Origin of the sequence: Staphylococcus kloosii, from assembly GCF_032139365.1 — a bacterium.
Classification (GTDB): domain Bacteria; phylum Bacillota; class Bacilli; order Staphylococcales; family Staphylococcaceae; genus Staphylococcus; species Staphylococcus kloosii_A.
Genome location: NZ_JAVTDB010000015.1, coordinates 1 through 57,671, shown reverse-complemented (window position 1 = coordinate 57,671; position 57,671 = coordinate 1). Strand labels below are relative to the sequence as shown.

The 57,671-nt window shown below is 33.4% G+C and carries 59 protein-coding genes and 1 other annotated feature (1 of these 60 running past the window's edge); of the genes, 35 read left to right on the top strand and 24 right to left on the bottom strand.

Translation table 11 applies throughout. From position 1 onward, the window contains the following. Both isaB and RPL90_RS01375 read right to left on the bottom strand, forming a co-directional pair. Positions 1-72, bottom strand: the 5' portion of a protein-coding gene (isaB, locus tag RPL90_RS01380; RefSeq protein WP_313541762.1) for an immunodominant staphylococcal antigen IsaB family protein. 438 nt of this gene lie to the left of the window's left edge; the window shows 72 of its 510 coding nt (coding positions 1-72); it begins with the start codon at positions 70-72; its stop codon lies beyond the left edge, outside the window. A 599-nt stretch (positions 73-671) separates the two neighbouring features. Continuing rightward, positions 672-1,241: a CGNR zinc finger domain-containing protein gene (locus RPL90_RS01375; protein ID WP_313541759.1), complete on the bottom strand. Its 570-nt coding sequence runs from the start codon at positions 1,239-1,241 to the stop codon at positions 672-674. Positions 1,242-1,360: 119 nt separating this feature from the next. On the opposite strand from RPL90_RS01375, the gene RPL90_RS01370 reads away from it, so the two are divergent. Beyond that, positions 1,361-2,221, top strand: a complete 861-nt coding sequence (locus RPL90_RS01370; protein WP_313541756.1) for an alpha/beta fold hydrolase — start codon at positions 1,361-1,363, stop codon at positions 2,219-2,221. A gap of 240 nt (positions 2,222-2,461) precedes the next feature. Here the strand turns inward: RPL90_RS01370 and RPL90_RS01365 are convergent, their stop codons facing one another. Further along, on the bottom strand, positions 2,462-3,928 hold the full coding sequence (locus tag RPL90_RS01365) for an Msr family ABC-F type ribosomal protection protein (RefSeq protein ID WP_313541753.1): 1,467 nt from the start codon (positions 3,926-3,928) through the stop codon (positions 2,462-2,464). Between the two features lie 564 nt (positions 3,929-4,492). On the opposite strand from RPL90_RS01365, the gene RPL90_RS01360 reads away from it, so the two are divergent. After that, a complete protein-coding gene (locus RPL90_RS01360) occupies positions 4,493-6,010 on the top strand; it encodes a BCCT family transporter (RefSeq protein WP_398573841.1) in 1,518 nt (505 codons plus the stop codon). Positions 6,011-6,069: 59 nt separating this feature from the next. After that, the gene (locus RPL90_RS01355) at positions 6,070-7,443 is read left to right on the top strand and encodes an LLM class flavin-dependent oxidoreductase (RefSeq protein ID WP_313541747.1); all 1,374 of its coding nucleotides are present in this window, start codon (positions 6,070-6,072) and stop codon (positions 7,441-7,443) included. Between the two features lie 449 nt (positions 7,444-7,892). Here RPL90_RS01355 and RPL90_RS01350 read toward each other — a convergent pair whose 3' ends face one another. After that, positions 7,893-8,138 carry a winged helix-turn-helix transcriptional regulator gene (locus tag RPL90_RS01350; RefSeq protein WP_313541773.1) on the bottom strand — a complete coding sequence of 82 codons (246 nt, stop codon included), beginning with the start codon at positions 8,136-8,138 and terminating at the stop codon, positions 7,893-7,895. A 311-nt stretch (positions 8,139-8,449) separates the two neighbouring features. Here RPL90_RS01350 and RPL90_RS01345 point away from each other — a divergent pair, with 311 nt between their 5' ends. The 10 genes from RPL90_RS01345 (at position 8,450) to RPL90_RS01300 (ending at position 18,046) form a co-directional block, all read left to right on the top strand. Further along, a complete protein-coding gene (locus tag RPL90_RS01345) occupies positions 8,450-8,821 on the top strand; it encodes a GntR family transcriptional regulator (RefSeq protein ID WP_313541745.1) in 372 nt (123 codons plus the stop codon). Further along, on the top strand, positions 8,814-9,686 hold the full coding sequence (locus tag RPL90_RS01340) for an ABC transporter ATP-binding protein (RefSeq protein ID WP_313541742.1): 873 nt from the start codon (positions 8,814-8,816) through the stop codon (positions 9,684-9,686). Before RPL90_RS01345 ends, RPL90_RS01340 begins: the two co-directional genes overlap by 8 nt. After that, entirely contained in the window at positions 9,683-10,429 is a 747-nt protein-coding gene (locus RPL90_RS01335; RefSeq protein ID WP_313541739.1) for a hypothetical protein, read from the top strand. The genes RPL90_RS01340 and RPL90_RS01335 overlap by 4 nt, the downstream gene beginning before the upstream one ends. Before the next feature lie 319 nt (positions 10,430-10,748). After that, positions 10,749-11,849, top strand: a complete 1,101-nt coding sequence (locus tag RPL90_RS01330; protein ID WP_313541736.1) for an amidohydrolase/deacetylase family metallohydrolase — start codon at positions 10,749-10,751, stop codon at positions 11,847-11,849. Then, complete coding sequence (locus RPL90_RS01325) at positions 11,827-12,933, top strand: DgaE family pyridoxal phosphate-dependent ammonia lyase (protein ID WP_313541733.1); 1,107 nt, start codon at positions 11,827-11,829, stop codon at positions 12,931-12,933. The genes RPL90_RS01330 and RPL90_RS01325 overlap by 23 nt, the downstream gene beginning before the upstream one ends. Then, positions 12,933-13,682, top strand: coding sequence for a 2-dehydro-3-deoxy-phosphogluconate aldolase (gene dagF, locus RPL90_RS01320; protein ID WP_313541730.1), 750 nt, complete (start codon positions 12,933-12,935; stop codon positions 13,680-13,682). The genes RPL90_RS01325 and dagF overlap by 1 nt, the downstream gene beginning before the upstream one ends. Continuing rightward, complete coding sequence (locus tag RPL90_RS01315; protein ID WP_313541727.1) at positions 13,675-14,691, top strand: sugar kinase; 1,017 nt, start codon at positions 13,675-13,677, stop codon at positions 14,689-14,691. The genes dagF and RPL90_RS01315 overlap by 8 nt, the downstream gene beginning before the upstream one ends. Positions 14,692-14,698: 7 nt before the next feature. Beyond that, positions 14,699-15,424 (top strand): GntR family transcriptional regulator, encoded by a 726-nt coding sequence (locus tag RPL90_RS01310; RefSeq protein ID WP_313541724.1) that lies wholly within the window; start codon positions 14,699-14,701, stop codon positions 15,422-15,424. 51 nt (positions 15,425-15,475) lie between these two features. Further along, positions 15,476-16,810: a GntT/GntP/DsdX family permease gene (locus RPL90_RS01305; protein WP_313541721.1), complete on the top strand. Its 1,335-nt coding sequence runs from the start codon at positions 15,476-15,478 to the stop codon at positions 16,808-16,810. A gap of 378 nt (positions 16,811-17,188) precedes the next feature. Continuing rightward, positions 17,189-18,046 carry an ABC transporter substrate-binding protein gene (locus tag RPL90_RS01300; protein WP_313541718.1) on the top strand — a complete coding sequence of 286 codons (858 nt, stop codon included), beginning with the start codon at positions 17,189-17,191 and terminating at the stop codon, positions 18,044-18,046. 114 nt (positions 18,047-18,160) lie between these two features. On the opposite strand, the gene RPL90_RS01295 is transcribed toward RPL90_RS01300, so the two are convergent. Further along, positions 18,161-18,706: a helix-turn-helix domain-containing protein gene (locus tag RPL90_RS01295; protein WP_313541715.1), complete on the bottom strand. Its 546-nt coding sequence runs from the start codon at positions 18,704-18,706 to the stop codon at positions 18,161-18,163. A gap of 79 nt (positions 18,707-18,785) precedes the next feature. Here RPL90_RS01295 and RPL90_RS01290 point away from each other — a divergent pair, with 79 nt between their 5' ends. Together RPL90_RS01290 and RPL90_RS01285 are read left to right on the top strand one after the other, a co-directional pair. After that, positions 18,786-19,973: a CynX/NimT family MFS transporter gene (locus RPL90_RS01290; RefSeq protein ID WP_313541713.1), complete on the top strand. Its 1,188-nt coding sequence runs from the start codon at positions 18,786-18,788 to the stop codon at positions 19,971-19,973. Positions 19,974-20,189: 216 nt separating this feature from the next. After that, complete coding sequence (locus RPL90_RS01285) at positions 20,190-21,644, top strand: carbon starvation CstA family protein (protein WP_313541711.1); 1,455 nt, start codon at positions 20,190-20,192, stop codon at positions 21,642-21,644. A gap of 103 nt (positions 21,645-21,747) precedes the next feature. Here the strand turns inward: RPL90_RS01285 and RPL90_RS01280 are convergent, their stop codons facing one another. The 6 genes from RPL90_RS01280 to RPL90_RS01255 form a co-directional block, all read right to left on the bottom strand. Further along, the gene (locus RPL90_RS01280) at positions 21,748-22,002 is read right to left on the bottom strand and encodes a TM2 domain-containing protein (protein ID WP_313541708.1); all 255 of its coding nucleotides are present in this window, start codon (positions 22,000-22,002) and stop codon (positions 21,748-21,750) included. A gap of 208 nt (positions 22,003-22,210) precedes the next feature. Further along, a complete protein-coding gene (locus RPL90_RS01275; protein ID WP_313541705.1) occupies positions 22,211-22,954 on the bottom strand; it encodes a cyclase family protein in 744 nt (247 codons plus the stop codon). Positions 22,955-22,980: 26 nt separating this feature from the next. Next, the gene (gene metE, locus RPL90_RS01270) at positions 22,981-25,224 is read right to left on the bottom strand and encodes a 5-methyltetrahydropteroyltriglutamate--homocysteine S-methyltransferase (protein WP_313541770.1); all 2,244 of its coding nucleotides are present in this window, start codon (positions 25,222-25,224) and stop codon (positions 22,981-22,983) included. Next, a complete protein-coding gene (locus RPL90_RS01265; protein ID WP_313541703.1) occupies positions 25,218-27,062 on the bottom strand; it encodes a bifunctional homocysteine S-methyltransferase/methylenetetrahydrofolate reductase in 1,845 nt (614 codons plus the stop codon). Before RPL90_RS01265 ends, metE begins: the two co-directional genes overlap by 7 nt. Continuing rightward, entirely contained in the window at positions 27,013-28,191 is a 1,179-nt protein-coding gene (metC, locus tag RPL90_RS01260; protein WP_313541701.1) for a cystathionine beta-lyase MetC, read from the bottom strand. Before metC ends, RPL90_RS01265 begins: the two co-directional genes overlap by 50 nt. Beyond that, positions 28,188-29,291, bottom strand: a complete 1,104-nt coding sequence (locus RPL90_RS01255; RefSeq protein WP_313541767.1) for a PLP-dependent transferase — start codon at positions 29,289-29,291, stop codon at positions 28,188-28,190. The genes metC and RPL90_RS01255 overlap by 4 nt, the downstream gene beginning before the upstream one ends. 63 nt (positions 29,292-29,354) lie before the next feature. Beyond that, positions 29,355-29,731 (bottom strand) — a binding site (T-box leader). A gap of 202 nt (positions 29,732-29,933) precedes the next feature. Between RPL90_RS01255 and RPL90_RS01250 the strand changes: the two genes are divergently transcribed. Beyond that, the gene (locus RPL90_RS01250; RefSeq protein ID WP_313541698.1) at positions 29,934-30,773 is read left to right on the top strand and encodes a ParB/RepB/Spo0J family partition protein; all 840 of its coding nucleotides are present in this window, start codon (positions 29,934-29,936) and stop codon (positions 30,771-30,773) included. Positions 30,774-31,131: 358 nt separating this feature from the next. Here RPL90_RS01250 and RPL90_RS01245 read toward each other — a convergent pair whose 3' ends face one another. The 3 genes from RPL90_RS01245 to RPL90_RS01235 form a co-directional block, all read right to left on the bottom strand. Then, positions 31,132-32,001 carry an SDR family oxidoreductase gene (locus tag RPL90_RS01245; RefSeq protein ID WP_313541695.1) on the bottom strand — a complete coding sequence of 290 codons (870 nt, stop codon included), beginning with the start codon at positions 31,999-32,001 and terminating at the stop codon, positions 31,132-31,134. A 410-nt stretch (positions 32,002-32,411) separates the two neighbouring features. Further along, the gene (locus RPL90_RS01240) at positions 32,412-33,098 is read right to left on the bottom strand and encodes an LrgB family protein (RefSeq protein WP_313541692.1); all 687 of its coding nucleotides are present in this window, start codon (positions 33,096-33,098) and stop codon (positions 32,412-32,414) included. Further along, positions 33,095-33,484, bottom strand: a complete 390-nt coding sequence (locus RPL90_RS01235; protein ID WP_313541689.1) for a CidA/LrgA family protein — start codon at positions 33,482-33,484, stop codon at positions 33,095-33,097. Before RPL90_RS01235 ends, RPL90_RS01240 begins: the two co-directional genes overlap by 4 nt. A gap of 220 nt (positions 33,485-33,704) precedes the next feature. Between RPL90_RS01235 and RPL90_RS01230 the strand changes: the two genes are divergently transcribed. After that, a complete protein-coding gene (locus tag RPL90_RS01230; protein WP_313541686.1) occupies positions 33,705-34,052 on the top strand; it encodes a hypothetical protein in 348 nt (115 codons plus the stop codon). Positions 34,053-34,090: 38 nt separating this feature from the next. Here RPL90_RS01230 and RPL90_RS01225 read toward each other — a convergent pair whose 3' ends face one another. Continuing rightward, a complete protein-coding gene (locus RPL90_RS01225) occupies positions 34,091-34,936 on the bottom strand; it encodes a sialate O-acetylesterase (protein WP_313541683.1) in 846 nt (281 codons plus the stop codon). A 208-nt stretch (positions 34,937-35,144) separates the two neighbouring features. Between RPL90_RS01225 and RPL90_RS01220 the strand changes: the two genes are divergently transcribed. After that, a complete protein-coding gene (locus tag RPL90_RS01220; RefSeq protein WP_313541680.1) occupies positions 35,145-35,489 on the top strand; it encodes a Na-translocating system protein MpsC family protein in 345 nt (114 codons plus the stop codon). Between the two features lie 177 nt (positions 35,490-35,666). Beyond that, positions 35,667-36,692, top strand: coding sequence for an NAD-dependent formate dehydrogenase (locus RPL90_RS01215; protein ID WP_313541678.1), 1,026 nt, complete (start codon positions 35,667-35,669; stop codon positions 36,690-36,692). 182 nt (positions 36,693-36,874) lie between these two features. Here RPL90_RS01215 and RPL90_RS01210 read toward each other — a convergent pair whose 3' ends face one another. The 8 genes from RPL90_RS01210 to RPL90_RS01175 all read right to left on the bottom strand — a co-directional run bounded on the left by RPL90_RS01210 (position 36,875) and on the right by RPL90_RS01175 (position 43,511). Next, positions 36,875-37,537, bottom strand: a complete 663-nt coding sequence (locus tag RPL90_RS01210; RefSeq protein WP_313541675.1) for an ABC transporter ATP-binding protein — start codon at positions 37,535-37,537, stop codon at positions 36,875-36,877. 13 nt (positions 37,538-37,550) lie between these two features. After that, complete coding sequence (locus RPL90_RS01205; RefSeq protein ID WP_313541672.1) at positions 37,551-38,600, bottom strand: ABC transporter permease; 1,050 nt, start codon at positions 38,598-38,600, stop codon at positions 37,551-37,553. Positions 38,601-38,740: 140 nt separating this feature from the next. Then, positions 38,741-39,676 (bottom strand): amidohydrolase family protein, encoded by a 936-nt coding sequence (locus RPL90_RS01200; RefSeq protein ID WP_313541669.1) that lies wholly within the window; start codon positions 39,674-39,676, stop codon positions 38,741-38,743. 16 nt (positions 39,677-39,692) lie between these two features. Next, positions 39,693-40,319 carry a nuclear transport factor 2 family protein gene (locus tag RPL90_RS01195; protein WP_313541667.1) on the bottom strand — a complete coding sequence of 209 codons (627 nt, stop codon included), beginning with the start codon at positions 40,317-40,319 and terminating at the stop codon, positions 39,693-39,695. Between the two features lie 12 nt (positions 40,320-40,331). Next, positions 40,332-41,165, bottom strand: coding sequence for an alpha/beta hydrolase (locus RPL90_RS01190; RefSeq protein ID WP_313541664.1), 834 nt, complete (start codon positions 41,163-41,165; stop codon positions 40,332-40,334). Between the two features lie 21 nt (positions 41,166-41,186). After that, on the bottom strand, positions 41,187-42,191 hold the full coding sequence (locus tag RPL90_RS01185; RefSeq protein WP_313541661.1) for an amidohydrolase family protein: 1,005 nt from the start codon (positions 42,189-42,191) through the stop codon (positions 41,187-41,189). A 58-nt stretch (positions 42,192-42,249) separates the two neighbouring features. Further along, positions 42,250-42,951 carry an SDR family NAD(P)-dependent oxidoreductase gene (locus RPL90_RS01180; protein ID WP_313541658.1) on the bottom strand — a complete coding sequence of 234 codons (702 nt, stop codon included), beginning with the start codon at positions 42,949-42,951 and terminating at the stop codon, positions 42,250-42,252. 11 nt (positions 42,952-42,962) lie between these two features. Further along, positions 42,963-43,511 (bottom strand): TetR/AcrR family transcriptional regulator, encoded by a 549-nt coding sequence (locus RPL90_RS01175; RefSeq protein ID WP_313541656.1) that lies wholly within the window; start codon positions 43,509-43,511, stop codon positions 42,963-42,965. A gap of 291 nt (positions 43,512-43,802) precedes the next feature. Here RPL90_RS01175 and RPL90_RS01170 point away from each other — a divergent pair, with 291 nt between their 5' ends. The 11 genes from RPL90_RS01170 (at position 43,803) to RPL90_RS01120 (ending at position 52,747) form a co-directional block, all read left to right on the top strand. After that, positions 43,803-44,621: an NmrA/HSCARG family protein gene (locus RPL90_RS01170; protein ID WP_313541653.1), complete on the top strand. Its 819-nt coding sequence runs from the start codon at positions 43,803-43,805 to the stop codon at positions 44,619-44,621. Positions 44,622-44,760: 139 nt separating this feature from the next. Then, a complete protein-coding gene (locus RPL90_RS01165) occupies positions 44,761-45,519 on the top strand; it encodes an SDR family oxidoreductase (protein ID WP_313541650.1) in 759 nt (252 codons plus the stop codon). 139 nt (positions 45,520-45,658) lie between these two features. After that, positions 45,659-46,006: a MerR family transcriptional regulator gene (locus RPL90_RS01160; RefSeq protein WP_313541648.1), complete on the top strand. Its 348-nt coding sequence runs from the start codon at positions 45,659-45,661 to the stop codon at positions 46,004-46,006. 18 nt (positions 46,007-46,024) lie between these two features. After that, positions 46,025-46,966, top strand: a complete 942-nt coding sequence (locus RPL90_RS01155) for a low temperature requirement protein A (RefSeq protein WP_313541645.1) — start codon at positions 46,025-46,027, stop codon at positions 46,964-46,966. A 107-nt stretch (positions 46,967-47,073) separates the two neighbouring features. Beyond that, positions 47,074-48,075, top strand: a complete 1,002-nt coding sequence (locus tag RPL90_RS01150; protein ID WP_313541765.1) for an NADP-dependent oxidoreductase — start codon at positions 47,074-47,076, stop codon at positions 48,073-48,075. A 22-nt stretch (positions 48,076-48,097) separates the two neighbouring features. Further along, the gene (locus RPL90_RS01145) at positions 48,098-48,787 is read left to right on the top strand and encodes a type 1 glutamine amidotransferase domain-containing protein (RefSeq protein WP_313541642.1); all 690 of its coding nucleotides are present in this window, start codon (positions 48,098-48,100) and stop codon (positions 48,785-48,787) included. A 346-nt stretch (positions 48,788-49,133) separates the two neighbouring features. Beyond that, complete coding sequence (locus RPL90_RS01140) at positions 49,134-50,009, top strand: mechanosensitive ion channel family protein (RefSeq protein ID WP_313541639.1); 876 nt, start codon at positions 49,134-49,136, stop codon at positions 50,007-50,009. A gap of 31 nt (positions 50,010-50,040) precedes the next feature. Then, on the top strand, positions 50,041-50,256 hold the full coding sequence (locus tag RPL90_RS01135) for a DUF951 domain-containing protein (protein ID WP_061854213.1): 216 nt from the start codon (positions 50,041-50,043) through the stop codon (positions 50,254-50,256). Beyond that, the gene (gene ychF / locus RPL90_RS01130) at positions 50,256-51,353 is read left to right on the top strand and encodes a redox-regulated ATPase YchF (protein WP_313541632.1); all 1,098 of its coding nucleotides are present in this window, start codon (positions 50,256-50,258) and stop codon (positions 51,351-51,353) included. The genes RPL90_RS01135 and ychF overlap by 1 nt, the downstream gene beginning before the upstream one ends. Before the next feature lie 212 nt (positions 51,354-51,565). Next, complete coding sequence (locus tag RPL90_RS01125; RefSeq protein ID WP_313541629.1) at positions 51,566-51,892, top strand: hypothetical protein; 327 nt, start codon at positions 51,566-51,568, stop codon at positions 51,890-51,892. Between the two features lie 12 nt (positions 51,893-51,904). Next, positions 51,905-52,747, top strand: a complete 843-nt coding sequence (locus RPL90_RS01120) for a hypothetical protein (protein WP_313541626.1) — start codon at positions 51,905-51,907, stop codon at positions 52,745-52,747. A gap of 180 nt (positions 52,748-52,927) precedes the next feature. Here the strand turns inward: RPL90_RS01120 and RPL90_RS01115 are convergent, their stop codons facing one another. Then, positions 52,928-53,713 (bottom strand): GH25 family lysozyme, encoded by a 786-nt coding sequence (locus RPL90_RS01115; protein ID WP_313541623.1) that lies wholly within the window; start codon positions 53,711-53,713, stop codon positions 52,928-52,930. Positions 53,714-54,041: 328 nt separating this feature from the next. Between RPL90_RS01115 and rpsF the strand changes: the two genes are divergently transcribed. From rpsF to RPL90_RS01090, 5 genes are all read left to right on the top strand, one after another. After that, entirely contained in the window at positions 54,042-54,347 is a 306-nt protein-coding gene (rpsF, locus tag RPL90_RS01110) for a 30S ribosomal protein S6 (protein ID WP_048793678.1), read from the top strand. A 14-nt stretch (positions 54,348-54,361) separates the two neighbouring features. Continuing rightward, positions 54,362-54,874, top strand: a complete 513-nt coding sequence (gene ssb, locus RPL90_RS01105) for a single-stranded DNA-binding protein (protein ID WP_313541618.1) — start codon at positions 54,362-54,364, stop codon at positions 54,872-54,874. Positions 54,875-54,975: 101 nt separating this feature from the next. Next, positions 54,976-55,218: a 30S ribosomal protein S18 gene (rpsR, locus tag RPL90_RS01100; protein WP_048793676.1), complete on the top strand. Its 243-nt coding sequence runs from the start codon at positions 54,976-54,978 to the stop codon at positions 55,216-55,218. Positions 55,219-56,536: 1,318 nt separating this feature from the next. Beyond that, positions 56,537-56,701 carry an epipeptide YydF family RiPP gene (locus tag RPL90_RS01095; protein WP_313541611.1) on the top strand — a complete coding sequence of 55 codons (165 nt, stop codon included), beginning with the start codon at positions 56,537-56,539 and terminating at the stop codon, positions 56,699-56,701. Positions 56,702-56,757: 56 nt separating this feature from the next. Next, positions 56,758-57,671: YydG family radical SAM peptide epimerase (locus RPL90_RS01090; RefSeq protein WP_313541608.1), on the top strand; the 914-nt coding region annotated here is incomplete at its 3' end.

Genomic DNA, 57,671 nt, shown 5'->3' with positions numbered 1-57,671 from the left:
ATAAGCATTTATACCTAGTGCAGTTCCAAAAACAAACGTGCTTGCTACAAAAACTTTGGCAATTTTGTTCATATTGTATCACTCCAAATAATAATTTTGATTCATGTTACAATCTAGTTACAATATAACAGAAATATTACTAAAAGTGTAATATTTAAATATTTGATGCAAATGATCCCTTGGAATGGGGGGGTATTAAGTTTACTAATAAGGCATATGTATTTATAACTTTTACGAAAGTTTGGAACGTAATTTATCCATTTTAATATTAGTAACATTTGATGATTGGATATAATAAATAGAGCCTGGAACATCATGGCACTGAACCCCTAATTTGGGGTCACCGCGTCATATTGTCTTCAGGCTCTATTTTTATATGGGCAGTAGATGACTATATTGAAAATGCGCTTATATCAAGCTGCTTTCAACTCTAGTCATCTTTGCCGGGGTGGGACTACAGAATCTTCTTATAAAAATAAGATTTTTGTCCCGCTCCCCCTTTAATTGGCTGACTGTTTAATAGCGTTAACTTTTTTGATTAACAGTGAGTAAAATGACGCTCATTGTTAATACACCTTAATTAGACAAAATAATTGTATTAATAAAGTGGCTAATTTGTCATTAGCAAGCGAATTATTATATGTGTGTCAAACGCAATTCATATTGTATCATCAAATTTTATGTCTTTGATAATGTTTGGTTGCTTTTTTCCTATTGCCACATGTTTCCATATCGCACCATTTTCTTTTTCCAGATTTTGATGTATCAAGAAAATAGCAAATACAGTTTTCATGATAACATTGTCTAAGTCGATTAGTGTCATAATGATTTAACGTATCAATTAAATCATTAATAACAATATATCCTATATTATCTTTTATCGTTTTACCAGTATAGACTAAATCCATATTGTTAGCTTTGTCTAATAAATTAATAGTAATATTTGTATCATTTATAATTTTACTTATTCTATTTTTAATGACTTGTGGAATTTCTTCTTCGCTTTGAACGCTAATTAAAACTTCTTCGCACAGTTTTCTTAATTCCTTTATATAAGAAACTAATTCCTCTGTTATAACATTTTCATTTGTATTTTTCGCTATTATGTTATTTTCTATTAGCCAATTCCATAAATGTGATGTACTAATAAATAAGTCCACTTTTTTATTTCCTTCGACATATCTCGTATTAACTAGATCAATCCAAGTTCTTCCACCAATATTTAACTTTTCTTTATTCACATTGTCACCTCACATATTTATATTAACCGTTGAAAATTGTTTTTACAAGTTAGATAATTTGAGTTATGATATAACCTGTAAAATTATTTTTAGGAGTTATATAATAAGGAGGCTTAAAAATGACAGTATTTTATAAAAATATAACCATTGACGACATAAACATATTCTATAGAGAGGCTGGTAATTCACAAAATCCTACTATTTTATTATTACATGGATTTCCTTCTTCATCGCACATGTATAGAGGCTTAATTGAAGAACTAAAAGATGAGTATCATCTAATCGCACCAGACTATCCAGGGTTTGGAAATAGCGATCAACCTAATATGGATGAATTTGATTACACCTTTGCAAATATTGCAAATGTTATTAATAAGTTTGTAGAAAGATTATCTTTAGAAAAGTTTAGCTTATATGTTCATGATTATGGCGCGCCAATAGGGTTTATATTAGCAACTAAAAAACCAAATAAAATACAATCAATTATAAGTCAAAATGGCAATGCATATGAGGAAGGGCTATTAGCAGCCTGGGATCCTGTCAGAGCGTATTGGGAAAATCCGACAAATGAAAACAAAGAAAAATTAAGAAAATTATTAAAAGCTGATTTTACTAAATATCAATATATTGATGGTACCAGAAACCCTAATACTATAAGCCCAGATGGGTGGAACATGGATCAAAAAAATTTAGATAAACCAGGCAATCAAGAAATACAAATTAGTTTATATTATGATTATAGAAAAAATATAGAGTTATATCCGGAATGGCAAAACTATCTCAGAACTTATCAACCTCCTACACTAGTAGCTTGGGGTAAAAATGATATGTTTTTTGGACCTAAAGGAGCCTTAGGATTTCAAAAAGATGTTGAAGACTGTGAAGTGCATTTATTGAATACAGGACACTTTCCGTTAGAAGAAGAACTTGCAACAAGCGCATTTTTAATAAAAAACTTTTTAGCTACAAGATTAAAGTAATCAAAGTGTAGTGTGAATTTTTATTTATGAACTATAAAATCACACAAATATATAAATTTGATGCTTGAATATACTTAAGAGACTCCTTATTCAATAAGGAGTCTCTTTTAATGGGACATTTAATAAGAAAATATTGAATTGAACTGTATTAAAAATAATGGAAATGGTTATTATGCTACTATTGCTATTTTTTTTATTATAAAATCCAAAAAATATTCAATATATGGCAGATTTTAGTTTTTAAGTTATATCATAGATAGATTGTTCTGTTAATTGCCATTTTCTATCGGCTACATGTTCAACAAACCTTGTATCATGTGATGTAAATAAAATAATTCCAGGGTAATTATTCATAAACATTTCTAATGCGCCTAATGTTTTAATATCTAAAAAATTTGTTGGTTCATCTAAAATTAACATGTTGGCTTTCATGGAAAATAATATTGCTAGCGATAACTTTGTTCTTTCGCCACCACTTAAAACTTTACAAGAACGTTCAAGTGATTCGTTTAAACCTAAGTTATTTAATATAGCTCTACTGAATGCTTCGGATGAATCAGTTTCATCCATTAAATATTGTAATAAAGTAATGTCACGCATTTCTTCATAAGCAAGTTGACGATAATAAGCCATTTGTAATTTAGGAGAACAATCAATTCCATCTACTTGATGATAAATAGCTTCAAGTAAAGTTGTCTTACCCACGCCATTAGCACCTATGAGAGCTATATTTTTCCCATAGGGTATTTGAAAACGCAGTTGTTTCAGTATTGTTTGCTTACCTTTTACTAACGTCAAATTCTGCGCAATGATTGGATAATGATTATGAATATCATATATCTTACTTTGTGGAAAATTAAATTTATGATTACTTTGTGGTTTTTCAACTTCTTCCAAATGCGCTATTCTTTTTTCAATATGCTTGGCTTGTTTTTGGGTAGCTTTTTCAACTGTTCCTTTTTGTTTTGAAGCACTTAAACGATCAGGTGCGATACTTTTGTTTTTTTGTTTTGATGATGCTTGGGACATTTGTTGCGCTTGATCTCGTTTAGCTTTACTAGCTTGGTACAATCTTTGCTTTTCACTTATATATTGTTCGTATTGATGCTGTTGTTCTATCTGTTCTTGTTCACACTGATTTTGGTACTGCGTATAATTACCTTTAAACACTCTTATTGTTCCATCTTCTTGTATATCCCAAATAGTATCGGCAATTTGATCTATTAGCTCTCTATCATGACTTACTATAATTAAAGTACCATAGTAATATTTTAAAATGTCATTCAGATAATCTTTAGCCAATTTGTCTAAATGATTTGTAGGTTCATCTAAAAGTAATATTGGGCTATAATTTGATATGACGTTAGCCAATTTATATTTTGCTTTTTCCCCACCACTCATATGATCAGTCGTATGCATGGGAAGACGAAGTTCACTCATTATACTCCCGTCTAACGTGTTAAAATCATTTTGGACATTCATGTTCAACTGTTCGAAATATTGAATAGCACCATGAGTTTCAATCGATCCGGATTCTGGTGTTATTATTTGAGCAATCATATTTAGCAATGTTGTTTTACCAGTGCCATTAGCTCCAATAAGGGCTATTTTTTCAAATTGGTAAGCATAAAGATGATCAATGCTAAGTGATCTTAAATCTGTTAATTTATGCTTGATTTGGTTAAATCTAATTGTATATTGTTCCATATTTATACACTCCTTGTATACTTAAAGGACGTGTACGCAAAAAATGAGACAGGCTACTCCCGTCTCATGCACAATACACTTCAATACTAAAAAATGATTGCGCTGTTTTAGTATTTAAAGTGTTTTCCAAGCGAAGGATAAAAAACGACATACTTCATCCTATGAGAATGCATTGCGGACAAGCCTTTTTGAATTAATTTGATTTTGTATTCAAAAAGGCTTGCTTAAGTCTCATAGAAGCTGTCATTTTAATCATTCCTCCTTAATAAAATAGTAATTTTACCATAACATTCTATTGTTTTTATTACAATGTAAGAATAATTCTTTTTGGCTTAAAAAAGCTTAGTAGCAAAATAGTATTGAAAGCATTCATAATAGTTAATTTTAAGAAACTGTATTGTTGAGATAACAATTTAAAATGGACACAACTTCTGATAATTATCGTTGATGTAAATAAATATTCATAATGATATTGACATAGCATTATGAATATTATAATCTTTAATTCATACTATACCAATCGGAATAGTTGATTTTATTTTATTGCAATTCAATTATTAAAAAATGAAGGGAGTCATCTTGAAATTAAAATATAATTTTGTGTTTATCATATCTCTTAGTTTTTGTATTACCGTTATTGTTTTTGGGGCTTTATTCAATAAACAATTCGAAATAGTAACAACAGCATTAACCGATTTCATTGCTATCAATTTTAGTTGGTATTATTTGCTTTTAATAGTATCTTTTTTAATTTTGTGCGTATATTTATTATTTTCAAACTACAGTTCAATTACGTTAGGCAAAGAAGGAGAGAAGCCAGAATTTTCGTTAGTTTCATGGTTTTCTATGTTGTTTTGTGCTGGTATGGGTATGGGATTAGTTTTTTGGACAACTGCTGAACCAATCAGTGATGCTTTTGTATTAACACCGGAGCATCCAGAAGGATCAAAAGAAGCAATTAAAACATCCCTGCAATATTCATTTTTTCATTGGGGCTTACATGCTTGGGCTGTATACGGCATTGTAGCTTTAATTTTCGCTTATTTTAGTTTTCATAAAGGATATTCTGGTTTCGTAAGCGAAATGTTGGAACCTATACTTGGTGAAGGTATTTCACAAAAAGTGATAGGTAATCTAAGTGATATAATAGCCGTTATTGCAACAGTAACAGGTGTTGCTGCGACACTCGGATTTGGTACAGCCCAAATTAACCAAGGATTAAATTTCTTATTTAATGTCCCTTCAAACTTATTTATCCAAACAATTATTATCATTTTGGCAACGCTTATTTTCACAGCTTCAGCTTGGTCTGGTATAAATAAAGGAATTAAATATTTAAGTAATATAAATATGTTACTTGCAGTCGTCATACTCATTGCAGTATTTCTAGTGGGCCCAACACTTTACATATTGAATATGTTTACTGATTCACTGGGTAACTATTTATCAAATTTTATTAGTATGAGTTTGAAGTTAACAACAAATCCAAGTGATAAACAATTTTCATGGATGAAAAATTGGACAATATTTTACTGGGCATGGTGGATTTCATGGTCACCTTTTGTAGGTATATTTATCGCACGTATTTCCAGAGGGCGTACAATTAAAGAGTTTATTTTAGGAGTGCTACTTGTTCCATCATTTATATGTTTTGTATTTTTTGCAGTATTTGGTGCTTCAGCAATATATTTACAAGAACATAACATTGCTAAGATATCTAGCTTTGATACAGAGACTGCAACGTTTGGTGTGCTAGAACATTTTCCACTAGGCTTTATTTTAAGTATTTTAACAATCATTGTAGTAGCAATCTTTTTTATTACATCTGCAGATTCTGCCACTTATGTTTTAGGTATGTTAACAACAAAAGGGTCGATCACGCCCCCAGGTATCGTTAAAATTAGTTGGGGCATCATATTATCACTATTAGCGATTATTATGTTTTATACCGGTGGTATGCAATCGATTCAGAATATAATGATTATTACAGCTTTACCTTTCTCATTTATTATAATTTTGATGATATTTTCTTTTTTTAAGGTCCTTCGACAAGAATCGAAAGAAGAGTATAATGACGATTAATTTTTCTGAATATTCAAATTTATATAGTTATTACTTTTAAATCCAAAGGAGTCATGAATATGACAAAAAAACAAATACATTTTAATGGATTCGTTCAAAATTCACCATCCCCTTATTCTTCTGGATTATGGAAACACGAAAAAGATATAGGAGAGCATCATGTTGATTTAAATTATTGGATTAATCTTGCTCAAACACTAGAAAAGGGTAAATTTGATTCTATATTTATCGCAGATGTTTTAGGAACATATAATGTTTATAATAATTCGTATGATACTGCTGCAAAATATGCAGTTCAGTTGCCATCACATGATCCAACTGTCGTTATTTCAGCGATGGCAGCAGCCACAAAGCACATTGGTTTTACACCTACAATATCCACTACTTATTCCCAACCTTATAGTTTGGCTAGGCAGCTATCAACACTGGACCATTTAACTAACGGTCGCATTGGTTGGAACGTGGTTACATCATATTTAGAAACAGAAGCTCAAAATTTAGGATTAAACAAGAGATTATCTAAAGAAGCGCGTTATAAACGTGCAGATGAATTTTTAAATGTTTCGTATAAATTGTGGGAAGATAGTTGGGATGAGGATGCTGTAGTAAAAGATATTTGTTCAGATACTTATTCAGAACCAAGTAGGGTTCATAGTATAAATCATTTAGGGGAATACTTTGATATTTCAGCACCACATTTGGTTGAACCTTCTAGACAAAGAACACCAGTACTTTTTCAAGCAGGCGCATCTAAGCACGGAAAAGCATTTGCAGCTAAACACGCAGAAGCGGTATTTACAAAACACAGGTCGCTAGATGCTTTAAAAGATTATATTTATGAAATGAAAGCAAAGTCCAAGGAATATGGTAGAAATAACGAAGATATTCTTGTATTTCCTATGGTGTTACCTATCATTGGAGCTACTGAAGCCGAAGCACATGAAAAGCATGAACAATTAAAAGAATATGTAAGTTATGAAGGTGTAGCGACGTTACTCAGCGGTCACACCGGTATTGATTTATCTTCAATTGACCCTGATGCGTATGTAGAGGACCTAAACACAGATGCTATTCAAGTAGATCTCGACCATTATGCACAAGATCCTAATCACAAGTGGACTTTTAGAGAAGCAATAAAAAATCATGCTATTGGTAATGGCGCCGTTAAGTTTATAGGTACAAAAGAACAAGTTGCTGATCAATTTGAACAATGGGCAGTTGAAGGCGGTGCTGCGGGCTTTAATATTACGCAAAGTTATGGAATAGGTACATTTGAAGAGTTAATAGATGAAGTGATACCGATATTGCAAAGAAGAGGATTATATAGAAATGAATATGAGGGACAAACACTCAGAGAAAATTTATATGGGAAAAATCATACCAGAATTAAAGATACACATCCTGCTAAAAATAAGCGTAGCTTCATCATTTAAATTAATAATGAATTAGAAATGAGTTGCGATTTAACTTCTCCTTGTTTAATTCTGAGAAGTATTTTAGTTTTTTTGAAAGTGAGTCATTAAATAAATATATTTTGATAATGACATGAATGATATTAAAATAATCGTTCATGTCATTTTTTCTGTTTTATTCTATTAAGGTGATAAATGACTTAAAGTTTATTGCTATTAGAATTGGGATCTTAAAGTAGAAACATTATTTGCTGGTCTACAAACGCATTAAATTTTACATTGGCATTATCGGTTGTATGCCATTGCGGAAAGTTCTTCTGATAATGCCTTTTTTGCATTTATTTATAATTCAAGCGATGTTCACGATATTTATTTAATATTGAAGCATTTTTCTATATTCTTAGGTAGATTTATATCCCACTACAATTACTATTAAGTCATTTTTCTTCATAGTTATATTAGTACACGCCTCATTTATATAATTCTTCTACTAATGGTTTTAAAGATTTTTCTAACTCAGTTAATTTATATTCTACATTAGGTGGCATTATTGGATTAATTGTGCGTGTCACAAGCTCGTCTTTTTCCAGTTCCTTTAGCTGATTAATTAATACACATTGATGTGCAGTTGAAATAGCTTTTTCAATTTGATTTAAACGTAATGGTTCTTCAATTAATAGCTCCCATATAATCATAAGTTTCCATTTTCCACCAATTATATTTTTTCATTAGTATTCACATAAATCTTCTAACTTAATTTTTATCGAATTAGGTGGCCAATTCTAAGTAATTTACTACATATTGTATTAATGCCCTAGACATAATAGTAAAAATTATTAATGTAGTTTTACTTTCGTTATATATTAGTGCTTTTTATTATGAAATTTTAGTTTCTTATACTCAAGAGGCATCTTACTAAAACCATGTGGCATAAAAAACAATTGAAATATACATATTGACAATTTTAGACTTATGTCTTATGGTTAGTTACATAACTAGTTAACCAAATACCTTATGAGGTGAGTTTATGCAATTTGACTTTGATAGCGCTACGCCATTATATGCACAAGTATCTGATCAGATTCAAGAATCGATACTAACAGGTGTGTTTAAAGAAGGTGAACAAATCCCATCAACTACCGAAATATCTCGTACTTTTAATATAAATCCAGCTACTATTTTAAAAGGCATGAATTTATTAGTTGCTAAAAAAATTATAGAAAAAAGGCGAGGTATAGGTATGTTTATACTTCCTGGGGCCAAACAACGTATTGCAGATGAAGGGAAAAATCATTTTTTCGAAAAGCAAATTTTACCAATGGTGCAAGAGGCAAAATATTTAGGCTTTACCGATACAGAAATAATCAATTTAATAGAGAGGGCTTTTAATAATGAATGAATTAAAAATACGGAATTTAAATAAAAGTTATAAAAATTACCAAGCCTTGAAAAATATAAATTTAGACTTTCAGGAACATAAAATTTATGGACTTCTAGGTAACAATGGTGCTGGTAAAAGTACTTTGCTTAATATAATTAACAATCGTATTTATAGTACTTCAGGGGAAGTCACGCTTAATAATACGTCGGTAGTAAATAATGAAAAAATTCAAAATGAAATATTCTTAATGAGCGAAGTTGATTTATATGATAAAAATATGACTGTTAAAAAAATCTTTAATTGGACAAAGGCTTTCTTTGGAGACTTCAATTTTACATTAGCGCATGAATTGTCCAATGAATTTAAACTTAATGTAAATAAAAAAATAGGAAGTTTGTCCACAGGGTATCGTTCAATATGTAAACTGATTATTGCCCTATGTGTACCTTGTAAATTTATATTTTTAGATGAACCTGTACTCGGTTTAGATGCAGTTCACCGTAAATTATTTTATGAAACATTAATCCAGAATTATGCAGACAATCCCCGTACTTTTATTATTTCCACACATTTAATTGAAGAAATAAGCAATATTTTAGAATCAATTATTATATTAAATAACGGAGAAATTCTTTTGGAAAAGTCACTTGAGGATTTATACAGTGAATATTCATTTATTCGTGGAGAGAAAAGTGAAGTTGAAGACTTTGCAGATAAAAATAATTTGAAAATTTTAGGTGGGGATTATCTAGGTAATTATGCTTCCATATTAATTCATAATAATCGTGATGACACTAAAATACCAAATAACTTTGATACTGAATCTTTTGATTTACAAAAATTATTCGTTTATTTAACAAGAGAAGAAGGAGTGAAAATATGAAATTAAGGGCAGCAACTAATTTTAAATTTCAATACTATTTAAAGTTACTAAGTGTTATTGGTGCTTTTTATATCGTCTTTGCCTTAGTCGGTCCCGGTTTGCTTTCATTATCTAGTGATGACAAGTTAGGTATTTGGGAACCAGAAATACTGTTTTCTATTTATAGCGCCTTAGCTATATTTTTTACAAGTACAACATGTATGCGTTTTTTATTTCAGAACGGGGCTTCTAGAAAGACAATGTTTTTATCAACATTTTTCACCTTGATTATAGGAAATATTATATGTATTACTACTTCGCAAATATTAAAATTCATCGTTTCATTTATTCCAAACGTTCATATAATAAATCAATTTTATAGTTTATATGGTCATTATTTCCATTCATCCATATTAAATCACTCACTGTACTTAGTATTGATATTTGTTGTTTCTTTAATGATTTCTTCATTTGCTATGTTATTAGGTACATTATTTAGTCTGATAACTAAAATTATGAAAATGATTATATTTGGTCTGATCGGCTTTATAGTAATATTTATAGTTAGTATAATCAATATGTTTAATATAAATATTATTCATAAATTAGGTTTTCTTCTTGGTAACACCCATAATGTGCATAACTTACATCTATTTCCAATTTATCCAATTTTATTTGGCCTGATCATTGTATTTATATTTACGTTCCTACATTACTTGATTAATACGAGAATCGAAACATCAATGATTATTTCCGAAAATTAAATTTAAACTTTTTAGCATTTCATGCTGTCATAATAGATTGCTCAAAGATTATGACATAAAGTACGCCCTCTGATAAACATAAGCTTAATGTCTTATCAGAGGGCGTTATTTGTATATCATAATATAAATAACATCTTACTTTCTGTTCTCTCAAATGTAGCTAAAATTCATTTATTATGAATGACTTCAATTAGAATAAAAAATTCGGTGAGTGAATAATTTAGGTTATTGTTTACGTATTACATTTTTAAACAAACATTATAATGATTGCGCTTACAAACATTATAATGTTATAATCTTTTTCGAGAGGTGAGATAAGGTGAAAAGTACAGGAATTATAAAAAATATCTCCACAGTAAACAATGAACGTATCGATATTTTCCTTGAAGAAGGCATAATTAAAACGATTGGAGAGCACGAAACGTTAGAGGGACCCATACTTTTTGATGGGTCAAATTCTTATTTATCAACCGGGTGGATTGATTTACATGTACATGCATTTTCGGATTTTAGTCCATATGGAGACGAGATTGATGAGATAGGAGTGAAACAAGGTGTCACTACAATCGTTGATGCTGGAAGTTGTGGTGCAGATAGAATCGATGAATTATATAATCGGGCGTTAACTAGTGAGACAAATGTATTCTCATTTTTAAATATATCAAAAATAGGGCTTGAAAGAATTGATGAACTATCTAATTTAACTTGGATAGATCAACAACAATGTATTGCCGCCGCACACCAGTATAAAGATATGGTTATTGGTTTAAAGTCACGCATAAGTAGTAGTGTTGTAAAAGGTAATGGCACGATACCCTTGGAAAAAGCTGTAGCAATTAGTGAACAGTTGAAATTGCCTATTATGACGCATATTGGTTCTGCTCCACCAAAAATCCAGGAGGTAATACCTTTATTACGAAAAGGGGATGTAATTACCCATTTCTTAAATGGCAAAGATAATAACCTGTTTGATGATAATGGTGAACCTTTGAAAATATTAACAGAAGCGATTAACCGAGGTGTTAATTTAGACGTTGGTCATGGTAATGCCAGTTTTTCATTTGAGGTAGCAAAACAAGCACGAAACGCTAATATTCATTTTGATTCGATAAGTACGGATATTTATAAAAAGAATAGAGTAGAAGGACCAGTATATAGTTTAGCGAATGTATTATCTAAATTTTTATATCTAGGATATACATTAAAAGAAATTATAGACGCAGTAACGCAAAAACCCGCAGAAATTATTAATAAACCTAAATTGGTAGAATTTAGAGAGGGTAGTATAGCGAATCTAACTATATTTGACGTGGTTGAAGAAGAGCAAATGCTTATTGATTCGTCGAAACAAACTGTTAAAAGTAATCAAATTATTAAAGAAAGAGGCGTAGTAGCAAATGGAAAATTCATTAAATTATAAATATGGGTTGAAACGAGTGATTAATGCGAGTGGGAGAATGAGTATTCTCGGCGTCTCCTCACCAACAGATTCAGTAATGGACGCGATGAAATTTGGTGGACAAAATTACGTAGAGGTGGCAGATTTAGTTGATAAATCTGGCGCATATATCGCGAATAAGATTAATGCAGAAGATGCTGTGGTTGTAAACTCTGCTTCAAGTGGCATAGCATTATCAATTGCTGGAGTCATCACAGGAGGAAATGAGCGTAAAAGTCAAAGATTGCATAATGATAAAATTGATAAAAATGAAGTGATTTTATTTAAGGGACATAATGTTCAATATGGGGCTCCTATAGAAACCATGATTTATTTAGGCGGGGGTTCAGTAGTTGAAGCGGGTTACGCAAATGAAGGGAAAAACAAACATATAGAAGAAGCCATTAATGAAAATACAGCAGCTATTCTTTATGTGAAATCGCATCATGCTGTTCAAAAAAATATGGCATCTGTAGATGAAGTATATGAAGTAGCGCAAAAAAATAACATTCCATTTATTGTAGACGCTGCTGCAGAAGAAGATTTGGAAAAATATATACAGTGCTCAGATATAGCTATCTTCAGTGGTTCTAAAGCAATACAAGGTCCTACAACTGGTATAGTTGCCGGTAAAAAAACATTTGTTGAAGCTACAAAAATGCAATTACATTTTATAGGGAGAAGTATGAAAGTAGGTAAAGAATCAACTTTTGGGTTATTACAAGCTTTAGATGAATATTTTGAGAAAGTGGACAATTCTGAAAATGAAAAGCAAGAGCTACAAAAATTAGAAGCAATTAATAACTATCAAGGCATTAAGTTAGAAATCGTACAAGATGAAGCAGGTAGAGAAATATATAGAACACGTGTATATGTGGATTCATCAATTTTAAATTTAACTGCAGAGTTATTTGTTGAAAAACTAAAGTCGGCAGATATTGCTATTTATACACGTGATTATGGTGTTAAACAAGGATTTTTTGATATAGATCCTAGACCATTAAAGAACGGGGAAATGGAGATAATATATAAAACTATTACTCAAATCGTGGAGGGTAAAATTTAATGAAGATATTAGAAAGATTTTATAAAAATAGAGCGACACTTAATGTATTAGCTAAAGGTGAACAAAATATTAAAGATGTATATGAAGCTGCAAATAAAAATATAGTTATTGGCGTATTATCAAAAGATTATGACACTGTCAAAGATGCGGTAACTAGTATGCGTGACTTTGGTGCACATGTTGACGATGCAATATCGATTGGATTAGGCGCTGGTGATAATAGACAAGCACAAGTGGTTTCAAATATTGCTAAAGATTATCAAGGATCACACATTAATCAAGTATTTACAAGTGTAGGGCAAACAACAGCTAATGCGCATGACACATCTTGGGTTAACGCTTTAGTATCACCTACAGGTAGAGTGGGCTATGTCAATATTTCCACAGGTCCAATAAGTAGTGAAGGTTCTGAAAAAGCAATTATACCAATAACAGCTGCTATTAATTTAATCAAAGACATGGGCGGAGATTCTATTAAATTCTTCCCAATGAGTGGTCTAGATACAATCGAGGAATATAAAGCTGTGGCTGAAGCATGTGGGGCTATGAATTTCGGCTTAGAACCTACAGGCGGTATTACCAAGGAAAATTTTGAAGAAATTCTAAAAATTGCTTTAGATTATCATGTGCCAAAAATTATACCGCATGTCTACTCTTCTATTATTGATAAGGAGACAGGTTTAACTCGTATTGAAGATGTAGAATGGTTAGCTTATAAAATGAAACAACTAGTTGATCAATATGAATAAACATATTGTAGCATACGGAGAAATAATGATGCGTTTGGAAGTGCCTGATAATCTCTTGTTAAGACAAGCAGAAGATTTGAAGTATTCGTTTACTGGTACGGGAGTCAATGTTGCTGGGTTGTTATCACAATTTGGATATACTTCTAGCTTAATTAGTGCTGTACCAGATAATTCAATTGGGTCATCCGCTATTGGCGCAATACGTAGGTTGGGGATTCAAAGTAATTTAGTAATTAAAAACGATAACAATTTAGGCATGTATTTTTTAGAAAAAGGGTTTGGTAATCGTCCAAGCAATGTGACGTATACCAATAGACAACAAAGTAGTTTTAATGTTACCGATATTTCAAAATTTAACTTGTTACAATCATTAAAAGAAGTTGATGTTTTGCATATATGCGGTATCACATTAGCCATGAATCAGTTAACACGAGATAACGTTTTAAAACTGGTGAAATTAGCAAAGGAAAGTAATGTTAAAGTAGTTTTTGATTGTAATTTTAGACCTTCACTATGGGGAGAAAATGGGAATCAACTCGCTAAACCATACTATGAAACTATTTTATCGGAAGCAGACATCGTTATAATGAGTGAAAAAGATGCTATTCAAACATTGGGATTATCAACGAATAAAGAGACAAAAGAAGAGAAATTAGAAGATTTATTACCCTGGGTAGCACGTAAATATAATATACAAAAGATTGCAGGGACGATTCGGACTGTACAAGGAAGCAATCATAATACTATTAAAGGTTATTTATATGACGATGGTAATATGTATTACTCTAAAGAATTTGATTTTGATATCCTAGATAGAATTGGTACTGGTGATGCTTATACTTGTGGCATTATTCATGGTGAAATCTCAGATATGAATCCTCAGGATACTGTGACATTTTCTGCTGCTTCTTGTGCGTTAGCACATACAATTTCTGGAGATACACCATTGTTTGATACTGATGATATAATAAAAGTTATAAATAATGATAAAAATGATATTGAGAGGTAATTGATTTATGACGAAATTATCATCAGCAAAAGGACCATTATATTTACAAATAAAACAAATTATTGAAGATAGAATTATCCATGGGATATATACCGTTGGAAATTATATACCTACAGAGATAGAGTTCGAAAAAGAGTTTGATGTCAGTAAAGTGACTGTAAGAGCTGCAATTAAAGAATTAGTAAACTTGGGCTATCTAGAAAAGAAAAGTGGAAAAGGAACAACGGTAATAAATCATAAACAGATTAACAACATCACAAACAATAAAAATTTCACAGAAAAACTTGTAGAACAAGGCAATAAAATTCAAAAACATATTAAAGATATTACGATAGTGACACATGAAGAAAAAAGTCAATTATTTCAAATGTTTGGCGCCAAATCTTATAAGATAACAAGAGTGTATTTATTAAATCAACAGCCATATATACTATTTCATCACTACTTGCCTTATTCATTGAAAAATTTAAATAAATACGATGAATTAAAGCAGAACAATGATTTGTCAATATATAAGATTCTAGAAGAAGAGAAAATGGAAATACAAAATATTGAAGATAATTTTTCTGTTGGTTTTGATGAAGAAGCTGCAATACAATTAAATCTTAATCTGTCAGAACCGTTGCTCATTAGAGAGAGACAGAGTTATGCAGTATCAGGTGAAGTGATTGAGTATAGTATTGGCTATTACAATAGTAAACTCGAAAAATATAGCATCAGTATAAAATACTGATGTGAAATTTTTCGAATCTTTTGGTAGCGCCTTCATTAATGGGAGGAAAACATGGATTCCAACATTTATTTATTAATTATTACGTTACTTTCAATTTGTATTGTCATACTAGGCGTTGCTTGGTGGAAGTGGCATGCATTTATTAGTTTAACTGTGGCTAGTTTATTTTTAGCAATCATGGCAGGATTATCTCCTGAAAAAATTGTAAAAGCTTATGAAACAGGTGTGGGAGATGTATTAGGGCATTTAGTTGGAATTTTAGCTTTAGGCACTATATTAGGTAAATTGATGTCTGATTCAGGTGCAGGCATGCAAATTTCAGATTATCTAGTGAAGTCATTAGGTTATAAAAAGTTACCTTGGGCAATGATGTTATCAGGTTTTATCATTGGTATACCCGTATTTTTTGAAGTAGGTATTGTTATTTTATTACCACTGGTCATTTCAATGCATAAAACTACAAAAGCAAATATATTACTTATAGCGATTCCGTTATTAGCGGGTTTATCAATTGTTCATGGCATTGTCCCCCCTCACCCTGGAGCGATGACTGCGATCGGTATTTACGATGCAAATTTAGGCAAAGTATTACTTTATTCACTCATTATTGCTTTACCTACTGCGATTATTGCAGGACCGATTTTTGGGAGATTTATTAGTAAACGTTTAGTACCAGAAAATTCACCAGACATCATTAAAGTAGATAATAAAACGAATGGATTTCCAAGCGTGGCAATATCATTTTTAGTTATTGTATTACCTGTATTGTTAATGTTGTTATCTATAATAACGCCATATCTTGGAGATATACCGAATTTTTTGAAAAACACTTTATTATTTATAGGAAGTCCAGTTATAGCTTTATTAATTTCATGCTTTGTTGCATTTTATTTATTAGGTTTCAAACAAGGGATGTCAAAAAATGTAATCAAAGATTTAGTAGAAGAATGTATTTTACCAGTAGGGTCTATTATTCTAATTATCGGTGCTGGTGGAGGATTTAAAGAAATACTTATTGAAACAGGTGTTGGTGACACGATTGCACAAATGACTGAACATCTTTCGCTCTCCCCATTACTATTAGCATTTTTAGTTGCAGGGTTAATACGTGTTGCTACAGGGTCTGCAACAGTTGCATTAACTACAGCTGCAGGTATTGTATCACCAATCATACAGCACATGTCAGGGGTGAATTTAGAATTACTAGTTATAGCTACAGGTGCAGGGTCACTAATGCTGTCTCATGTTAATGATGCTGGATTTTGGATGGTTAAAGAATATTTAGGTTTGAATGTTAAAGAGACATTTAAATCTTGGACAGTAATGGAAACATTACTAGCGTTTGTTGCTTTTATCTTTGCATTTATCATTGATTCGATAATATAAAAGACATTAAAATGATTGTATAAAAAAGTAGGGTTGTTTTTATATAGAAAGCAAAAATAGAACGCGCAACAACTTTATTGAACTTATTGTGTGACATATTACGAAAGGTTGATGATTTTGAAGTGATTAAGGTTTTTTATCTTATTGATTATGGCAATCATAATGTTTGTTTTTATAGCTCATGAGATAAATCAAAGTCATTTAAGTACATGGTTTATCAGTTATTTTCTACTCTATATTATTATTGTACTTTTCAGGAAGCCAACGGATAACAAACGTTAAGCATGCAGTTCAGCAACGTTTTATAACCTTCACCTATGTTTGACTTACGCACATCGTGGAATAATAATATTGTAAGCAATCAAAGGAGGTAATACAATGGCTTTTGAATTTAAGCATGATGCAGGAACTACTGAATTACCAGAAAATATTAATTCGGCGGTTGCGCTAGAATTTTCATTCGTTGACGCATTAGTTGCTTTAGATATAGACGTTAAAGGTATTGCTGATGATAATGACAGTACGAACTTAATTTCACCAATCAAAGAAGAAGTTGGTGACTATGTTTCAGTTGGTACACGTATCGATCCAGACTTTGAATCAATTCGTTCTGCAGCTCCTCAAGTAATTATTGGAGATGCTGATCGTCATAAAGATATATATGATGAATTAAGTGAAATTGCACCTACGATTTTATTTAGCAGTTTTGACGCAGGTTATCAAGAAACGTTAGAAGTTTTCCAGCGCATTGGTACTGCTGTTTCTAAATCTAAAGAAGCGAAAGAACGTTTAGACAGCCATCAAGACTTAGTAAATAACTATAATAATCAAATTTCTATTGATAAAAATAAAGAAACACTAGCTGCAGTAGTCTCTAAACAAGGTGTGACTGCACATTCAGCAAAAACGTATGTAGGTGAATTTTTAGGTAAGTTAGGTTTCAAAAATGCACTTAATGATAAAATTGTTGATAAATTACCAGCATATAGAGAAGCGGATTATTTAGAAATGTCGTATGAACAATTAGCCGAAGTGAATCCAGAAAGATTAATTGTGATGGTTGAAGATAGTGATGACGATGACTTAAGTAAACTGCAAAATAGTAATCAATGGGATGATATTGATGCTGTGAAAAATAACAGGGTTCACTTTGTAAATAGAGATGAATGGGCTAAATTACGTGGCTTAGTAGCTTCTGAAGATATTATTGAAGCTTTAGCTAACTTAAAAGAATAGCTGTAAATATAAATAATAAAGTGGTTGATTAGTTGTAAAATATGCTAATCAACCACTTTTTATGCTACGAGCAAATAAGCACCTATTTCACAGTTGAAAGGGTGCTTATTATAGTTATTGGTAATAAATTGTCGCAGTAAAGGTAATTAATTCAGCGGTATTATTTTGATAAGTATGGGTGATATCACTATTAAAACGTAAAGCCTGTGTTTCATTGATATGATAAATTTCGTCATTCACGATAATTGTTAACACGCCTTTGTTTACGATAATAAATTCTTCAGAGTTTAAATGATGACCTTCCGAAGAGGTTTCGCAACCGGGTTGTATTTCCATCTTAAACATTTCAAACTGTCTAGATTTATCGTATGGGAAATAGGGATATACTACGACATTGTCATCCTCAATAGGCAGAATATCCGTGCTATCAATAAAGTTCACATTATCTTGCTGTTGGGTCGTTAGTTCAGAAAGTGATAAATGTAGCCCATTAGCTATTTTCCATAAAGTTGTAATGGTTGGATTAGATTCTCCTCGTTCTATCTGACTTAGCATATTTTTACTCACATTCGTCAGCTTAGACATTTTATCTAAACTTAATTGGTTTTTCTTGCGATAAGTCATTAAATTACATGCGATGACGTTTTGTATATTACTCATAAAAATCATTCCTTTACATTATATCGAACATATTGTACCATTTAGTGTGTTGTTTTTGAACTACTAGGAGGATATTTTTATGAAACAAAATACAGCTAACACTAAAATGAATTGGTTGTTATTTATAGGTATATTACTTGTAGCAGCTAATTTAAGGGCGCCTATTACTTCAATAGGCATAGCATTACCCCATATAAAAGATGAATTGATGTTATCTAATACGGCAGTCAGCTTTATTACTATTGTACCGTTATTAGCATTCTCCGTCATTTCATTATTTGCGGCTAAGACGAGTCGCCATTTTGGTCTAGAGAAGACGATATTTATCGCGTTAGTACTTATTTTTATTGGCGTTGTTGTTAGATCAATCACGCACGTCTCATTGCTATATATTGGCACAGTATTACTAGGTATTGGTATCGCATTTGGGAACGTCTTGGCACCGGCCTTTATCAAAGCTAAATTCCCACTACGTATAGGTATTATGACAGGTTATTATACGGTGGTTATGAATGTATTTGGGAGTGCGTCAACTTATACGACAGCACCACTTGTAAAGCATTTCCACTATAATATAGCAATAGGCTTAATTAGCATAGTTACATTAATAACACTAATCGTTTGGGCGTTTCAATTAAAAAATAAACCCGAAGAAACATCGCAAGTTGCGTCAACCGATGTAAATGTGTGGAAATCCCCTTTATCATGGCAAATTACGCTTGTTATGGGTGGACAATCATTATTATTCTACTCGTTAGTTAACTGGTTACCAGAATATTTAAATAGCCAAGGTTTCTCACTCGACAAGGCTGGTCTATATTTATCAATCTTACAATTGGCTATTATACCATTAACGTTCGTTACACCGATTATTGCTACTAAAATGCAGTCTCAATACGCGTTAACATTGGGTACGGGTGCATTATTTGTTATTGGGGTCGTCATTATGATGTTTGAACCAACTTGGGCATTATTAGCAGCTATTTTAATTGGAGTTGCTAGTGGGTTAGCCTTCGGTCTAGTAAATACATTTTTCAGTTTAAGAACAGAGCAAGGTACGACTGCTGCTAAGTTATCTGGTATGTCTCAATCGGTCGGATACTTATTTGCGGCAATAGGGCCATTGTTCTTCGGTATTTTACATGATATTTCAGGAAGCTGGATACTTTCATTAAGTATATTATTAATTACTGCACTTGCCATTATGATATTTGGTGCTGGCGCAGGTAAAAATAAGACGATAGAACAGACGTTAAATGTAAAGTAGATATATAAATTTTAAGTAGCTTATTTCACGACATGTGAGATAAGCTTTTTTTGTTAAATGAGATTTTCATATATTATCACTATATAATCAACACATGAAGGCTAATAAAAATATAGTTTTTTATATAAAATATCCCTAGACATATTGTGATAAGTAACAAGTTATGATTAAATTAAGAAAACGCTTACATAAATACGAAATTGGGGGATTTGTTATATGATTACTTTTATTATATCAATTATCTTACTTGTCGTTGGCTATTTTACATATGGTAAATATATTGATAAGATGTTTGGCCCTAAAGAGGACCGACCAACACCTGCATACAACCAACGTGATAACGTAGACTATTTGCCGATGAAAACATCATCTAACTCTTTAATTCAGCTGTTAAATATTGCTGGTGTAGGACCTATATTCGGACCAATAATGGGGGCATTGTATGGTCCCGTTGCATTTGTTTGGATCGTTGTCGGTTGTATTTTTGCTGGGGCGGTACATGATTATTTAACGGGGATGATTTCAATACGTAACAAAGGGGCACACTTACCTGAATTAGCAGGGAAATTTTTAGGTAATGTGATGAAGCACTTCGTTAATATTTTTTCTATCTTATTATTACTACTCACTGGAACGGTCTTCGTTACAAGTCCAGCCTTATTACTCTATAATTTAATGGATGGCCGTATCGCATTAGGTATAATTATTTTCGTGATTTTTGTGTATTATATTTTATCTACAATTTTACCAATAGACAAAATTATTGGACGTATTTATCCAATTTTTGGAGCGTTATTATTAATCAGTGCGGTAGGTATCGGTTTTAGATTAATTCAAACAGGAGCGCCGATTCCCGAACTAAGCTTTAAAAATATGCATCCTGCTGGTGCACCCATATTCCCATTATTATTCTTTACGATTACATGTGGTGCCTTGTCTGGATTCCATGCGACACAAACACCTATTATTTCTAGAACTACGAATAAAGAGCAAAACGCGCGTTTTATTTTCTATGGCATGATGGTTGCTGAAGGTATTATAGCTATGATTTGGGCAGCAGCCGGCATGAGTTTATTTCACGGTTATAGTGGTTTACAAGATATTTTAAATCGTGGTGAAGCTGCATTAGTAGTAAGTAAGGCTTCTAATTTATTACTTGGCTCAGTAATTGGCACGATTGCAGTTATAGGTGTAATCATTTTACCAATTACAAGTGGCGATACTTCATTTAGAAGTGCACGTATGATTATTGCCGATTATTTAAACGTTGAACAACGTAGCATGATGAAAAGAATTATCGTAGCAGCACCATTATTTGTGATTAGTTTCGGTTTAACTCAAGTTGATTTCACTATACTATGGCGTTACTTCTCTTGGGCCAACCAAACGACAGCCGTTGTAGCCTTATGGGTTGGAGCTATGTATCTGTTAATTGCTAAAAAGAACTTTTGGGTCGCTGCAATACCGGCAGTTTTTATGACATGGAACATTTTTGTCTATATATTAAGCCAGAAGATCGGTTTAGGTTTAGACTTAACACTTAGCTATTATATTGGATTTGTATTAACGTTACTCTGGATCGCTTATTTCGGTTATCAATATAAGAAGATGGTTTCAGCCAAATCATTCGAACTTGATTATCCGATTACTGGAAAACAACAACTCACTTAAAATTATATGTAATAGTAAAAGTATCGCCTGAAGACAATTATGATGTCTCAGGCTCATTTATAATTTGTATAATGTTTCACGTTAAACATTAGCTTATATTTTATTAGTGTGGGTGCTTACACATACTAGGAATTAAGAAAATATCTATAAATAGCCAAACTCCTAGTATAAATAGGCAAAAGTAGCCGATAAAAATCGCTACTGTCGCCCATGCAATAACTGCTAGAATAACTTGGAAAATACCTGAAACAGTTTTACCGCAATAGAAACGGTGTATGCCGAGTTGACCTAAAAAGAACCATAAAACATAAGCGATGACGATATTACGTTGTTGTGGTGCATAGTCGTTCGAAGGCATTGCATTCACTCCTTGTATCTATTTAAAGCGTTACGGTTATCTTAACTTAAATTAAAATAAAAAAACAAGTAGGCGGCGACCTACTTGTTTGTAATATATCATAACAGAAAAGGAGAGCTTGGCATTGAGCAGGGGCTCAAATTGCTTAATACCAAGTTTATTACTAATGTACATAATGGCTAGCGTACATCTCATTTGTTTTGGAAATCTATTTTGGCTTGATAGCAAACGCGCGTACCGGAAAGCCGGGAGCGTCATTTGCTTTGGGGCATATTGTGAAAATAATAGCACCACGGGCTGGTAATTGGTCTAAATTAGTTAGCAATTCAATTTGAAAAATGTCTTGCTCAAGGACATAACGTTGGCTGACGAAGTCTTCGTTACGTGTTGCATCGATAGCAGCATCCGTATCGAAAGTTTCGTGCCCGATTGCTTTTACTTGGCGTTCTTCGATTAAAAACTGTAATGCATCTCGGATCCAACCCGGGGTGTGAGGTTGGCCATGCGTATCTTTATTTTCAAATTGCGTAGTATCGGGCCACCGTTTAGACCAATCTGTTCTTAACGCGACGAATGTGTGTGGGTCGATTTTACCGTTAATACGTTCCCATTGAGTTAAATGTGCTTTGGTAACTATAAAGTCTGCGTCTTGCGCGACTTCTGACGAATAGTCTAAGACAATCAACGGTAACGCAAATTCTGTTAATTCAAAGTCATTTAGACTGCGGGCATGATTAACAAAATGATTCGGTGCATCGAGATGTGTACCGTATTGAGTAACGAGGTTCCAACGTTGAACATAGTAACCATCATCTTTCACAGTTGCTAATGGTTTTACGCTTGCACGCTCGTCTTCGCTAAAGCATGGAATGATGTCGTCAAACTTATGTGTTAGATCGACCCATTCTGCACTTTTTAGTTGTTCAAGTTGGTTCCATAATGGATAACGCATTGATAACATCACCTACATCTTATTTTCTAAACAGTAGCTGACTTTGTTTCACGTAATTTATCTACTGAGTTAACTAATACAGTTAATGCTTCACGTACTTCGTCTTCTTTACGCGTTTTTAAACCGCAATCTGGGTTAACCCAGAATAGTGAACGATCAATTTGTTGTAAAGCACGGTCGATGGCTGTCGTAATTTCTTCTTCAGTAGGGATACGTGGACTATGGATATCATATACACCAAGTCCAATACCTAAATCATACGTAATGTCTTCAAAGTCTTGAATTAAATCACCATGACTACGTGATGTTTCGATTGAAATAACATCAGCATCTAAATCATAGATAGCATGGATGATTTGTCCAAATTGAGAATAACACATATGCGTGTGAATTTGTGTTGCATCTGCGACTGAAGACGTTGCAAGTTTAAATGAATGTACTGCTTTATCTAAGTAATCAGCATGGTATTCAGAACGTAAAGGTAAACCTTCTCGTAATGCTGGTTCGTCTACTTGGATAATTTTGATGCCTGCGTCTTCTAAAGCTAATACTTCTTCGTTAATAGCTAAAGCGATTTGGTTTTGAACTTCTTCGCGAGGTAAGTCTACGCGTTCGAATGACCAGTTCAAGATTGTCACAGGGCCAGTTAACATACCTTTTACAGGTTTGTCAGTTAAACCTTGCGCATATAATGTTTCTTTCACTGTTAAAGGTTCGTTCCATTTAACATCTCCGTAAATGATTGGTGGCTTAACGGCACGAGAACCGTATGATTGAACCCAACCGAATTTAGTCACTAAGAAACCTTGTAATTTTTCGCCGAAGAATTCAACCATGTCGTTACGCTCGAATTCACCATGAACAAGGACGTCTAAACCAATGTCTTCTTGAATTTTAATCCAACGTGCGATTTCACTTTCTAAGAACTCATTGTATTCAGCATCTGAAATACGGTTGTTTTTCCATGCAGCACGTTGTTTACGTACTTCTGGTGATTGAGGGAAAGAACCGATTGTCGTCGTTGGTAAGTCAGGTAAATTTAATTGTGCATCTTGTTCTTTACGACGTTCATCAAATGGTGATTTACGAGAAGAACGTACGCTATCAAAGTCATATTCAAGATTTTTGAATGATTGATTTTGGAAACGTTCATAACGTGCTTTTAGCTCATCAAATTTAGCACTGTCATTCTCATTAAATAGACGTCTTAAAGCGTCTAATTCATCTAATTTTTCTGTCGCAAAACTTAAACCTTCTGCGATTGATTCGTCTAACGTTTCATCATCTAGTGAAACTGGCACGTGTAATAATGATGATGATGGTTGGATTACTAATTCAGTAGTGTAATCTTGAAGTTTTTCGATTAATGATTGTTTTGCTTCTATGTCAGCTGCCCAAACGTTACGTCCATCAATAATACCAGCATATAATACTTTATCTTTAGCTAAGTCGCCTGCTACAATTTGTGATAAATTGTAGCCGTTATCGTGTACAAAGTCTAAACCTAATCCTTTTACAGGTAAGCTGTTTAAGAATTTTAAGTTCACACGTTCAAAGTATGTTTGGATGACTAGTTTGTCAGCTACACCAGCTTGTGCGAAGTAATCGTAAGCTTGACGTGTAATATCTTCAAAGTCTGCACTTGTATCAGTAACTAGTACGGGCTCATCGATTTGAATATATTCTGCACCAGCGTCTACTAGTGATTGTAAAACTTCTTTATATAATGGTAATAGCGTTTCTACTTTTTCTTCAAAAGTTTGATTACCACCTTTAGAAAGTTGAAAGAAAGTAATCGGTCCTACAATAACAGGATGAGCATTAACATTTAATGACTGTGCGTAGTTAAAGCGTTCTAATAAAACATTGTGATTTAATTTTGGTTCTGCATTATCCCATTCTGGAACGATATAGTGATAGTTTGTGTTAAACCATTTGATTAATGCACTAGCTACGTGTTCTTTGTTACCTCTTGCGATATCAAATAATAAGTCGTTATTTACTTCACGACCTTGGAATCGTTCTGGAATGATATTGAATAATAATGATGTATCAAGAATGTGGTCGTAAAGAGAAAAATCACCAACTGGAATACTATCTAAATTGTAATTTTTTTGGAGTAATAAGTTCTCTTTGTGTAAATCAGTAAGCTGTTGGTTTAATTCGTCAGCATTAATTTTGTTTGACCAGTAACTTTCGATTGTTTTTTTCCATTCTCTCTTTCTACCTAATCTTGGGAAACCTAAATTTGATGTTTTAATTGTCATAATATTGCCTCCTGTGAATTTGAAGTGATCGATTTAGAGTATGCTGCAAGTTCCAGAGATAAGTCTGCACGTTGGAAAGGTGTGATGAGGTACAAGCCGTTAAAATATTCATGAACCGTATCGATAAGCTCTTTACATATTTCAATGCTTAACGCTCTTGTTTTATCTCTATCATCTTTAACTGCTTCGAAGCGTGTAAGTATGTCTTCGGAAAGCTTAATACCAGGTACTTCGTTGTGTAAAAATAATGCATTGTTATAACTAGTAATTGGCATAATGCCAATAAAGAATGGGACATCTAAATGCTTGGTTGCTTCATAAACAGTTTTGATTTTTTCTTTACTATAAACAGGCTGTGTAATGAAATAATCCATACCGCTGTCTATTTTCTTTTCTAGACGTCTAATTGCGCCGTCTAACTTTCTTACATTTGGATCAAATGCTCCTGCGATGTTGAAGTTTGTCTTTTTCTTCAGCGCATCACCATCAGTGTTAATACCTTGGTTAAAACGTTTAGCAATTTCTGTTAAACCTTTAGAGTTTACATCGAATACGTTCATGGCACCTGGTAGATTACCTACTTTTGAAGGATCACCGGTAATCGTTAAAATTTCGTTAACACCTATTAGTGATAATCCTAAAAGATGTGATTGTAAGCCGATTAAGTTACGGTCTCGACAAGTGATGTGTACGAGTGGTTCGATATTATAGTTTTGTTTAATAATACTTGCCGCAGCAACATTACTAATTCGCACGGTAGCTAATGAATTATCGGCAAGTGTGACTGCATCTATTTCTGCATCGTCTAGCTTTTGGATATTCTCAAAAAACTTTTCGGTATCTAAATGCTTTGGTGTATCTAATTCGACAATGATTGTAGCGTCACGTTTAACTTTTGTCGTTAAATTTTCTTTTGCAGTTGTGGATTTTGCTGCCGTATTTTGCTTTGTAATAGGAACGACTTTTTTGTTGTGTATAGGTGTTAAATCTTTAATAGAAGATTTAATGTAATGAATATGTTCTGGAGTCGTGCCACAACAACCCCCAATGAGTCGTACACCTTCGTTTATTAATTTTTCGGCAACTTTTCCAAAGTATTCCGCATTATCGCTATATTTGAACTCACTATTATTTAAATCCAGTAAGCTAGCATTTGGGTAACATGAAAGGTATGCATGTTCTGGTAATTCGATATGTGAAAATGTTTGTTGCATATGGTGTGGACCATGATGACAATTCAGTCCGACGACATCTGCGCCACTGTTGATAACTTGTTGTAAAGCATCATTAATCTTTGACCCATCACGTAAATAGTTAGTATTAGATGCCGTTAACTGGGCGATAATCGGAATATCATATTTGTTACGTGTTGCCTGTATAATGTTGGTTAATTCTTCTAAGTCGTAATAAGTTTCGAAAAGTAAGCCGTCGACGCCTTCTTCTATTAAAGTATCTACTTGGATTTCCGTGTGATACAATATCGCCGATAGACTTAATTCTTCTTGTCTAACACCACGGAAACCACCAACAGTACCTAAAATAAATGTATCTTGTGAAGCGGCCTTTTTAGCAATTTTTACTGCCGCTTGATGAATGTCTTTAACTTTATGTTCTAAACCAAAAGCTTTTAACTTTTCGAAGTTTGCGCCGTAAGTATTGGTTTGTATCACGTCTGCACCTGCTTCAATATAAGTACGATGTATACGTTCTACTCTTTCTGGATGACTTAGATTGTAAGCTTCTGGGCACGTGTCCAATCCTTCAGAGTAAAGTATTGTGCCCATTGCACCATCAGCGACTAGTATGTTGTTCTTCAGTTTGTCCAATAGTTGTTGAGTCATTAAAAGCCTCCTTCAATGCATAATTCAAGTCAGCAATCAGTTCATCAGGATCTTCTAAACCAACACTTAATCTAAATAGACCAAAAGTGATGTTACGTTCATCTCGAACTTCTTTAGGCACCGCGGCGTGTGACATTGTTGCTGGATGTGACAGAATCGTTTCTACGCCACCAAGACTTACTGATACTAAAGGTAATGATAAGGCGTCAACGAAAGCTTGAGCTTTCGTTTCATCTTTTAAACGAAAACCTAAAACTGCGCCACCATGTTGTGCCTGAGATAAATGCAATTTATCATTTCCTGGGTAATACACTTCAGCAATTTCATCACGTTGTTGCAAAAATGCCTCAAGTTTTTGTGCGTTATCTACAGATTGCTTAAATCTTACTGGTAATGTTTTTAAATGTTTTGCTAATGTCCAACTATCTTGTGCCGAAAGGGCAGTACCTGTACCGTTTTGTAAAAGATAAAGTGCATCTGCTAATGTTTGATCGTTAGTAATTGCAGCGCCAGCAATAATATCGCTATGACCCCCTAAAAATTTGGTAGCACTATGTACAACGACATCTGCGCCAAGTTCTAGTGGAGATTGACCAAGTGGCGTCATAAACGTATTATCTACGGCTAAAAGTAAATCGTGATCATGTGCAACTTTTGCAGCAGCACGAACATCTGTGATTTTAAATAAAGGATTGGATGGCGTTTCTATATAGACTAATTTAGTGTTATCTTCGATAGACTGTTCGATTTGTGAAATATCCGTTGTGTCTACAGTTGTGAAACGAATATTAAAGCGTGTTAATATTTGTTCTGTTAAGCGGAAAGTACCGCCATACACATCATCAGGTAAAATGACGTGGTCATCAGCTTTAAGTGTGAGCAACACTGCTGAAATAGCTGCGATGCCTGATGCATAAGCAAATGCATAACTCCCACCTTCAAGTTTAGCTAATTTTTCTTCTAATAATTTACGGTTAGGATTACCACTTCTTGCATAGTCGTATTCTGCGCCGCCACCTAAAACCTTTTGATGGAATGTTGAAGAATCATATAAGGGTGGGTTTGCTGAATCGTAATCGTGTCCTCTATGTGAATCGAAAATCACTTCTGTATTTTTGGATAAACTCATGAAATCACTCCTACTTTCGCTTTATCTAATGCCTGAATAAGGTCTGCTTCAATATCTTCATAGTCTTCAACGCCAATTGATAATCTGATTAAGTGTGCATCAATACCACGTTTATCTTTCTCTTCGTCTGGCATATCAACATGTGTTTGTGTATATGGGAAAGTGATTAATGTTTCAGTGCCGCCTAAACTTTCGGCAAAGATACAAACTTTAATATTTTCTAAAAGTTTTTCAACGCTAAATGCTTTGTTAAGTCTTAAACTCAACATGCCTGTGCGACCACTGTATAAAACTTCGTCTATTGCATCTAAGTTACTACATCGTTCGGCGAGTAATTTAGCATTATATTCCGAACGATCAATACGTAAATGTAAAGTCTTTAAGCCACGTTGTAATAAATAACTATCGATTGGTGATAACGTTGCGCCAGTCATGTTATGCAATGCGGCCAATGCTTCAGCGAGGCTTTCGTCTTTAACAGTTACCACACCGCCGAGTACATCGTTATGACCGCCAATATATTTAGTTCCAGAATGTAAAACGATGTCAGCGCCATCTGCTAACGGTGTGGATAAATAAGGTGTTAAGAAAGTATTATCGATTATTGTTAACAAATCATGCTTCTTACTTAAAACGTAGTAAGGTTCGACATCAACTTCAATCATTAGCGGATTGGATATAGGTTCAATAAATAGGGCACGTGTATTGTCGTTAATGTTTTTAGCTACTTCTTCATAATTTAGAAAATCAACATATTTAAAGCGAATGCCATATTGTTGTTCGTAAAAATCAAACAATCTGAACGTGCCACCGTATAAATCGAATGACACTAAAATTTCATCACCTGGTTTGAAAATATTACAAACGAGTTGAATGGCCGCCATACCACTTGACGTAGCAAATGATGCAAGACCTCTTTCTAATTTGGCAAATGATTCTTCGAAGGCTGTACGTGTTGGATTTTTAGTACGTGTGTAGTCATAGCCTGTTGATTGTCCTAAGTGTGGATGTTGATAAGCCGTTGCTAAATAGATAGGGTTAGCTAACGCGCCAGTGTGATCTTCCGTCAATGCGATTTGAGCAAGTTCTGTATTTTTCATCATCGATAACCTCCTTGTAAAAATAAAAAAAGCTTCCGTCCTTTAAACCCGAACGAATCGGATGTAAAGGACGAAAGCTTGCTTCGTGGTACCACCTTAATTTGTTATTTTATTGCTAAAATAACCTTATCCAGTACGCAATCTGTTAAATAGAAAATTTGAATTGGAATGCCTTCGATAAGTAAAAATCGTATAAAAAAAGCTCACCTTATAATGTATAAAATGAGTATTAACGAAATTGACGACGTATCGAATGATTCCAGTACGGCATTTAACAAATGTTAATACTGTAGCGCTATAACGGGCACGCCCGGTGACACCTCATATTGGCATCAACACTCAAAGGCCATTTTCAAACTTTCTTTCTGTGTCTTCTTTCAGCATATGAAGACTCTCTGTGTCAGCAGTGTAAGTTCTACTTTCCTTATTACTGTGTTTGTTTCGTATGAATTTCTTAATTGATATGTCATAGATTACACATAATAAAAAGCTTTGTCAATAACTTTTCTGAAAATTATGATTAAACAAAATAATCAAACTATATCAAAGTGTGAAAGAACGCTTTATTGGCAATACTTATATTACTTGTTCTACAGTTATAATTTACTTAAAATAAAATGAAGACATTTTATAAAGTAGGTGATGAACATCGTAAAGTCTGCAGATGAAAGACTACAGCTAGATGATGGTTCTGCAATACAACAGATAGATACCGATCAAATTAAACCCAATCCTTATCAACCGCGAAAAACGTTTGATGATGCTAAACTTGATGATTTATCTCGTTCGATTCAACAACATGGCATTTTACAGCCCATCGTATTACGTACAACAATAACTGGCTATCATATTGTAGTAGGGGAAAGACGTTTTCGCGCAGCAAAACTGGCCAAGCTGAAGCGAGTACCTGCAATTGTAAAGTCATTATCTGATGAAGATATGATGGAATTGGCTATCATTGAAAATTTGCAACGTGAGGATCTAAATGCAATAGAAGAAGCTGAAAGTTATAAAAAACTTATGGATGATTTGCAACTAACACAGCAACAAGTGGCACAGCGCTTAAGTAAATCACGCCCTTACATTGCTAATATGTTACGTTTACTTCATTTACCATCGACAGTTATGCGTATGATTCAACAAGGAGAACTATCAGGAGCCCATGGGCGTACATTATTAGCGCTAAAAAACACAACTGAAATGACCAAATTAGCGAAACGTGTACGTCGTGAAGCTTGGAGTGTTAGATATTTAGAACAATATATAAGTAACAATAAATCACTAAGAGATAACCATAAACAACAAGATACTAAAACGAAACCTAAATTTATAAAGCAACAAGAACGACAATTAAAAGAACAATATGGAACAAATGTAGCTATAACGACTAAGAAAAATAAAGGCCAAATTACATTTGAATTTGCTTCTGAAGAAGCGTTTAAAAGATTAGTACAACAGCTTAATGAAAAATACAAAAAATGAATAATTATAAATTTTTAATGAGCGATCAAAGTCCACGAAAAGTTGATCAATAAGTTAATTTTATAACAGTAAATAGACCATGGAATGATGGTCTATTTTTTTATGTTGAGCAATGTTTTTGTATTATTATTTCATTTTATTATATAAAAAAGAAGATTTAATCATAATTATTAAAAATAATATAAAATTTCTTTGATGAAATACATTCTATTAAACAAAAATATAACACTACAGTAAGGTACAAAAATGAATTTGTTGTAGTTAATAATGTTTATCTAAAGATAAGAGGTCAGAAAAAGTGACAAGGATGATAACATTTCCTTGTCACCGGAATATAAATGACGTTGTAGTATAAATGTTAACTCGTTATATAGTCGCCACCGTTGATGTGTATCACTTGTCCAGTAATATATGAACTATCTGCGTCACTTGCTAAGAAAACATAGGCAGGCGCTAATTCGGCTGGTTGACCACGGCGACCCATCGGTGTTTCGTCACCTTGATTTGCTACTTTATCTTCTGAGAAAGTAGCGGGAATTAATGGTGTATAAATCGGTCCTGGAGCTACGGCATTCACACGAATCCCTTTTTCATTTAAACTAGTTGCGATTGAACGTGTGAAAGAAACGATAGCACCTTTGGTAGCAGAATAATCAATTAAATGCCCTGATCCACGATAAGCGGTAACACTAGTAGTGTTAACAATGGCGTCACCTTTAGAAAGGTGTGGTTCTGCGGCTTGAGTAAGGAACATCATACCGAAAATATTCGTTTCAAAAGTCTCTTTAATTTGCTCAGGCGTAATATCTGCAAAACGATCTTGTGGGAATTGGACGCCGCCATTATTAACTAGAATGTTTAGTTGACCAAAATCAGCTACGACGTCTTTAATTAATTGTTGTGAGTCTTCTACTTTTTTAAGGTCATGAGCGTAAGCCTTTGCTTTCACTCCTAATGCTTCAACACGTGCTACTACGTTTTTAGCATCTTCATGTTCGTCATAGTAACCTATCGCCACATTAGCGCCTTCCTTAGCAAATAATATGGCTACAGCGCGTCCGATGCCGGAATCGCCACCAGCAACTAGTGCCACCTTGCCTTTTAATTTGCCGCCTGCAGCATAATCATCTAATTCTGTAATAGGTTGTGGTTTCATATCTTTTTCAATACCAGGTTGTCTATCTTGTGTATAACCTTTTATTTGTTTATGAAAATCTAATAAATTCATACATGTTCCTCCTTAAAGGTATTGTTGGGTTCATCTATATATGAGTCAGTCATCTAACTGACTTTGTTATGGATAATATCTGAAGTTGTTCCATAATAGTGTTATTGCCGTTAAAACCAGGTTTAAACAAATAATATTTTGAAATACTTAATAATTTTTATATTTTTTCGAATGAATGCTTCTGTACTTCGGCTTAATTAAAAACAAAAGAAGGAAAGATTTTATGCGCTGATTATATAGTGTTTTAAGACATCCGGGCCACTGAGGTTACTAAGAGGGTAGTCTGACCTATAAAATATATGACATTAAATTAAGCCCATTATCAGTAAAAGATAACGGGCGTGTAGTTGATATATTAAGTTGGGAGCCTACAAGTGTGTTATTATGAAAATTTTCATAATAACATTAACTTAATAAAATAATAAAATAAACAAAGGTATGAGCACTGAACTAAGAATTGCCGTTAAAATCATACCGATTGAACTATAAGCGCCAGATTCGAAATCATATTCTAGTGCTTTTGCTGTGCCAAATCCATGTGCGGCATTACCGTAGGATAACCCCCGAGCAATAGACGATTTGAATTTCGCAATGCTTATTAAATATTCACCAGCCATACTACCTAATAACCCAGTAGCCATAATGAACAATACAGTTAACGTTTCGTTACCGCCCAATTGTTGTGATACTTGAATACCTACGGCAGCAGTGATAGATCTTGGTAACATCGTAATTATAGTTAATTTAGAAAATCCTAATATTTTTAACGCGCCATAAACGATAAAAAAGTTAATACAAACAGCCGTAAGTACACTAGTGAAAATGACTGGGGCATGTTTCATAATCTTGTGACGATGTTGATATAATGGCATAGCTAAACTTACAACAGAACAACTGAGTAAGTAATTGATCCATTTACCGCCAAGCATGTAATCATCATAGTCTTGGCCGAATAATAGGAGCACAATGATTATAAATAGTGCCGTCATTAAAGCAGGATTGAGTAATGGATTTCTAAAACGAGCTTGCAGTTTTGTTGATAAAAAGAAAACTACAATCGTTAACATAATCATTAATATTGTTTTCAACAGTATCATTTTGTATATTCATCTCCATCATCAGTCTTGGCAATCATTTTCTCTGCGATATAACCAGAAATTAAGGCGACACAACAAGTTCCGATAATAATTACAATGATAAATGCTATGAATTTCATACTTATGACAGATCCGATATTCATTGCACCTACTACAGAAGGTACGAAGTAAAATATCATAGTAGAAAGTAAGAAACTCGCTGCGCCTTCGACCATGCGAAGTGGTATGATTTTAAATTGTAATAGTAAGAAAAATAAAATCAATCCAACGATACTGCTCGCTATAGGGATATGTAGTGCTTTTTGAATCACGTTACCAATATATGTAATAACAATAATGAGTATAAATTGTAATAAGATGATCAGCGCTCTTTGTATATATTTCATAAACAGTCCTCCTACAAGACGTGCGCTATTTTAATTGAATTATTATTTAATCATAGCAAAGATTAGAAAGCAGTAGTGGCTTTACGCATTAGAAATTTCGAAATTTTTCAACTTTAAGCGCTCAAATTATTTCTATGGGAATATTTTTAGCGATTTGTAAAGTTAAGGTATATATATGTTAACGTAAAGGTAATAAAAGGTAACGGAGGAGTTATTTAAAGTGGATAATTTTGTCGCAATTAGCGCACTTGTTTATGGCGTTCTCTTTAGTGCATGCTTTTTATATTTAAAAAGTAATCCATCTGAACGTTTAAGTGAAGAAAAAAGAGCAACTATTTGGACGTACATGCTTGCAGTAACAAGTTTATTATTAGTACTATTTGCAGTTATATCGATAGCTGATATTTTTGGATGGGTCAAAAATGGTCAACCATTATTATTATTCGGTATAGCTATGTTACAACTGTGTAGTCTTGAAAATGACTATTATAAATTTAAAACTAGACTTATCTATTTATTAATAGGACTCGTAATACTTGTAGGTAATTTATTGATTGTAATACTTTAATCCTCATTACTTGGTAGTGCCAAGTATGAGGATTTTTTTTATGACTGGTTAATTGTCGCCATACGTTCATTAAGCGTCTCGAATGAAATTTTATTTTTAGAGAATAAAGCAAATTGAACGTATAACTGTTCGTTTTTCGTAAGTTCGCGATCATATATTTGTGCTACACGTTGTTGCTCATTGTCTAAAGGTGTTAAGACGTTATGTCTATGTTTAAATGCGTCATAATAACGTATGCCGAAAATACGTTGTGATTGTGCATTAATATGAATACCGTCCGGGTTAGCTTGTAAACCTATGCCAGTAGCATAATAACAATTAGATTCACTAGTACAAACTTCTTCAAATATTTTATTTAGTTCGTCATATTCTGGTGCAGACTGCCCGAAACCTGATGTGCCTAAATAATCACCAAGCCCACCAATTATAAAAGGTAATGCTTCGTTGCCGAGTTCATTGCGGAAATGATGTATTAAAGAAACAAGTTTATCTTTATATTGTTTAAAATTACCGTTGTTACTATCAGATTCACCTTGATGCCATAATATACCTATTAATTCACTCGTTTCCATAGCGAACTGTGCCTCAGCAATAGCATGTCTAGCTAACGGCTGATCCGCAGACCAATTATCTATTGAAGTTCCACCGTCTGCACAAGGAATTAAACCTAATGTTTCGTGTGGATGTGCTGCAATCCATTCCGCTGCAAAAGAAGCGGCAGGCCCAACGCCGGCAACTGACCGATCGCTATGAATTGGCTCCTCCATAAATTGCCATCGACCGTTTTTAAGTACTTTAATATTTTCATTAATAATCGGTGCTACATCGTCTAAAAATCCTCGCCCTGCCATATTGGATTGTCCTATTAATAAAATAGATTTCATACGTTTGAACTCCCTTCGTGAACGTTAAACTATGTTAATTATTAACGTTTATTATACGCATTGCATAAAGTTAAATAAAGTTTATTTAGCGCATAATTATAAATGATATAAACACGACACTTGAATTATTCATTAAGCGTAATATAATGAAATTGTAACGTATGAAATTGCTTTTAACTTCTTAAAAGAAGTAGGTGAACCACATAGAATGCAAAAGAATGAACAAGCATTTGCGAATCTCGTGCGTTCTTATCGTAAAAAGCATGTCGGTAAAGGTCCCGAAAAAGTCGAAGTAACTTTTAATGGAAGTTGGGCAATTGCCTATATGACTGGTGCTTTAAGTAAAGTCGATAACTTTTACTTAAAAGACGAACGTAATGAAGAGATGTTACGCTATGCACGTACAGAAGTAATTAAACAATTATATGACGAGGTCAATCCAGATGAAATGGAAGAACTTGTCGGTGCAAAATTTATTAAATTATTTACAGATGTTGATTTAGCTGACGATGAAGTTGTATCAATATTTGTTTTCGATAAATCAATAGAATAAGCTAGCTGGTGTAAGGTACCTGGTGCTGTTTGCTATCTACGCTTTGAATAGACACTATTCAAGGAGGTGGTATGTGCAAACGGCGTCAGGTATTTTTTAATGCGCAATGTTTTTACGCATTAAACGTAAACGTTATAAGTGCTCTAGAATAAAAAACAATTTATAGGAGTGAAGATAATGAAAATAGTAGCATTATTCCCAGAATCAGTTGAAGGAGAAGAAAATCAAACACTTAACACAAAAAAAGCGATTGGTTTAAAACCATTTTTAGAAGAAAAAGGACATGAATTAGTTATACTAACAGATAACGAAGCGGATTTAGATAAACACTTAGCAGATATGGACGTAGTTATCAGTGCGCCATTCTATCCAGCTTATATGACAAGAGAACGCATTGAAAAAGCACCTAACTTAAAATTAGCAATCACAGCTGGTGTAGGTTCTGACCATGTAGATTTACAAGCAGCAGGTGAACACAATATTGGTGTTGTCGAAGTAACTGGTAGTAATACAGTAAGTGTGGCTGAACACGCGGTTATGGACTTGCTTATTCTACTACGTAACTATGAAGAAGGACATAGACAATCTGAAGCAGGTGAATGGAACCTTTCTAAAGTAGGTAATGACGCGAGAGAACTGCAAAATAAAACAATTGGTATCTTTGGATTTGGTAGAATTGGACAACTTGTCGCAGAACGTTTAGCACCATTTAACGTTACAATTCAACACTACGATCCAATAAATCAAAAAGATAACGCGCACTCAAAATTTGTAGAGTTCGAACAACTTGTTGCTACAAGTGACGCTATTACAATTCATGCACCATTGACTCCAGACACAGATAATTTATTCAATTATAACGTATTAAGTAAAATGAAAGATGGTAGCTATTTAGTGAACACAGCACGCGGTAAAATTGTTAATACAGATGATTTAGTAGAACTATTAGAAGCTAAACACATCCAAGGTTATGCAGGCGATGTTTGGTTCCCTCAACCAGCCCAAGCTGATCATCCATGGAGAACAATGCCAAGAAATGCTATGACTGTGCACTATTCAGGTATGACGTTAGAAGCACAAAAACGCATTGAAGATGGCGTAAAAGATATATTGAATCGTTTCTTCAATAATGAGCCATTCCAAGATAAAGATATTATCGTAGATGGTGGTCAAATCACGAGTAAAAGTTATAAAACTAAATAGAAGTTAGCAAAAAAACGGAACGGGACAAAATTCTTATTTGTATAAAAAGATTTTGTGGTCCTTCCTTGGCAAGGATGACTAATGTTGAAAGCAGCTTGATACAAGCGCATTTTCAATTCAGTCATCTTTTGCCCATATAAAAGTAGAGCCTGAAGACAATACGATGTTCCAGGCTCATTTTATTATGTTAACGCTAAATTGCCATCTTTCATATGATATACCTTATCGCAATATGTTGTGAGTCGTTCGTCATGCGTAACGATAATACATGTTTTATCACGTTTCTTTGTTTGTTCTTGTAAGATTTTCATAACTTCCATTGCGTTTTCAGTATCTAACGAAGCGGTTGGTTCGTCCGCTAATATAATTGATGGGTTGGTAAAAAGCGCTTTGGCAATCGCCACGCGTTGTTTTTGACCACCAGAAATGGCATTAGGTAATTTGTTTTGAATATCAGATAAGCCTAATTGTGCTAATAATTCTTGCAATGCCTGGTCGGACATGACATCTTTTTTACGTTTTTTCAATAACTTAAATTGTTGTTTCACGGTTAAGAATGGTACTAAATTTGTTGCTTGTAAAATAAAGCCAATTTCGCTCATACGTGTCTGCGCGAGTTGCTTTTGTTTCATGGTAGATAAGGCTGTATCATTGATATACACCTCGCCTGACGTTGGCGTTTGTAATGCGCCTGCTATCGTTAAAAAAGTACTTTTACCAGAACCTGAAGGACCAACAATTGCCACCAATTGTCCTTTATCAAACGTTAAATTTGTTTGCTTCACTGCTTCTATAATGTGATTGCCATCTTTAAAATCTTTAGTCACATTTTTAAAAGTTAACATTTACTTCACCTCTCTAACCTATTGCTTGCAATGGATCGATCTTTCTAATGGTTAAGACGGAAAATAGACTGCCCAGCATGGAGATAATAATTAAGGCTACACCGAATATGAGTAACGTCGCATAATTAAAAACTACCGGTACCGCGCTTGGTAAAAATATACTCGTCAATAACGTCAATGCCAATCCAATCACAGTTCCAATTAATGACAGTATAAAAGTTTGAGACAACACGACCTTGGCTAAATAGCCATTTGTAAAACCTTGTGCCTTTAAGACACCGAACAAATTAATTTTTTGCAAAGTCATGACATATAAAAAGATACCAATAACTGTAGCTGAAATAATAAATAAGAACGAAATCATAAAGTTTAATGTTAAATTTTGTGCTTTATAGCCAGGCAAATTTTCTACAAACTTGTTAATGCCAACGGCTTCTAACTTATTATCTAATGATTTATTTTTCCAATGCTTATCTTTTACTACCACTGCATTGGTTTTGTCTTTAGACAACATAGGATTCACTTTAGCGATCGTTGCATTATTCGTAAATAATACGGGTGAAGCGTTATATTTAGCGCTGCTACTAAATCCTACAATTTTTAACTGTTCATCAGATTGAGACAGTGATAGTTTGTCTCCTAAATGAAATCCTTTATCTTTCAAAGTTTCGTCCGCCACGACTTCGTTATCTGCTTTAAATTTATGACCGGCAATAAGCTTCGGCATTAAAAATGAATCTTTCGTTACGCCAAAAAGTAATGCATTTTCTTCATGTTTACTATTGGAAACAATTACGCCACTTTGTTTTAGAGGCGCTTGTTTTTTATAGTCACTTGGCGCTTTATCTAACATAAAATTAGACTGTTCAACGGTTTGATTGGCGTCTTTCTTAAGGATGATAGCGTCAGCATGCCACTTATCGATGCCCTCTCTATTCATGTTAATTAACCCATTTGCTAATCCTGATAGTAAAAAAAGTAAATAACTAATCATGATTAGTACACCGATAATTAGACTGAATTTTAATTTATTACGCTTTATTTCGTTCCAGGCTAAAAACATGTATATCCTCCTAAAAATTTTTAATAGTTTAACTTAATGCCTATTGTAGCACTTTAAAAATAATATATGCATCACTCTATATACTTTGAAACTCAAAATTTGTATATTAAAAATAACGGTACGAAAGTGTACCGTTACTTTTAATGAATGATGAGGTTTTGTGCATTATCATAAAAGAACTTCTGTCGTTGATCGTCTGTTAATAGCGATGAACTTTCTAATTCATCGTTTAGTAACTTAACAACATTGTCTGTCGTGTAAGGTGCATCTGCGCCATAAACAATTTTGTTTTCATCGACTATAGTTAAAAGTGTAGGTAATTGATGAGGTAAAACTTTACCAGCTAAATCAAAATATAATGACTGCATCGTTTGCTCTAAATCATCCGGTTGATTTTCGACCTCGAACATTTTATTACCCATATCCACACGTTGTGCAATCACGGGTAAGAGCGCACCACTATGAGGGATGATCCACTTAATATTTGGATAACGACTGAAAACATTATTTTGATTCATAAAAATGATAGTTCTTGTTGTATCGAAGAAGAATTCCATTAAAGGTGTTAAGATTTCTGCTCTAATATCGTCGTTAATAGGGTTAGGTTCATTTGGATGAATCGCTACTATGGCGTGACGCTCGTTTAATTTTGCTAAAATATCATCTAAGCGTTGATCACCTAAATAAATACCCCGAGCATTAGTTGGTAGCGTAAAGCCTTTGGCATTTTGTACATCTAAAGCATCATCTATAGCTTTAACACTCTCTGCCACTAAAGGTAAGGGAAGTGAGGCGAAAAAGCCTATTTTATTTTTATGATTTTTGGCTAAATTAGCACCATAGTTATTAACTTCTTCAGTTAATTTGAGCATTTCTTCATCTGGAGCCGCACTTAAATGAGGACTAGAAATGGAAAGAACACCATAATCAATATTTGCATCTTTCATTAATGATAAATAATTATTTATTGAGAAAGATGGGGTAGGCACACCATCTCCTTTACCATCAAAATAGTCATCTAAAAATTGTGCGAAACCTGGTGAGATATAATGCGAATGTAAATCTATTTTGTTCAAAGTAAACAGCTTCTTTCTATTTAAGTGAATGTGAACGATAGGTTAACCAATGATCTAAATGTTGGTAAAATGCATTCAGAGCATCTGGTCTATCAATGCCTTGTAAATCATGATTAACCTCATATCCTAAGTAGTTGAGGCAATAGGATAGACAGGCATAACTTGAACGAAATGGCTCGAAGTCGTTTTGAGAAAGTTTAATACTTGATGGAAATACAGGTGTCAGGCTGTCTTTTTCATACACACATTCCATATGTTGGATATACCATGTATTTGTTGCTTTGGTTAAACTATAAATGATTTTAGCATCTGAGTTAAGTTGCATTTGTACGTCTTTTATCGTCAGTCTCGTTTGAATCGTTGCTTGCATAATTGCAATGGCACGTTCTTTATTAATCCAAATTTGTGAATTATAAATTTGGTGGGGGGCATAACGATTCATTGCCTTAGATGACTCGACAAATTCCTCTCCACTGCCACTAAACCATGAGATATTAATATGTGCATTGTCTGCAAAACACGTGCGCATACTATCCCATAAACTATTGTCTCGACTAAAGCGTTCAAAAGTTATTAATTCTTGAATATCTGCTTTAGCTAATAAACTATCAGTTGTATACGGATTGTTGCGTTCAAAAAGCATACGATGACCTCTCTATGTCCATGTATTCAATAGTACTTCAGCAAAACCATCTGGTTTTTGCACGTAGCCAAGGTGGCCTCCAGGGATGTCTAAAAGTTTAATAGCTGTTTGTTCATTGATATAAAAGTTTACATCTTGAGGGAATGAACCTTTTGAATCCGTGCCATTAAATAGTACTACTTGATCTTTATATTGAGCTAGATCAGATAGGGTAATGTTTGAGTGAGTATATTGTCTGATTTCGTATTCAACCCAAAACATCATACGCTCATATTGAGCTTTTTGATCTTCGTCGTTTTCTGATACTGGTTGTGCCATACTCTTAGCATCTAAAGGTGCGATATTGAGCGTCTTGCCAAATACTTGCATTGCTTGTTGCAATCCATCATTTAAAGCGATTTTGACAATTTCATCATTTTTTTCTTTCCAATAGTCACTATCAGGTAAAAAGGTATTAATAGGTGGCTCATGGAAAGCAATTTCTTTAACGACTGCTGGGTGTTCTTTTAACACATGCATAGCGACGATTGCCCCTGAACTTGAACCTAACACATAAACAGGCTCATCGCTTAATTGTTGTGCAAGTGCTGCAACATCTTGAGCGTCTCGTTTAACACGATATTCACTATTAGGATTACTTGCTTCGTCAGGTAATGATTGCGTTAACTCACTATTACCGTAGTCTCTTCTATCAATCGCCACAACTGTAAAGTCCGCTTTTAAACGTTCAGCAAGTGGTAAAAAGATATCTCCTGTACCATTTGCGCCTGGTATAAGAATAAGGATGGGTCCTTGTCCAACTTGATGATAACGTAGTTTAGCACCTGGTAACTCTAATGTATGCATATAAATTCCTCCATTTTAATATTATTTAAGTTTCAATAATTTTTCTGCGTTTTTATAATTAACTTTATCCTGTTCTTCAGAAGTTAATCCTAATTCAGCTAAAAATGTTCCTAAATTTTCTGGTTTTACATAAGGATAATCTGCAGAGTATAAGATATGATCTATACCAACGGCGTTTTTTACCATATTAAATTGCGGTTTTGTCAACATGCCACTCGGAGTGATATAAAAGTTAGTTTTAAAATAATAACTTGGATCATGATCTAGGTTTGGTGCATGTATAACATTGTCCATACGTTCATAGAAAAATGGTGTGAATTCACCCCAGTGACCAATTATCATTGATAAATTAGGATGTCGATCGAAGAGACCGCTTAATACTAAGCGCATTGCATGAATACCTACATCAATGTGCCAACCATAACCAAAACTAGCAAAAGTCGCGGCAGTAGCGTCTGAATAATTATCACTTTGATAATAAGCTTGATACGCTGCGTCACTAATTGGAGCAGGGTGTAAATAGATAGGGACGTCAAGTTGTTCGGCCGTCGCAAAAATAACTTCGAATTCAGGATTGTCTAGAAACTTACCGTTTGGGCGACCGAAAATAAGTGCCCCTTTAAAACCAAGCTCATTGATACAACGCTTTAATTCTGTCGCAGCAGCTTCAGGCTCATTAATAGGTAATGTTGCAAAGCCGAGGAAACGGTCTGTATGTTCGTCAATATATTGTTTTAAACGGTCATTTGTATATTGGCATAACTCAATTGCTTTTGCCCCTTTTAGAAGGGATGGTGAGCCATTACCATACGATAAAACTTGCATTTTTACGTCTTGTTCATCCATAAATTGTATACGTTGGTCATGGTTATTGATTTCATCTTCATTTGAAAAGCCAGTCTCTTTTTCCAATGCTTCTAACATAGCATTTAATGGTACGCCATTTGGGGATGGTTTCAATGCGTCACCCATCTGTTGTCGTACTTCTTTTAATACAAAATGTTCTTCAAAAGTAATACTATTCATAATTAAAAACCTCCATTAGTGTTTAATAAAAAATAACGTTCAGCGCTTCAAAACATTATTACCAAGGCATTGGACCATCGCCATCAATAAATGTACCTGTTGGTCCATCTTTATCAATGGTAGCTAGCTTAACGATAGGTTTGATACCTTCAGTCGCTGGTTTGGCATTGTTGCTTGCATCACCGACTAAATCTGTATTCGTTGATCCTGGGTCCGCTGCGTTAACTTGCATATGCGTTAAGTCTTTCGCATATTGCAGCGTTAACATTGTCACTGCAGATTTTGATGAACAATAAGCGAGTGAGTTTACTTTTGATTCGGCCTTGTTGTCATCTGTGACCATGCCGAATGAACCTAAACCACTGCTGACGTTAACAATAACCGGTTGCTCGGATTTTTCGAGTAATGGTATGAACTGATTAGTTACACGTACTAATCCAAATACGTTGGTGTTATATACGTGCGCCATATTTTCGGCTGTGACATCACGAGGTTTAGTAAAACCACCTGAAATACCTGCGTTATTCACTAAAACATCTAAACGACCTTCGCTTTCTTGAATCGTTGATACCGCTGCGCTTACCGAAGCATCGTCCGTAACATCTAATAGAACATAATCAACGCCAAGTTGTCGTGCTGCTTGTTGACCACGTTGTTCATTACGTGAGCCAATATATACTTTGTGACCTTGTTCTTTTAGAGCACGTGCAGTTTCAAAACCTAGTCCTTTATTGCCACCTGTTATTAATGTGATTGTCATATTTAGTCCTCCTATTTGTGATCGAAAAATAAAGCTACGAGTTGATCACGTAATTGTTTATTTGTAAGTTCACGATAGTCGATTTGAAATTCATAGTTTTGTGTTGATAACGTATTTAGCAACATATCTACTTTGAATACAGACAGGCGTTCATCTATATTGCAACTAACTAAAGGTAAATAGTAATGATAAAGTGTTTGATAAATATCAGATGCTTTAAAATTCCACTTTTTAGTTGTATTTTCAACACAACTTAACAAATCCTTATTGACCAATTTAAAATTTAAAAAAAGATCAATTGACTTAATAAATATTTCTCGCTTTGACTGTTCTAATGTAGCAATACGTTGCATATCCTCGATTAATAAATAGAAGTCAGTATGAATTAATTGATAACACAAAGCCCCTTTATCACTAAAGTGACGATACAACGTACCTATACCTATACCCAATGCATTCGCTATTTGGTTCATACTTACTTGAGCAACACCATATTCATGGAAAAGCTCGTGTGCAGTTGTTTCAATAAGTTGTTTGTTATGTTGTGCATCTCTTCGCATAAGTGTACGCTCCTAACCAAGTTAATCGAATGAAGTGGATAACTCTCCGTTTATTATAAAATTATTTATTTTAATAAACAATTAATTCACATTCGAGTTATTTAGAAAAGTGTTCTAAAAACACAGATTGAAAAATATTGTGGAATGATTTGTCGATGATTGCGAGGAGTTATTAATGGTTATAACTATAACCATGCTATAATGGATCATGAAAAGATATAGTAGAGGTCTTTAATACTTTGCATTTTGGAAGTGTGGCCCTCCTGCTATAACTATGGAGGTAAACAATAAATGACAAAAAGTATACTTGTTATTGGAGCGACTGGAAAGCAAGGTTATGCAGTAGTTCAACAATTACTAGATGAAGGTTGGCAAGTACGTGCTTTAACGCGTAACGCAAATAATGAAAAGTTAACAGCTTTAAATAATAATAACTTAGAAATTTTTGAAGGTAATTTAAGTGATAAGGATGCATTAAAACAAGCGATGGCAGATCAATACGGCGTTTACAGCGTCCAACCAATTATCAAAGATAATGTTGAGGAAGAATTGCGCCAAGGTAAACTTATTATAGAGACGGCAGAACAGCAAAAAATAGATTATGTTGTATATAGTACGGCGGGCGGGGTGAACCGTAATCGTACAGGCCCACATTTTGAGGCGTTAGCTGAAATTGAAAATACATTAGCAGCGTCAACGCTCAACTATACAATTATCAAGCCATCATTTTTCATGGATAATTTTTTACGTATTACAACTGTCGAAGAAGGTCGTATTTATATACCAGAATTTATTGCACCCGATATTAAATTTGCAATGATTTCAACTGGGGATATAGCCAAAATTGCCGTAAATATTTTTAATGCCGCACCGCAATATAATCATCAAGCAATTGAAATAGCATCTGACGAGCTAACATTAAATGAAGTCATAGAAATATTCTCATCTGCTACCTCTAAACTAGCAATAATACAAGGCACATTTACAAGTGGTACGGCAGAAAGATCGTGGTTAGAAGATAAAGGTTACGAGATTGATTTCGACCAAATGGATCAACTTAATCCTGACAGATTACATTTAAATGACTGGATTACTAATCAAAAATTTTAACTTTTAAAATAAGCTTCTAAATTATAAGACTTTGGTAATGTACCAAGGTCTTATTTATTTTTAAGAATTACATAATGTTTGCGTGAGAGTGCACTCTAAGGTTTATGGTTGAACCATATAATTAAAGGAGGTTTCACACATGGGTAAATTTAATGATCTTAAAGGTAAAGTTATTGTTATATCAGGCGGCGCGAAAAATCTAGGAGGGTTATTAAGTACTACTTATGCTGAACAAGGCGCTAAACTGGTTATCCACCATCATAATGATAATTCCTTACAAGAGGCTAAGCGTACATTAGAGAAAGTTGAGCAACTCGGTGGGGAAGCTACGCTCTTTAAAGGCGATTTAACAAATATAGCTAATATTGAAGCGCTATTTGAACATGCCGAAGCTACATTTGGTAAAATTGATATTGCTATCAATACTGTAGGAAAAGTATTAAAGCAACCTATTGCCGAAGTTACAGAAGAAGCATATGATCAAATGCAAGATATTAACGCAAAAGTAGCTTACTTTTTCATCAAATATGCCGAGCAACATATGAATGACAATGGTAAGATTATTACTTTAGCGACCTCATTACTTGCAGCTTACACAGGTTTTTACAGTACGTATGCAGGAGAGAAAGCGCCAGTAGAACATTATACACGCGCAGCATCAAAAGAATTTATGGATAGAGGCATTTCCGTTAATGCGGTAGCACCTGGACCTATGGATACACCTTTCTTTTATCCTCAAGAAGAAGATGAAGCTGTAACATTCCATAAATCTCAAGCACTGCATAATCAATTAACGCAAATTGAAGATATCGTCCCTATCATCACATTTTTAACTTTAGATGGTTGGTGGATTAATGGACAAACATTATTTGCCAATGGTGGTTATACAACACGTTAATCATTGCTGTTTGTAAAAAATATTTTAAATAGTGAGTTATAGGAAATAGGTTAGTTTTTCCTATAGCTCTTTTTATGTCTTAACTCATTATGACAGGGTAAAAATAAAAGTACTATAGTGTAAAATTGGAGGAAGCGTTATGCATGTTAAAGAAGTAGCAGAAAATTTAAGTATAAGTGAACATACACTTCGTTATTACGATAAAGCAGGACTTTTTCCTTTTGTCGCTCGTGACGTTAATGGTTATAGAGATTTTTCAAAAGACGATTTGTTTTGGATTGAATTTATTAAATGCATGCGTCAAACGCACATGCCTATAGCACAATTAAAAGAAGTAGCAGAATTATATGAACAAGGTAGTGCAACTAAGTCTCAACGACATGCGATATTCGAACGGCATAAAGAAAATTTATTGCACCAAAAAGCATTAATAGATGAAGGATTAGCGACGTTAGAAAATAAATTTGAAATTTTAGAGAATGAATAGCTTAAAAGAGGTGAAAACGTGGATAAGAAAGAAGTCAGTATGACAGAGTTATTTTTCGATTTGATTTTCGTCTATATTTTATCAACGATTAATCACACGGTCGAAGGCATATCACATAACTTAATGTCGCCAGAAGGTTTAGGTAAAAGTTTTATGCTATTCCTAGTGTTTTATTCGATTTGGATTTATCGTACTTTGCTCGTAAATAGACTATTTAATAAGAAATGGTATCAATATTTGTTTGTCTTCGTAGACATGTTCTTAATTATTATATTGTCGAAAGCAATTAATGAAGACTTTCAACATACATTCAAGCCATTTGTATTAACCTCAGCACTCATATATGTCAGTATTATTATTCAATACTTTATAAATTATAAGTTGAGTGGTGCTAAAGTAGATATTCGGCTTGTAAAAGTATATACGACTGGGCTATCACTAACTGTAATCATTGCATTGATTGCTACTTTATTGCCGTCACAAATTAACTTTTGGGTCTATTTTTTAGGTATATTTATCGTGGCAGTTTATCCACTATTGTTCTACAAAGTTTCGGAAGAAAATGAGATTTTCTTTAATCATCTAACAGAACGTTTAAGCTTATTAATTATATTATTGTTTGGTGAAGGGCTCGTATTGTTAATTCAAAATATTGAATTAAGCCATGTAAATATGACAGACACATTATATTTTGTCTTTATCGTTATATTGTTCGTAGTTTATACATTGCATTATAAATCCACTGATAAAAACACACAGTCCAAGACAGGATTTATGACGATGTATTTGCATTTGTTTTTAATATATTCGTTAGATATTATATTTTTATTGATGAATAAGATGTTAGCAGAGCATCATTTAAATTCAGGAGAAGTATTTGGTTATGTGATTTTTATTATTCTATTCTTTGTAATTGTTTATGGCAATGTGACAGCCCATAAACCAAAGACGACTCGTTAGTTAAACGCTATGAATTGCTAAGTAGATGAACGATGTGTAATTATGAATATAAAATTTGACAGTGACATAACTTAGTCAATGCTAGGAGTGAGAGAATGAAGACTGATATGCAAGCGATGGTTATTCACAAATATGGCAATCACCCCGTACAACAAGATACGATGCCGGTACCGAGTATGAATCCTTATGAAGTTAGAGTGAAAATAAAAGCGGCTAGTATTAATCCAATAGATTATAAAATTCGTGATGGTGGTCTGAAATTATTATTAAAATTTCAGTTTCCTTTAATCTTAGGTAATGACTTTTCAGGAGTTATTACTGAAGTAGGTAGTAAGGTAGAAAACTTTAAAGCCGGAGATGCAGTATACGGAAGACCGAGAAAAGAAAAAATAGGTACATTTGCAGAATTTATCGCGATTGATGCTAGTGAGATTGCACTCAAACCAGAACAGTTATCTTTTGAAGAAGCGGCGAGTATTCCTTTAGTCGGTTTAACTGCTTATCAAGCATTGAATGACGTTATGCATTTGAAAGCTGGCAATAAAGTGTTAATTCAAGCAGGCGCTGGTGGTGTAGGCACGTTTGCAATTCAATTAGCCAAAGCAATGGGACTATATGTTGCAACAACGGCAAGTGAGCGTGGTTATGAACTAGTAAAATCATTAGGTGCTGATGAAATAATTAATTACAAAGCCGAAGATTTTTCACAACGTCTAAGTAATTATGATGGCGTATTTGATACGCTGGGCGGTGAAAATTTAAATAAAGCATTTGAAATATTAAAACCCCATGGCACGATTGCTTCAGTGTCAGGTATTCCGACGGTTAAATTGGCGAAACGTTTAAAACTTAATATATTTAAACAATTATTATTACGCGGTGCCTCTGCTAAATTAGTAAGACGTGCTAAAAAGTACAACGTAAATTACGAGTTTTTATTTATGCAGCCGAGTGGTGAACAATTAAATAATATTAGCGACTTAATAAATAAAGGCAAAATCACCCCAATTATTGATAAAGTGTATCCGTTTGAACAAACACAAGACGCGATAGCATATTCAAGTAGTGGTAAAGCTAAAGGTAAGATTGTTATTTCGATGGATAAATAATGACTAAAGGTTTGTGATTAAAATGAAAAAAATTATGATTGTTAATACAAGTTCAGATTTTTTTGGTGAACATTATAAAAAGACGGGACTTTGGTTAGGCGAATTGGTTCATTTTTATGATTATTTTAATGATAGCAACTATCAAATTGATCTATATAATATTAGTGGAGGTAATACGCCTATCGACCCTGTTAGTCTTAGCCCGGCAATGTTAGATAAAACTACAAAATCATATTATAAAGATTCAAACTTTATGAATTTATTAAAATATGCCCAACCTATAAGTGAAGCAAACCCAAAAGATTATGATTGTATCTATTTCACTGGTGGTCATGGGGTGATGTACGATTTTACGGATAATCACTATATTCAAGCAGCAGTTAAACACATATACAATAATGGCGGTATTGTTGCGGCAGTATGTCATGGCATTGCTGCATTAGTAAATGTTAAATATGATAACGGAAGATTTTTCATCGATAATAGAGAACTAACAGGTTTTTCCAATACTGAAGAACTGTTAGCCAATCGTAACAAATACGTCCCATATAAATTAGAAACACAATTAAAAAGTCGTGGTGCTCAATACAGTAAAGCAACATTACCATTTAGACCTTATGTCAAAGTAAGTGAAAGGCTAGTAACGGGTCAAAATCCACAATCTCCAAAGCAAGTAGCACAAGCAGTCGAGGCGTTATGGCGTTTAGACTGAAGGAAGTCTGAAAACAACTATGAAATATACGCGCACTTATTTGACATTTTCTGTAAAAGTCGTAATAGTTACTATGATAATTTAATAACATAATCTTACTAAACCTCCTCTAAATAGCATCATATTTGAAGGAGGTTTTAACGTGTTGATTGAGATAACTATTACAAAATAATTTGCTTTATCGTGGTGTGAATTATTGCTATAATAGGCGAGTATGTTCAGATATAGATATAGCGTAAGCTACAATTGAAGTGTTAAATATTATATTTAAAGCTTAGGTTGGAGTTGCTTAAACAAATAACAATGTATAATGAACTTTGAGCTTAACAACGAGGAGGATATATTGTTGGATCAAGTTAAATCAATTCTAGGTTCACTTATCGAACCTTTAACGAAACCCGAAACTTATCAAACGCTCGTATCGAACCTAATAATGATTATCGTGTACATCATCATCGCGTTCATCGTAATACGCATAGCCAACAAAGTGATTGAACAATTCTTCAAAGTGCAAAATAAAGGTAGAAAAGCTAACAAGAAACGTTCACAAACATTAATTTCACTTGTGCAAAATATCGTGACCTATGTCGTTTGGTTTATCGTTGTAACGACCATTCTTAGCAGATTAGGTATTAAAGTTGAAGGTATCATCGCCAGCGCAGGCGTCGTTGGTTTGGCAGTTGGTTTTGGTGCTCAAACTGTCGTGAAAGATATCATTACTGGATTCTTTATTATCTTTGAAAATCAATTCGATGTAGGAGACTATGTTAAAATAAATAGTGGTGGTACTACAGTAGCAGAAGGAACTGTAAAATCAATAGGATTAAGATCAACACGCGTTAATACTATAAGTGGCGAGCTGACTGTTTTACCTAATGGTAGCATGGGTGAAATCACTAACTTCTCAGTAACAAATGGTGCAGCAATCGTAGCAATACCTATTGCAGTTACCGAAAATGTTGATAAAGTAGAAGAACAGTTAAAAGAATTATTCACTTCTATGCGTTCAAAATATTATTTATTTATTACTACGCCAGAATTTATAGGGGTTGACTCATTCACAAGAGATGAACTTATATTACGTATTTCTGCCGAGACAATTCCAGGTGAAGGTGCATCGGGTGCACGTATATTACGGAGAGAGATTCAACATTTCTTTAACGTAAAAGGCATTGAGGTACCACAACCAACTATGGTACAAAACGATGCTAATAATCAGTAAATAATTGTAGCTCATGGTGGAGGTGTAAAGAATGACATCACAGTATAACCTTAATGATATTGTTGAGATGAAAAAACAACATGCATGTGGCACAAATCGCTTTAAAATTATTCGTATGGGCGCAGACATCCGTATAAAATGTGAAAATTGTCAGCGTAGTATTATGATTCCAAGACAGACATTCAATAAAAAATTAAAAAAAGTACTTGTATCTAATCAAGTAGAGGAAGATAAGGAGAATAACTAATGGCTTTAACAGCAGGTATCGTAGGTTTACCTAACGTAGGGAAGTCTACACTTTTTAATGCAATTACAAAAGCAGGTGCGCTAGCAGCAAACTATCCATTCGCGACAATCGATCCTAACGTAGGGATTGTTGAAGTACCAGATAGCAGATTAAATGTTTTAACAGATATGGTTCAACCGAAAAAAACAATCCCAACTACATTCGAATTTACAGATATAGCAGGTATCGTAAAAGGTGCTTCGAAAGGGGAAGGTCTAGGTAATAAATTCCTTTCACATATTCGTGAAGTAGACGCTATATGCCAAGTCGTTCGTGCATTTGATGATGACAATGTAACCCACGTGTCAGGTCGCGTTAACCCTATAGAAGACATCGAAGTGATCAATATGGAACTTGTATTAGCAGACTTAGAATCTGTAGAAAAACGTTTGCCTAAGGTAGAAAAAATGGCACGACAAAAAGATAAAGATGCGGTGAATGAAGTACGTATCTTAACAACAATTAAAGAAGCGTTAGAAGAAGGTAAACCAGTGCGCAGTATTGATTTTAATGATGAAGATCAAAAATTTGTAAACCAAGCGCAACTACTAACTTCTAAAGATATGTTATACATCGCTAACGTCGGTGAAGATGAAATCAATGATGTTGAAAATGATAAAGTAAAAGCGATTCGTGAATATGCTGAAAACGAAGATTCAGAAGTTATCGTGATTAGTGCTAAAATCGAAGAAGAGATTGCTGTCTTAGATGAAGACGACAAGGCAATGTTCTTAGAAGATTTAGGCATTGAAGAACCGGGTCTAAACCGTTTAATCCGTACAACATACGATTTATTAGGCTTAGCAACATACTTTACTGCTGGTGTCGAAGAAGTACGTGCTTGGACATTTACAAAAGGTATGACTGCGCCACAATGTGCTGGTATTATTCATACTGACTTTGAACGTGGTTTTATACGTGCTGAGGTAACATCTTATGATGATTACGTAGAATACAATGGTGAGCACGGTGCTAAAGAAGCTGGTAAACAACGTCTAGAAGGTAAAGAGTATATTATGAAAGACGGAGACGTCGTTCACTTTAGATTTAACGTATAATAACAAAAATATTGATAAACACTCCCTTAAAATAAGGGAGTGTTTTTTATATTGTAAATAAATTAATGGGAGCAGTAAAAAATAAACGGTGTTTGATTCAACTCAGTTTTAGATCGTAATATTATTAGCTCTAACAGTTATAAAACGATACGTCGAGACCCTCAGTTTCTATATATAATAATCCCTATCTAAAACGAGGGGAGTTCTTTTTTATGTATAGAAAAATACAAACTAAAATTATTGCGAGCATAATTACTTTAGTTTTAATATTTTCAGCTATTGAATACTTCGCTAATGAAGGACAACAATATATAAACAGTTCAAAGTTTCAACAGATAAATGAATACAATCCTTTTTCTAATGTTGCCGATGCGCGTGGTAAACGTAAACAAGGTGGCGAAATGAAAAATAAGGCGCGAAAGAGTAGTAAATGGAAAGGGAAGTCTAACCCGAGAAGTAATAACGTTAAAAAGCATACACCGAGTAAAAAACATAAAGGTGGTAAAAAGACAAAAGGCTCTAATAAAAAGAAACGATGAGGAAGCACTAATATGAATACAGTAATTTTTAAATACGACAATATAACGCAGCAGTTAGAAACGATGCTGCGTTCATATCATAGATGGTTAAAAGACTATTACATAACGACTAAACCAGTTTTAATAACCTTCACAAATGATACGTTTTATGTGAATGACTGCGTAGAAGATACAATCGTTTTCGAAGACAGTTATAAAATATTATATTCACTTAATGACATTGAAGATTACCGTCAACCGGAAAGTTATTACTCAAAAAGTATTAATGGAGATGACAATGTATTATTAACCGTTTTGTATGATATTTGTCGAGCATTAGCTATTTTTTATATTGCAGATCAACGTCAACAAAACTATAGCGAAATTGTACAATCAGACAGTGATGAACAGACGATAGCATTTTTACAACAAATGATGATGTATCAATATTATTTTTTAAAGTACAAACCAACAGATTGCACGCCGACGATAAGTTATACACGTCAAATAGATAAAAGTTTAAAAAAGACGTTACAGCTTTGTCTACAATATATAAAAGAACAATTTGATTGTCCTATGCCACTCGATATTAAAATTTCTACAACTGAATATGATTTTGCAGGTCAATTTAGTGCGCCACATTCACCTTTTGATAAAGCATTAATTAAAGTAACTGCTAAAGACTTTCAATATTTATTAGCAGAATTGGGACGTTATGATGCCGAACTCAATATATGTCGTATATTGTTACACGAAATTATACATTATCAAATATGGATAGAGAGCATATGGTTTATTGATGTCGAAGCGGAAGAAAAACGAGTAGAGGAGCTTGAAGATAAACATATTAATCTATTTATAGGGCGGTATATGTAAAAAAGGGAGCGGGGTAAAATCTTATTTGTATAAAAAGTTTTTGTAGTCCTGCACCGTCAAAGATGACTAGCGTTGAAAGCAGCTTGGTACAAGCGTATTTTCAATTCAGTCTTCTACTGCCCATATAAAAGTAGAGCCTGGAGACAGTTCGGTATGATGTCCCAGGCTCTTTGCTAGTTATTATGAAATAAACCAGCTTGTATTTTTATCTGGACTTGTGTAGTTGGCATCGACATCTTGATCAAGTTCAGGTGAATGATATTGGTCAGTATATTGCCATAATGCATATTCTCGTGTAGGTTGTGTGTTACTGTAATTAGCTAACCAGAAACCATCATAAGTACTAACAGTATTAGTTAAGTTCTCTTCCATAAAGTTTTGGTAAGAGTAAAGTAAGACTTTTTTATTACCTGCGAGGCTTTTCATTTCATCATACCAAGCATTTGTACTATCGTCGATGCTACCAGAAGTGATTGAATTTTGTTCATAGTCATTAATATAAAAGCTTGCTTTTGGCGCTCTGTTATATAAAGTTTGTGCTTCATATCTTGCATCATCAGGGTTTTCATACATGCTGTAAGAATACACGCCAAACGGTAAATTATATTTATCCAATAACTCAGAATTATGTTCGAGTGAGGCATCAATTTTTTCAGAACCGTATTGTGCACGAATAATTATAAAATCATAGTTGGCTTTCAATTTTTTAACTTGATCTGCAGTCAAGTCACCTTGCCATTCTGAAATATCTAAGACACGTTTGCCTTGTTCTGTTGTTCCTGCTTCAGTCTGTACTTTACTTTGCTTGTTTTTATCTGGATGTTTTGCTAAATATTGCTTATAGCCATAACCCATTGTCCCTTTTTGAGCATTTGGTTGTTCAGCAGCATTTGCCGAATAAGATATGAATGCAGTGCTTGCTAACGCACATGTTGTTACAATTCCTTTTTTCATTAACGAAACCATATATTTCTCCTTTAATCCACTAAGATTTATGTATTTTAAATATTTTAATTTTAATTAGAGCCTATGCTAAAATAATTAAAGCGTTTTAGCAACCTTGCATTTTAAAATATTTAAATGGCGCAACAAAACATTTTAAATAATTTTAATTAATGAAAATATTTAATGATGAGACTGCGTAAATGAAGCTGATTTTAACAATTCAAGAACGGTAAACGCATTGTAAAATGTAAAAGCTTATGCTATAATTCTTGATTGTGAGTAATGAAAATTATTCCTTGCCTATTGATTCTTAATAGGCCGTATAGTCCACAAGGAGGTGCAAAGATAAATGAGAACATATGAAGTTATGTATATCGTTCGTCCGAATATCGAAGAAGATGCTAAAAAAGCAGTTGTAGAACGTTTCAACGGCATTTTAGCTTCAAGAGGTTCAGAAGTACTTGAAGCTAAAGACTGGGGTAAACGTCGCCTTGCTTATGAAATCAATGATTTCACTGAAGGTTACTACAACATCGTTCGTATTCAAACAGAAGATAACGAAGCTACTGACGAATTCCAACGTTTAGCTAAAATTAACGATGATATCATCCGTTACATCGTTATCCGTGAAGACGAAGATAAGACAAGAAAATAATTGGGGGCGCTTAAATGATAAACAGAGTTGTTTTAGTAGGTCGTTTAACTAAGGATCCAGAATACAGAACAACACCCTCAGGCGTGAGCGTTGCGACATTTACCTTAGCGGTGAATCGTACGTTTACCAATGCGCAAGGGGAACGCGAAGCTGATTTCATTAACTGCGTCGTTTTTAGAAAACAAGCAGAAAATGTTAATAACTACTTATCAAAAGGTAGTTTAGCTGGCGTTGACGGTCGCTTACAATCACGTAGCTATGAAAATCAAGAAGGACGTCGTATCTTTGTTACAGAAGTTGTTTGTGATAGCGTTCAATTCCTTGAACCTAAAAACCAAAACAACCAACGCCAAAACCAATCTGGAGGCAATGACTTCCAAGATTACGGACAAAGCTTTGGTGGTCAACAATCTGGACAAAACACGTCACGTAATAACAACAATGCATCAAACAATAATCAATCAGACAACCCATTCGCTAATGCGAACGGCCCTATTGATATTAGTGATGATGACTTACCATTCTAATTATTAGTGTATAGTTAAACACTATTTTGAGAGTGTTAAGATAAACAAGACAATCAATGAACGTATTATAAAAAAATCTAATTTGAAGGAGGCAGTTAACCATGGCAGGTGGACCAAGAAGAGGCGGACGTCGTCGTAAAAAAGTTTGTTACTTCACAGCAAACGGAATTACACACATCGACTATAAAGACACAGAATTATTAAAACGTTTTATTTCTGAACGTGGTAAAATTTTACCTCGTCGTGTAACAGGTACTTCAGCTAAATATCAACGTATGTTGACAATCGCTATCAAACGTTCTCGTCATATGGCATTATTACCATATGTTAAAGAAGAACAATAATAGATATTGTATCTGTACAAACCCCGTAGGCTAAAGTCTGCGGGGTTATTTTTGTGTGGAAATTTATCGGTCGGGGGACAGGAAATACGAGCTTTATACATTCAGTTAGGAAATTAGACTTGTAATTAGTGTTTAACAGAAAAGGTTTATTAGAAAAATATAGTAAATAATTCATAGATAAAAGTAAAAATATAAACGCTTCAACACCATTATTTGTTGCTATAATAAGTAAAAAATATACAAGTTAATAACTGGCATTTAATTATGACTCAAAACTACCTAATAATAGGGTAAGTGTTTGTGGTGTTAGAGATTTTAATAGAGAATTAAGAAGTGATTAGTTGAAATATAAATTATGAGACTATGTAGGTAAGAATGTAGAGTTGATAGATTATTAATAACAGAAAATTTATTGGACTTGTAGTAAATTTCGAAGATGACACGGAAAATAATGAAAATGAGTGTTCAATAGATTTAGAAACTACTAGTTTAGATTTTGTTATTTCAGAATCAGGAATAAAAAAAGCATTAAAGAGATAAAATAGTTTATACACCTATCAGTTGAACGTTATAGGTAGTTACACTATTAAGCTAAAAGTTTCGAAATATTAAAGAAATATATTGAAATACCGTTTTATAGGTGGTATTATTTTTTCATAGAAAAATTAGTTAATCCACCTATGAGAGTAGGAACCCCACCATATGGGGATTTCGAAATCATAGGTTTTTTGTATTTAATAGAGAGAGCGTATAGTGGAAAGAATAGTAATTTTAGTGGATGAAGGATATAATTGCTCGCCAAGTTGAAAAATAGTTTGCGGATTCATAGCCTTTCAAAATTAATTTAAAATGTTGAGTTGACAGTTTTTTAATACTAATGATTAATTATAAAATATCAATATATAAAATAGAAACAATAATAGATATTGTATCTGTACAAACCCCGTAGGCTAAGGTCTGCGGGGTTATTTTTGTGTGTGATTCTCATAAAAAGCGTACGGTACGCTAATTATTATTTATCCTGCTATATTTCTATTCAATAGTGTGGTCTGATTCTTCATTTTCTTTGGCAGTTTAATAATAAGAACTAATTGTTGTTTCTTCTATCATTCCCTAGATTTATTAATTAGTTAAATTGTTTCTTTATGATCTATATTTTATACATAATACTATAAATATAATATTAATAAAAATTCAGTATAATTATTTTTGGTAATTCACAAAAATAAATTGCTTTCCGCTCTATAATTAAAAATAACAATTTAATTGTAATAATATTATTTTTTGATATAATTAAGTTTGATGGGGGGGTGACATCATGAAAAAACAACTAAGAGAACAAAAATGTAACAAAAGAGAAGTAATGAAAAGCATTGAAATTAAAGAATTAGTTGATAATTCACAAAAATTGGCAAAAGTAAATGACCTATGGTACTTTGTGAAATCTAAACAGCATCGTTGGATTATTGGTAGTGGGCATTAATTTTATTTAAGCGGAGGGGGTAAACCTCCGTTTAATTTGATTTTTGGGGGGATAATATGTATCAAAGAAGTGTATCTATAAATTTAGACTCAAAATGTAATGCTATCTGTGATCATTGTTGTTTTTCATGCTCTCCTAAATCTAGTTTGAAAATGGAGGAGTCATACATAAAAAAACAGATTTTAGAATTTTCAAAGAATCCAAAAATAGAAGTGATATCATTTACAGGTGGAGAAATATTTTTGAATTATTCATTGTTAAAAGAGTTGATGATAATAACTCATACTTATGGTAAAAAAATTACATTAATTACCAATGGTTTCTGGGGTAGTAGTAGAAAATTGATAAGTGAATATTTTGCAGATTTTGATAAGTATAATGTTGTAGCATTAACTATAAGCTATGATGAATATCATTCTCCTTTTGTTAAATTAAAGAGTGTAAAAAATATTTTGAATCATAGATTATTATATCCCAATATAGATGTATCGTTAAATATGGCTGTTACGAAAGATAAAATGTCTCATAACATCTTAGAAGAATTAGGAGACGCTGTACTTGGGATAAAAATCACAAAATTTCCTTTAATTACTGTTGGTGCTGCAAAAGAAAAAATTAATAAAGAAATTATGCATAATTTTTATAACCTTTTTGAAAACAGAGACCTATTGAATTGTCCAGGTTTTGAAATCGTTTATCACCACGATGGTGAAATATACCCCTGTTGTTCTCCTGCTATTTTTGAAACCAAAATTACTTTAAGAGAAGACGAGGACCAAACATTTGAAAGGACTATTGAGAAATTAAATACGAATCTCCTTTTATATATTATTAGAAAAGAAGGATTTAAATGGTTCATTGAAATATTAGAATCTCAGAAATTAATTGATAAATTTGGAATACCTTATGAGTATCCTTCTGTATGTAGTGTTTGCGGTTCTTTATTTAATACTATTGAAAAAATAGAATT

Coding starts and splice junctions, on each gene's coding strand:
- RPL90_RS01370 (WP_313541756.1), top strand. CDS start 1,361: ATGACAGTATTTTATAAAAATATAACCATTGACGACATAAACATATTC.
- RPL90_RS01365 (WP_313541753.1), bottom strand. CDS start 3,928: ATGGAACAATATACAATTAGATTTAACCAAATCAAGCATAAATTAACA.
- RPL90_RS01360 (WP_398573841.1), top strand. CDS start 4,493: ATGAAGGGAGTCATCTTGAAATTAAAATATAATTTTGTGTTTATCATA.
- RPL90_RS01355 (WP_313541747.1), top strand. CDS start 6,070: ATGACAAAAAAACAAATACATTTTAATGGATTCGTTCAAAATTCACCA.
- RPL90_RS01345 (WP_313541745.1), top strand. CDS start 8,450: ATGCAATTTGACTTTGATAGCGCTACGCCATTATATGCACAAGTATCT.
- RPL90_RS01340 (WP_313541742.1), top strand. CDS start 8,814: ATGAATGAATTAAAAATACGGAATTTAAATAAAAGTTATAAAAATTAC.
- RPL90_RS01335 (WP_313541739.1), top strand. CDS start 9,683: ATGAAATTAAGGGCAGCAACTAATTTTAAATTTCAATACTATTTAAAG.
- RPL90_RS01325 (WP_313541733.1), top strand. CDS start 11,827: ATGGAAAATTCATTAAATTATAAATATGGGTTGAAACGAGTGATTAAT.
- dagF (WP_313541730.1), top strand. CDS start 12,933: ATGAAGATATTAGAAAGATTTTATAAAAATAGAGCGACACTTAATGTA.
- RPL90_RS01315 (WP_313541727.1), top strand. CDS start 13,675: ATGAATAAACATATTGTAGCATACGGAGAAATAATGATGCGTTTGGAA.
- RPL90_RS01310 (WP_313541724.1), top strand. CDS start 14,699: ATGACGAAATTATCATCAGCAAAAGGACCATTATATTTACAAATAAAA.
- RPL90_RS01305 (WP_313541721.1), top strand. CDS start 15,476: ATGGATTCCAACATTTATTTATTAATTATTACGTTACTTTCAATTTGT.
- RPL90_RS01300 (WP_313541718.1), top strand. CDS start 17,189: ATGGCTTTTGAATTTAAGCATGATGCAGGAACTACTGAATTACCAGAA.
- RPL90_RS01295 (WP_313541715.1), bottom strand. CDS start 18,706: ATGAGTAATATACAAAACGTCATCGCATGTAATTTAATGACTTATCGC.
- RPL90_RS01290 (WP_313541713.1), top strand. CDS start 18,786: ATGAAACAAAATACAGCTAACACTAAAATGAATTGGTTGTTATTTATA.
- RPL90_RS01285 (WP_313541711.1), top strand. CDS start 20,190: ATGATTACTTTTATTATATCAATTATCTTACTTGTCGTTGGCTATTTT.
- RPL90_RS01280 (WP_313541708.1), bottom strand. CDS start 22,002: ATGCCTTCGAACGACTATGCACCACAACAACGTAATATCGTCATCGCT.
- RPL90_RS01275 (WP_313541705.1), bottom strand. CDS start 22,954: ATGCGTTATCCATTATGGAACCAACTTGAACAACTAAAAAGTGCAGAA.
- RPL90_RS01265 (WP_313541703.1), bottom strand. CDS start 27,062: ATGACTCAACAACTATTGGACAAACTGAAGAACAACATACTAGTCGCT.
- metC (WP_313541701.1), bottom strand. CDS start 28,191: ATGAGTTTATCCAAAAATACAGAAGTGATTTTCGATTCACATAGAGGA.
- RPL90_RS01255 (WP_313541767.1), bottom strand. CDS start 29,291: ATGAAAAATACAGAACTTGCTCAAATCGCATTGACGGAAGATCACACT.
- RPL90_RS01250 (WP_313541698.1), top strand. CDS start 29,934: ATGAACATCGTAAAGTCTGCAGATGAAAGACTACAGCTAGATGATGGT.
- RPL90_RS01245 (WP_313541695.1), bottom strand. CDS start 32,001: ATGAATTTATTAGATTTTCATAAACAAATAAAAGGTTATACACAAGAT.
- RPL90_RS01240 (WP_313541692.1), bottom strand. CDS start 33,098: ATGATACTGTTGAAAACAATATTAATGATTATGTTAACGATTGTAGTT.
- RPL90_RS01235 (WP_313541689.1), bottom strand. CDS start 33,484: ATGAAATATATACAAAGAGCGCTGATCATCTTATTACAATTTATACTC.
- RPL90_RS01225 (WP_313541683.1), bottom strand. CDS start 34,936: ATGAAATCTATTTTATTAATAGGACAATCCAATATGGCAGGGCGAGGA.
- RPL90_RS01220 (WP_313541680.1), top strand. CDS start 35,145: ATGCAAAAGAATGAACAAGCATTTGCGAATCTCGTGCGTTCTTATCGT.
- RPL90_RS01215 (WP_313541678.1), top strand. CDS start 35,667: ATGAAAATAGTAGCATTATTCCCAGAATCAGTTGAAGGAGAAGAAAAT.
- RPL90_RS01210 (WP_313541675.1), bottom strand. CDS start 37,537: ATGTTAACTTTTAAAAATGTGACTAAAGATTTTAAAGATGGCAATCAC.
- RPL90_RS01205 (WP_313541672.1), bottom strand. CDS start 38,600: ATGTTTTTAGCCTGGAACGAAATAAAGCGTAATAAATTAAAATTCAGT.
- RPL90_RS01195 (WP_313541667.1), bottom strand. CDS start 40,319: ATGCTTTTTGAACGCAACAATCCGTATACAACTGATAGTTTATTAGCT.
- RPL90_RS01190 (WP_313541664.1), bottom strand. CDS start 41,165: ATGCATACATTAGAGTTACCAGGTGCTAAACTACGTTATCATCAAGTT.
- RPL90_RS01185 (WP_313541661.1), bottom strand. CDS start 42,191: ATGAATAGTATTACTTTTGAAGAACATTTTGTATTAAAAGAAGTACGA.
- RPL90_RS01180 (WP_313541658.1), bottom strand. CDS start 42,951: ATGACAATCACATTAATAACAGGTGGCAATAAAGGACTAGGTTTTGAA.
- RPL90_RS01175 (WP_313541656.1), bottom strand. CDS start 43,511: ATGCGAAGAGATGCACAACATAACAAACAACTTATTGAAACAACTGCA.
- RPL90_RS01170 (WP_313541653.1), top strand. CDS start 43,803: ATGACAAAAAGTATACTTGTTATTGGAGCGACTGGAAAGCAAGGTTAT.
- RPL90_RS01165 (WP_313541650.1), top strand. CDS start 44,761: ATGGGTAAATTTAATGATCTTAAAGGTAAAGTTATTGTTATATCAGGC.
- RPL90_RS01160 (WP_313541648.1), top strand. CDS start 45,659: ATGCATGTTAAAGAAGTAGCAGAAAATTTAAGTATAAGTGAACATACA.
- RPL90_RS01150 (WP_313541765.1), top strand. CDS start 47,074: ATGCAAGCGATGGTTATTCACAAATATGGCAATCACCCCGTACAACAA.
- RPL90_RS01145 (WP_313541642.1), top strand. CDS start 48,098: ATGAAAAAAATTATGATTGTTAATACAAGTTCAGATTTTTTTGGTGAA.
- RPL90_RS01135 (WP_061854213.1), top strand. CDS start 50,041: ATGACATCACAGTATAACCTTAATGATATTGTTGAGATGAAAAAACAA.
- ychF (WP_313541632.1), top strand. CDS start 50,256: ATGGCTTTAACAGCAGGTATCGTAGGTTTACCTAACGTAGGGAAGTCT.
- RPL90_RS01125 (WP_313541629.1), top strand. CDS start 51,566: ATGTATAGAAAAATACAAACTAAAATTATTGCGAGCATAATTACTTTA.
- RPL90_RS01120 (WP_313541626.1), top strand. CDS start 51,905: ATGAATACAGTAATTTTTAAATACGACAATATAACGCAGCAGTTAGAA.
- RPL90_RS01115 (WP_313541623.1), bottom strand. CDS start 53,713: ATGGTTTCGTTAATGAAAAAAGGAATTGTAACAACATGTGCGTTAGCA.
- rpsF (WP_048793678.1), top strand. CDS start 54,042: ATGAGAACATATGAAGTTATGTATATCGTTCGTCCGAATATCGAAGAA.
- ssb (WP_313541618.1), top strand. CDS start 54,362: ATGATAAACAGAGTTGTTTTAGTAGGTCGTTTAACTAAGGATCCAGAA.
- rpsR (WP_048793676.1), top strand. CDS start 54,976: ATGGCAGGTGGACCAAGAAGAGGCGGACGTCGTCGTAAAAAAGTTTGT.
- RPL90_RS01095 (WP_313541611.1), top strand. CDS start 56,537: ATGAAAAAACAACTAAGAGAACAAAAATGTAACAAAAGAGAAGTAATG.